Origin of the sequence: Afipia birgiae 34632 (assembly GCF_000308295.2) — a bacterium.
GTDB lineage: Bacteria > Pseudomonadota > Alphaproteobacteria > Rhizobiales > Xanthobacteraceae > Afipia > Afipia birgiae.
In genome coordinates this window covers 291,949-349,619 of the sequence record NZ_HG326653.1, presented here as the reverse complement: position 1 = coordinate 349,619, position 57,671 = coordinate 291,949, and the positions used below count along the sequence as shown (strand labels likewise).

Genomic DNA, 57,671 nt, shown 5'->3' with positions numbered 1-57,671 from the left:
GATCCACAGGCTGACGGGGGTCGACCGCAAGACGATCCGGCGTTACCGGGCGCTGCGGGCTGGTACGGAGGCAAATTCCCCCGGGGAAGTGACCACCGGCCCGGTGAGCGCGGACGGCCAAATTCCTCCACCCCGACCACCGGCTTCTGGGGCATCGGGAGCGACGGCCGCCGGCAGCCTGGCCCGTTCGGCTTGCGAACCGCATCGGACGTGGATCGAAGAACAGGTCCGCCTGAAGCGGAATGCGCAGGCGATTTACCAGGACCTGGTCGATCAATTTGGCTTTCCGTCCAGCTACCAGAGCGTCAAGCGGTTTGTGCGCACGTTGCGACACAGCGATCCCGAGCAGTTTGATCGACTTGAGTTCCTCCCCGGCGAGGAGGCCCAGGTCGACTATGGCGAGGGCGCTCTGACGATTGATCCCAGGAGCGGCCGGTACCGCCGTCCCCGCCTGTTCGTGATGACGCTGCGCTACTCGCGGCGCAGCTTCCGGCGGGTGGTGTGGCAATCCAGCCAGCAAGTCTGGGCGCAGCTCCACGAAGAGGCGTTCCGGTATTTTTGGCGGGGTCCCCAGCTATGTCGTGCTCGACAACCTGAAGGAAGGCGTCCTCAAGCCGGATTTGTACGAGCCCGAGCTCAACCCGATTTACAGCGCGATGCTGGCTCATTACGCCGTGGTCGCCGATCCCGCGCGGGTGGCCGATCCCAATCGGAAAGGATGCGTCGAGAGCGCGATTCAACATACCCAGGGCACCGCGCTGGCCGGACGGCGCTTCGAGACACTGGAAGCCCAGAACGAGTTCTTGAGGCACTGGGAGGAGAATTGGGCCTCCAAGCGAATCCACGGCAGCACGCGGCGTCAGGTCGAGGCGATGTTCCAGGAGGAGAAGCCCCACCTGCGGCCGTTGCCAGTGGCTGCCTTCCGCATCTTCACCGAGGTCGTTCGGACCGTCTGCGACGATACCACCGTGCGTGTTGATAGCAGCTATTACGCCGCGCGGCCTGCGCCCATCGGCAGCCAGGTCGTGGTGCGGATCTACGCCTCGACGATCGAGATCCGCGATCGCCACACCCATGCGCTGCTGCGTGTTCATCCCCGGATGGCGCATCCCGGTTCGGTCGTCCTGCCGACCAGCGAACGGCCGTTCAATCCGTCGCGGCAAACCGCGGTGCTGCTGGCGAGCGCCGAGCGCATCGGTCCGCAGACCAGGGCGCTCTGCCAGCAAGTGTTCGACACCGAGGGGCGCCCCGGACAGCGCGCGATGTGGGGCATTGTCGGGCTGAGCCGGAAGTATCCGGCACGGCTGGTCGAGCAGGCCTGCGCGCACGCCATCGGCAACCGCATCTACCGTTACAAGCACGTGCGTGCGACCGTCGAGCGGTTGTTCGAACAGGCGATCGCGCAGGTTGGAGCGACGCCACAGCCGGCATCGCCGCTCACCCAGGATCATCCGCTGATCCGCGCTCCAGCCGAATACGGCGATCTCTTCAGCCGTGCCGCGCGGCACGATGCCGGCGCCAATGGCCGGCAGGCCGAGGCTCACGACGACCGCGCCCCTGCAACCCGCGCTCGTGGCGCCTGCGCAACCCCGACCAGCTCCGGCGCCACGAGCGCTCCCGCGGCTTCTCACCTCAAACTGGAGACCAAACCACATGATGACCATGCCGGAAATTGAACGTTGCCTGCGACAGCTGCGCCTGTCGGGCGTTCGCGACACGCTGCAGACGCGTGTGCTGCAGGCGCAGGGCGCCAACCAGCCCTTCCTCGAGACCTTCTCCCTGATCCTGCAGGACGAACTGGACCGTCGTCAGTCCCGCCTTATCGAGCGACGATACCGGCAATCCGGGCTCGACGAAAAGCTCACGCTCGCCGAGTTCGACTGGTCCTTCAATCCCAAATTGCCGCGCCAAACCTGCTTCCAGCTCCACACCCTGGCGTTCATCGCCGCCGGCGAGAACGCGCTGCTCGTCGGCAAACCTGGCACCGGGAAGTCCCACATCGCCAAGGCGATTGCCTATCAGGCGATCCTGCAAAGCCACAAGGTCCAGTATCTTGAGACCGACGACTTCTTCCACCGCTACGTCCTGAACTCCCCGGCGCAACGCGAGGTCCGGCTGCGAACCATCATCGACTGCGATCTCCTCGTGCTGGACGATCTGTTCCTCGCCCGCGCCATCCCTGACGACGCCGGCGCCTTTGCTGCAGACCCTGATCCATCAGCGCTACAAACTGCGCCGCAGCGTCATCGTCACCTCCAATCGCGTCGTGCAGGATTGGGGAACATACCTGGGGGACAACACCATGAGCACGACGATCCTCGATCGCCTGATGCATTATTGCCATCTGCTCGAGTTCGATGGACGAAGCTATCGGCTCAAAGAGGCCGCTGAAGCCCTTGCCCGGGAAACAATGTCAAACTAACAATCATCATGTCCTGCCTCGCGGGGTGGAGGAATTTGACTGACCACACCCGGAGGAATTTGAAGTGACCCGCGGCCAGTGATACCAAGACCGAAATCAACAGTGAGCCGATCCGTCTGACGTTCGACGCCAGCAAGGCCCTTTGGGGTCCCAAGTATTCTCATTTCGTCGATGTTTGGGTTGCCTATCGCTACTGGAAGAACAAGTTCGGACAGGACGATAGCAACGTGGCTAACCGCGTGTGCTTCACGGCTGCTGGAGTGAACAATGGCAGCTGTACCGAAAAGTCGTTGTATGCCGGCGTAAGTGTAAAGTTTTAAGTCAAACCTCCCCTTGGCAGCGCCGCGTCTCCCCGCGGCGCTGCTTTTTTTCGCTCAGAGGCGAAAATTCCGCTTTCCTAAGACAACATTTGCCCGACGGTATCCGGGCCGGCACACGGATTCGTTTGATGCAGCGAGACGCGACGGATCAGTGCTGTGAGAGTATTCCTTGAAACTTGACGTGAGTCGCAACGCATGCCGCCTGCATGCTTACGAAGACCGACGTCCGCGCAACACGAAGGTCACGTCGGCGGGCATGTGGAACACGTCTGAGGCCATTGATATGCGCAGGCCATTTCTCGTGAAGGGTGATTCATTGAAAGAGATGTAGCACCTTGCGACGTGATACATTCGATTGGCTACGTGGATCATACCAGACTGGGAAGAAATTGACATCAGCCCAATGTCGATCGTTTCTGTAACTCTTCATGCCGGTGTTCGTTGAGCCCCACCAAAGCTCCCTGCGTGGCTAACGGGAATCTATTTCCTTCCCCCCGATAATGTCTGGATCGACGGGAGTAGCGCCTACCAGGACAAGACAGCATCAATGATCCTTCTTAGGCGAACCGAGATACAGCTGATCGTTCCGTCGGGACCGGGACTCGAGTTGTGCAACAAGCCACCTGCTTATTGAAGATGAAGGCGCCGGCGTGCTCCGGTCAGGCGGAGGCCGCTCATTTGTAATGGCTGAAGAACTGGAAAGGCGCTCACTGTCTGCTTGGTCTCGCCGCCAAGCGACAAGGGACGCGTTACTCCATTGAAAATCTCTAATCAGCGGCACCGAGAAAGCTGTTTAGCATGGGTGGCCGGCAAAGAACTGTCTGAGCCGTCCGTAAACCCGTGCCAGCAAGCCGACCCCAGAAGAAATATAGCGGTCGCAAGGTTTGTATCAACGTCTGCCTAGCCAGGCAGCCGGTCCTGCAAGCGGAGAAGCGCGATGCGCTCGATTTGTTCAAGGGCCGTCTTGAACTCCGCAGTGATGTCGTTCTTCAGCCGCATCTCGAAGTTCGTCAGGATCTCGTCCTTGGTGCGGTTCTTGACGGCGAGGATGTAGGGAAAGCCGAAGCGGTTCTTGTAGGCTTCATTGAGTGAAACGAAGCGCGCGAGTTCATCCGGTGTTAGCCGGTCAAGTCCGGCCGAGCTTTGTTCGTTTGTCGAATCAGCAGTGAGCTGATTTGCCAACGCGAGCCGCCCCGCAAGATCTGGATGCGCGTCAACCAGCGCACGCTTTTCGGCGTCGTTCATGGATCGCATTGTGTCGACGAGTGCGCGATGAAGGCCAGATGCCGTGTCATGTGCGGCGGACAACCCAGTTCGATGGGTCAACTCGGCGATTTGCGGCGTATGTTCAAAGATGTCGCCAAAGACTTCGACAAAAAGAGCCCGCGGCATAGAACTCGGCACATAACCGCCTGCTGGTTCATGGAGTTTGATCCAGTGCCGCGCTATGTCGCAGCGTCGCGCGATCCAAACGCGTTCATGTCCCTGAACATAGTCGAGAAAGCGGGATAGCGCTGCGGCACGGCCTGGTCGCCCAGCAAGCCTGCAGTGCAGACCGATGGAGAGCATCTTCGGTGCAGTCTCGCCCTCCTTGTAAAGTGCGTCGAAAGAATCCTTAAGGTAGTTGAAGAATTGATCGCCCGCGTTGAAGCCTTGCGGAGTTGCGAAACGCATATCGTTCGTATCCAGCGCATAGGGCACAATAAGGTGTGCGCCGTGCGGGCCCGCAACCCAGTAGGGTAGATCGTCGGCATAAGAATCCGACGAGTAGAGAAAGCCTTGCTCCTCCATCACGATTGAGGTCGTATGAGCCGAAGTGCGCCCTTGGTAGAAGCCGAGCGGGCGCGTGCCCGTTATCTCCGTATGGATGCGGATCGCTTCCAGAATATGGGCACGTTCTTCGTTCTTGCCGAAATCCTTGTAGTCGATCCATTTCAGCCCGTGGCTTGCGATCTCCCAGCCGGCCTCCTTCATGGAAGCCACTATATCCGGTGCGCGTTCCATCGCATTTGCAATGCCATAGACTGTGACGGGCAGGTTTCGTGCCGTGAACATTCGGAAGAGCCGCCAATAGCCGGCGCGAGATCCATACTCGTAGATCGATTCCATGTTCATGTGCCGCATGCCGGGCCAAGGCTGAGCACCGACGATTTCCGACAGGAAAGCTTCGGAAGCGGGATCGCCGTGAAGAACGCAATTCTCGCCGCCTTCCTCGTAATTGATGACGAACTGCACGGCAATTTGTGCGCCGCCTGGCCATTGAGCATGTGGCGGCGTGTGACCGTAGCCGAGGAGGTCGCGCGGGTAGGTGGTCTTCATGTCACGATCCCCGATAAGTCGAGTAGCTCCACGGGGAGATCAGGAGAGGTACGTGGTAGTTGCCATCGGGCTCAACGATCGTGAAGCGCAGCGGCACGAAATCAAAGAACGGCGGCTCGGTTGTTTGCGTCCCGTTTTCCCTAAAATACTGCGCTACATCGAAGACGAGTTCGTAAGTCCCGGGCTTGAAAGCGTCGCCAGAAAGCAAAGCTTCGTCAGTGCGGCCGTTGGCATTTGTGACGGCTTCCTTCACAACGCTTCTCGCCCCGTCGGCGACGGTTCGATATAGCGTCACTCTCACATTCCTTGCTGGCTGTCCTTTGGTCGTATCAAGGACATGCGTCGACAAATGACCCACCAATGTCTCCTTCTTCATTTGCTAAACAGCCTAATGGATTACCGCGCGGATCATTTTAAGGTTTTCTTTGAAGATGTTGAATTCTTTTGTTTCCTATTAAAGACCGCCCGTGACGCTAACGTCGCACGGCTCGATCCCGCCTGTTTGCAGGGCGAGCAAGGGACAGCAAAAAACACAACAATCCAGGAGGAAATCATGCAACCAACAGTTCATCCAGTAGATGAGGTGCTGCCAGCGCCGAAGCTACTGGCGTTCGGGTTTCAGCACGTGCTCGTCATGTATGCCGGCGCGGTCGCCGTGCCGCTTATCATCGGGCGGGCGTTGAAACTGCCACCGGAGCAAGTGGCGCTACTCATAAACGCCGATTTGTTTGCTTGTGGCATCGCCACGCTTATCCAGTCTTTCGGGGCGGGGCCGTACTTCGGGATTCGCTTGCCGGTCATGATGGGCGTCACTTTTGCCGCCGTTAGTCCGATGGTCGCCATGGCCAACAATCCCGATCTCGGTATCTTGGGTATTTTCGGGTCAGTTATCGCAGCCGGTATATTCACAGTGCTGGTTGCGCCCTTCATTAGCCGGTTGCTGCCCTTCTTCCCGAAAGTGGTGACCGGAACGATTATTTTGATGATAGGGATTTCGCTGATGAGAGTCGGCGTTAACTGGGCCGCCGGCGCTCCAGCGCCACATCTGCCCGGTTATGGCGACAGCACACACCTTGCAGTGGCTGCTTTTGTCATGGCGGTGATTTTGCTGATAACAAAGTACGTAAAAGGCTTTTTCGGCAACATAGCCGTCCTCATCGGGATCGTCGCCGGCTGCCTGGTTGCGGTCGCACTCGGAAAGATGAGCTTTACGAAGGTCACCAACGCCAGTTGGTTCGACATCATCGTGCCCTTCCAGTTCGGAATCCCCAAGTTCGACTTCATTGCAATCGTCACGATGTGTATCGTCATGATCGTCGTCATGATCGAGTCGGCTGGCATGTTCCTCGCGCTCGGCGAAATGACCGGAAAACCGGTGAAGCGGGATGACATGACGCGTGGCCTGCGCACGGACGGTATCGGCACGTTTATTGGCGGCATCTTCAATACGTTTCCCTACACGTCTTTCTCGCAGAATGTCGGCCTTGTTGGCGTGACAGGTGTTCGCAGCCGCTACGTTTGCGTAGCCGGTGGCTTGATCATGTTGACGATGGGACTCTTGCCGAAGCTTGGTGCACTCGTTGAATCCGTGCCGCTGTTCGTGCTCGGCGGCGCAGGCATCGTCATGTTCGGCATGGTTGCGGCGACCGGCGTGCGCATTCTGTCGGATGTCGACTACAAGACTAATCGCAACAATATGTTCGTCGTTGCGATTTCAATCGGATTCGGCATGATCCCGCTCGTTGCCCCAGACTTTTTCAAGTCATTGCCAAAATCACTTGATCCTCTCCTGCACTCGGGAATTCTTCTGTCTGCGATTAGTGCAGTCGTGCTCAATCTCTACTTCAATGGCGCCAAGAATGAAGAGGCCTCTCTCGAAGAGGTCCGCGAAGCTGCCATGCAGGCCGAAGCCGGGCATTGAGGTTTCATTGATAATATCGAGGTGCGCCAATGAAATTGGCGCACCTCTCGTTGTTTCAAAGAAGTCTGTAGCGAAAGCTATTTGTCTAGTCGCTTTCCGACCCGCGAGAGGTTATCTCGGATATGGTTGCGGCCTTCCTCGAACAGCATATCGGAGAGTAATTTGACGTTCGGCGAAAGCAATCGGCGCGATGGATAGAGAATTGACAAAGTCAGAGGTGGCGGACGGAAGTCCGGCAGAACGGGCACCAGCGCCCCGGATGCTAGATGGTCCGCCACTTCGAACACCGGCTTCAGCGCGATGCCAGCGCCAGACAAGGCCCAGCCTGTAAGAATGTCGCCGTCATCGCTGTCGACGGGACCTCTCACCGGCAGGGTGATTGGCCTGTTTTGTACAAGCAATGTCCAGCGAAACTGTTGCGATCCAGGAAATCGCAATAGCAGGCATTTATGCGTTTTCAGATCTTCAGCGACCTTCGGGACGCCGCTCTGCACCAGATAGTCTGGCGACGCGCAAAGAATACGTTCAACATCTGCAACCTTGCGAAGAACGAAGGTGGAGTCGTCGAGCGACGCCATTCTGAGCGCGATGTCGATCCCTTCCGCGATCAGGTCAAGCAAGTGGTCGGATAACCGCAATCGGATGTCGAGTTCCGGATGAGCCGACTGAAAACGCGTGACCATAGGTGCGACCAGACGACGGCCGAGACCGAGTGGGGCCGTAACCTTGATCGCACCGCGAGCGCCAGTGACGCTGGATTCGGCGCGCTCCACCGCATCCATGACATCAATGCAGCGCTCGAAGAAGGATCGTCCGGCCGCGGTTAACTGCATCTTCCGGGTCGTGCGATTGAGCAAGCGGCAATTCAGCCGTTGTTCGAGTGATAAAACCCGATGACTGACAACGGCTGCAGATAGTCTTAAATCCCGCCCGGCTTCCGAAAAGCTACCCTTCTCAACGGAACGTACAAATACGCGGATGTCCTCAAGCAAGCCCATAGCTCACCGATCTTCAGAATTTATTTGAAGATACTTGTTTTTTTTAAAAGATCAACAAGATGAATTTCTCGCCTAACGTGCCCCGACGAAAAGGGGGAGAAAGACCTAATGGATCCGATTTTTGCGGAATGGGGCGGTTTGCTATTGCGGTGGGTGCACGTCATCACAGGCATAGCGTGGATCGGGTCATCGTTCTATTTCATGCATCTTGACGCTTCGCTGAAAGCAATTCCAGAAATACCCGTTGGTAAAGGCGGCGCCGCTTGGGAAGTGCACGGTGGCGGCTTCTATGAGGTCAAGAAATATCTGGAAGCGCCTGTCCATCTCCCCAAGGAGATGATCTGGCACAAGTGGCAATCCTATTCGACGTGGATTTCCGGTTTCTTCCTGCTTGTTTGGGTCTACTACGCCGGAGCAGACCTCTATCTGATAGATCCGCAAGTGCTCGATCTGCCACGCCTCGCGGCGGTGGCCATTGGGATGGGTGGGCTTGCCACTGGCTGGCTCGTTTATGACGGGCTATGCCGTTCTCGGCTCATCAAGCATGAGGTGGCGCTTGCGACAATTGGATTCGCTTTTATCGTATTCATGGCATGGTGCTTCCAGCATGTCTTCTCGGGTCGCGGTGCTCTCATTCACACCGGTGCGATGATGGCGACCATGATGTCGGGAAATGTGTTTTTCACCATCATCCCGAACCAGCGCAAGATCATCGCTGAATTGCTTGCGGGGCGCACGCCGGACCCCAGTTTAGGTAAACAAGCCAAGGCACGTTCTACGCACAACAACTACCTGACGCTGCCTGTCTTGTTCTTGATGCTCTCTTCCCACAATCCGCTAACCTATTCGACCCCCTACGCATACGTCATTGTCGGGCTGGTGCTTATCGCAGGTGCTCTTGTTCGGCATTACTACAACGTGAGCCACGCGGGTCTTGGCCACCCATTGTGGACATGGGCGGTGGCGGCGGTATGCATCTGGTTGGCGCTGTGGATCAGCTCGGCCTCGTCGCCGATTGGCCGGGAGCGACTAGGCCTCAAGCCGCTTCCCGAAGTCAAATTTGCAGTAAGCGCGCCGAAAGCACCCGCACATGTAGCCGATATCGTGATGGGTCGCTGCAGCATGTGCCATGCCACAGAACCTGTTTGGCCCGGCATAGGTATTGCCCCAAAGGGTGTATTGCTTGATACGCCGGAAATGATCGCGCGCAACAAGGAAGCGATCCGCATGCAAACGGTGATTACACACGCCATGCCGCCCAATAACCTAACAGAAATGACCCGTGAGGAACGACGTAAGTTGGCCGAATGGAGTGAATCGAGATGACTCAGCGGAGGTCATCCTGAGCGCTGGAGGCCTGGCGCTCAGAGAGGTCGGACACTGAATGCAAGATTTTTCGACGCCCGCTGAGCACAGCAGCCAGCATGATCAAGTCAGGAGATGCCAAGCATTGCAGCCGATCGTGGCTTACAGTCAGACGGGCGGAAACCCAAACTTCATCATCCGCAGCGACAGGATTGATCTGCGAGTTGTGCATGCAGGACAGGCTATCCAAGTGCGCCGCTAAGTGGATTCGGATGGAAAAAACGAGGAATGGTTATGTCAGCTTTAAAAACTTCCGTTCATGCGACAACTGCGGGCGTCTTTATGCCAGATGCCGGCGCGGTCGCCGCTCGTCTTGATGAACTCGGCCTTGTCAGCGACGAGGCCGGCATGCTCACCCGCCTGTATCTTTCACCTGCGCACCGCAAGGCGATCAATCTCGTGGATGGCTGGATGCGTGAAGCGGGAATGAGCACGCGGCTAGACGGCGCTGCCACACTAATCGGGCGCTACGAAGGAACGAGGACGGATGCGCCAGCGCTCCTCATCGGTTCTCATATTGATACGGTGCGAAACGCCGGCCGTTTCGATGGCAACCTTGGTGTTGTGTCAGGAATCGAGGTGGTGCGGGCATTTCATGCGGCGGGCAAACGTTTTCCATTTGCGATTGAAGTTGTTGCTTTCGGTGACGAGGAAGGCGTCAGATTCGACAGTACGCTGGGCGGATCGCGCGCGTTGGCTGGAACATTCGATATGAACGCGCTCGATGAGCGCGACAGCAATGGTGTTTCGCGCCGGGAGGCGCTCACAGCGTTTGGATGTGATGTTTCCTTGATTGATCGATCCGCGCGTACGCGCCGGGATACGATTGGATATGTGGAAGTCCATATCGAGCAAGGTCCTGTGTTGGAGATGCATAACATTCCAGTAGGCGTTGTGACGGCGATCAACGGTGCATCACGGGGCAAGTTTGTTTTGACGGGCAAGGCGAGCCATGCCGGTACAACGCCGATGGATCTGCGCAAAGATGCGCTCGCGGCCGCAGCAGAGATCATTGTCATGGTGGAGCGATACGCGCATGCGGAAGCTGATCTTGTAGCTACCATTGGGCAGATAGAGACACCCGGCGGCACGATCAATACCGTGCCCGGCCTGGTGCGTATGACGTTCGATGTGCGTTGCCCTTCGGACGAGCTTCGTCATAATGCTGTCGCTGACATTCTCGCCAATGCGCGCGCGATTGCCTCGTCGCGCAAGGTCGCGATCGATATTGACATCTCTCACGATGCACCAGCTTCTCCTTGCGACGAGCGTCTCTCCCGCGCATTGGCGCAAGCGGTGGAGCGTTGCGAGTTGCCGCTGCTGACGTTGTCGAGCGGTGCGGGACATGACGCTATGGCATTTCGCGGAATTCTGCCCTTCGCGATGCTTTTCGTGCGTTGTCGCGACGGCCTCAGCCACCATCCCGACGAGTATGCAGCACCGCAGGACATCGATATCGGCGTGCGCGTACTTGCCGAGTTCATTCAAACACTTCACAACCAACAGGTAGATAAGTGACAATAAGCATCGAGAAAATTCAGGATCTAGTGGCGGCTCGCTTTGACGAAGAGACGCAGTTTCTCGCCGAACTGGTCAAGATTCCGTCTGATAATCCGAGAGGAGATTGCAAAGCGCACGCCACGCGCGCAGCCGAGTTGCTCGAACGCCTTGGTTTTACTGTTGAATGGCACGCTGTTCCTGACAACCTCGTAAAGCAGAGCGGGATGATCAGTGCAACCAACCTGGTTGTTCGTCACCGTTTCGGCGATGGCCCGGTAGTTGCGCTGAACGCGCATGGTGATGTCGTGCCGCCGGGCGAGGGCTGGACACAAGATCCCTACGGCGCGGCAGTTGTTGACGGTTGGATGTATGGGCGTGGTGTTGCGGTATCGAAATCGGATTTTGCCACGTATGCATTCGCTCTCGATGCTTTGAAGCGCTCGGGACTAAAGCTCAAAGGTACGGTCGAACTTCATCTGACTTACGACGAGGAGGTTGGTGGCGAGATCGGTCCAGGCTGGCTTTTGTCGCAAGGCATTACCAAGCCAGACTTGGTCATTGCGGCAGGCTTTTCCTATGCCGTTGTCGAGGCCCACAACGGATGTCTGCATCTCGAAATCGAAGTGACAGGCAAATCGGCCCACGCCGCAATTCCGTTCACTGGCATTGATGCACTTGAAGCGACTACGCCGATCCTTGCGGCGCTATATGGCTACCGGAAGAGTCTTTCAGCGAACATCTCTGCTACACCGGGTATTGGCTCGCCGCAATTGACCGTCGGCCTAATCAGCGGCGGCATCAATACGAATGTGGTGCCTGATCGCGTTACGATGCGCCTTGATCGACGCATGATTCCGGAAGACAACCCGCAGAATGTCGAAGATGAGCTACGGCGCGTTATTGCTGAAGCTGCAACGGCTCATCCGCATGCGAAGGTGAACGTGCGTCGCGTTCTCCTTGCGCGTCCGCTAACACCGACGCCCGCGTCAAAACGGCTCTCCGAAGTCATCAGAAAGCACGCAACCGCAGTGTTCGGCGAATCTATCGAGGCGAAAGGCGTGCCGCTCTATGCGGATGCAAGACTCTATGCAGAGAAGGGCATTCCAACCGTCATGTATGGCGCCGGGCCGAAATCGCTCGAGGAGGCGAATGGCCACCGGGCGGACGAAAAGCTCAAGCTTTCGGACCTGCAGAAAGCCACCGAGGTGATCGCCCTCACACTCGCCGATCTGCTTGACTGACCTGCGGAGAGCTGCGCGCAAGAAGGTTTCATCCGGTGGATCGATTGACTGGAATGCATGTCTTCACACGCGTCGTCGAGACCGGAAGCTTTTCGCGCGCAGCGACCGATCTTTCGCTGACACAACCGACGGTCACTAAGCATGTCGCAGCTATTGAGCGTACGCTCAACGTACAGCTCCTCAATCGCAACACCCGCGGCATCAGTGTAACAGAGGTCGGCGCGCTGTATTATGAGCGCTGCAAAACCGTCCTTCACGAGGTTGCTCTAGCGGATGAACTCGTCGGCGGAAAGCAGCGGCAACTGCAAGGGCTCGTGCGAGTCACCACGTCCATAGCGTTGGGGCGTCGGATCATTGCACCGCTCGCCGTCTCCTTTGTGCGCAATCATCCAGATGTGCGCATCGATCTGTCTTGCGACGATCGCTACGTTGATCTCATCGGGCAGGGTGTCGATCTCGCGGTCCGCATGGGTCGACTCGCGGATTCTACCTACGGGGCGAGGCGTCTCGGCTTCAATCCATGGGTGATCGTCGCGTCGCCAGAATATCTTGCGCGATTTGGAAAACCTGCCACCCTGCGGGATCTCGAGGGGCACGAATGCCTAGTCTATAGCACCGTGCAGGAAGATGATATCTGGCAAATGACGATGCCGGATGGGGGAGAGGTCGCGGTGCCCGTCCGCGGCCGGTTGCGCTCAAATAATCTGGCCACGCTGCTTCACGCGGCAAGAACTGGCCTAGGTATAGCGAGCTTGCCACACTATGTGGCTGCCGCCGCTCTCGGCGAGGGCCATGTATGTCGTATCCTGGAAGATCATACGCCGCAGGGCCAGGAAGTCCACGCCGTATTCCCGTCTCCGAAACGCGTGCCTGCAAAAGTACGCTTGTTCGTCGATATGCTGCTTGGCCGGTTTTCAGGCACGTGGTGGCTCCCTTCGAAAGAATATGAAGAGACCTCGCTGTAGTGCGGCTCGAGATCATTCCTTGTTGGAATAGATGTTATGAGTGCCACTCGCCTACTGCCTTCCGGTGCGCGACTTACAATCGATGCATGTTCTGGGAGGATTTAGCATGGCGCGCATGACTGCAGCCCAAGCCGCTGTTTTGGTGATGGAGATGGAAGGCGTTTCGGTCGCCTTTGGTGTTCCTGGAGCGGCTATTAATCCGCTTTATGCAGCATTGCGGCCGCGGAACAAGATCCAGCACTTTCTCGCGCGCCACGTCGAAGCCGCGTCGCACATGGCGGAAGGTTATACACGCGCGAAGGCGGGGAATATCGGGGTCTGCATAGGTACGTCCGGACCAGCTGGCACCGACATGATTACCGGGCTGTACTCCGCAGCGGCCGATTCGATCCCAATTCTCTGCATCACCGGTCAAGCCCCGCGTGCACGCTTGTACAAGGAAGACTTTCAGGCCGTTGACATCGAGTCGATCTCCCGGCCGGTCACTAAATGGTCGGTTACCGTGCGCGAGCCCGCGCAGGTGCCCTATGTCTTCCAGCAGGCATTTTTTGTGATGCGCTCGGGCCGTCCTGGTCCTGTGCTGATTGATCTGCCCTTCGATGTGCAGGTCGCCGAGATCGAGTTTGATCCGGATACCTATGTGCCGCTCTCGATTCACAAGCCGCAAGCGACGCGCGAGCAGATCTCAAAAGCCCTGACAATGCTGAACGAGGCTGAGCGCCCGCTCATCGTGGCCGGTGGCGGCGTGATCAACGCAGACGCGGCGAGGCTGTTGGTTCAATTTGCGGAAATCACCGGTGTTCCCGTGATCCCGACGCTTATGGGATGGGGTGCGATCTCAGACGATCACCCGCTGATGGTAGGCATGGCGGGTTTGCAAACCAGCCACCGTTACGGCAATGCGACGATGCTCGAGTCTGATTTTGTGCTTGGCATTGGCAATCGTTGGGCGAATCGTCACACCGGCGGAATCGATACTTACACCAAGGGCCGAAGATTTGTGCATGTAGACATTGAGCCAACGCAAATTGGTCGCGTGTTCATGCCTGATTATGGCATTGTCTCCGACGCAAGGGCGGCACTGGAGCTCTTCGCGCAAGTAGCGAAGGAGATGAAAGAAGGCGGCGTGCTCAAGGATCGCAGCGCCTGGCTTGCCGAATGTCGGGAACGTAAGCGGACGATGCTGCGTCGAACGCATTTCGAAGACGCTCCGATCAAGCCGCAGCGCGTCTACGAAGAAATGAGCAGGGCCTTTGGTCGAGACACAACGTATGTCAGCTCGATTGGCTTGTCGCAGATTGCTGCGGCGCAATTCCTGCACGTCTTTGAGCCGCGCCAATGGATCAATTGTGGCCAGGCTGGCCCGCTTGGCTGGACAATTCCGGCCGCTCTTGGCGTCGTTGTCGCGAAGCCACAAACCCCAGTGGTTGCGATTTCGGGTGATTACGATTTTCAGTTCCTGATTGAGGAACTGGCTGTCGGTGCGCAGTTCAACCTTCCTTACATTCAAGTGTTGGTGAACAATTCTTATCTTGGCCTAATCCGTCAATCACAGCGCGGCTACCAGATGGATTATTGCGTCCAGCTCGCCTTCGACAACATCAACGCGCCCAAACTTAAGGGCTATGGCGTTGACCACGTCCAGGTCGTGGAGGGCTTTGGCTGCAAGGCAATCCGCGTGACAAAACCAGAGGAGCTTCTGCCGGCATTCAAGGAGGCGCAGGCGTTGATGAAAGAACACTGCGTGCCAGTCGTCGTCGAGGTAATTCTTGAACGCGTAACTAACATCGCCATGGGTACGGAACTCAACAACATAACCGAATTTGAAGATCTCGCGCAGAATGCGGCGGATGCGCCAACCGCAATGGCGATGCTCGACTAATAGCGGTCGCTTAGGAGCGCTCCATATGCAAAGAATTTCTGCCAATCTATCGATGCTATTTACTGAACTGCCCTTCATGGATCGCTTTGCGGCTGCTGCGAAGGCGGGGTTCAAGGGGGTGGAGTATCTGTTCCCCTATGACTTCGCCAAAGAGGAAATCAGTGCTGAGCTCAAAGCGCACGGACTCGCGCAGATTCTGTTCAATCTCCCGGCCGGAAACTGGAGTGAGGGCGAGCGCGGCATTGCGTGTCATCCTGACCGCGTCGGTGAATTTCGCGTTGGGGTGGCCAAGGCGATCGAATATGCAAAAGCTCTCGGTAACACGCAGGTCAACTGTCTCGCCGGCGTCGCACCCGCAGGCATAGACCACGCGACATTGCGGAGGACTTTTGTCGAGAACTTGCGCTACGCGGCAGCGGAACTAGAGAGCGCAGGAATTTTGCTGATTGTCGAGCCGATTAATTCCTACGATATCCCCGGCTTCTATCTAAATCGCTCGGCGCAGGCGCTTGATATTTTCGATGAGGTAAGGTCGGGAAATCTCAAGCTCCAATATGACATTTATCATATGCAGCGCATGGAAGGCGAACTAGCCGCAACGATCGAGAGACTCCTGCCGCATATCGCTCACATCCAGGTTGCTGACAACCCAGGTCGCCACGAGCCCGGCACCGGCGAGATTAACTATTCCTTTCTGTTCGCACACCTCGATCGGCTCGGTTACGAGGGTTGGATCGGTGCTGAGTATAAACCGAAGACTACCACAACCGAAGGGCTTCGTTGGTTCGGAGCCGTCGTCAATTGATCGCGTCCTACGTATTGGAGAAATAAGCAATGAAAGTTGGCTTCATCGGGCTCGGGATCATGGGTACGCCAATGGCGGGTCATCTCATCAAGGGCGGTCATGAACTCTTTTTGCACAGCGTTACGCCAATTCCGGCTGAACTGGAATCAGCTGGAGGCAAGGTATGCAAATCCGGCGAGGAAGTAGCCGAGAACGCTGAGGTCATCATTGTCATGGTGCCCGATACTCCCCATGTTGAGGATGTTTTGTTCAGCGCTGGAGGCGTCGCCGGGGGGCTTTCCAAAGGCAAGATTGTTGTTGATATGAGCTCGATCTCGCCGCTCGCCACGAAAGCTTTCGCCAAGCGGATCAATGAGCTCGGTTGTGACTATCTCGACGCGCCAGTGTCAGGCGGCGAAGTAGGGGCCAAGGCAGCCTCGCTGACAATCATGGTTGGCGGCCCTCAGGCCGCGTTCGACAAGATCAAACCGCTGTTCGAACTGATGGGTAAGAACATCACGCTCGTTGGCGGTAATGGGGACGGTCAGACGACCAAGGTGGCAAACCAGATTATCGTAGCGCTCAACATTGAGGCCGTGGCTGAAGCTTTGTTGTTTGCTTCGCGAGCGGGGGCCGATCCCGCCAGGGTGCGCGAGGCGTTGATGGGTGGATTTGCTGCTTCACGCATCCTGGAGCTGCACGGCGACCGTATGGTCAAGCGCACCTTCGATCCAGGATTCCGCATCGAACTCCATCAGAAAGATCTCAATCTGGCGCTCACGAGCGCGCGGCAAATGGGTATTTCTCTGCCCAATACCGCTACCGCGCAGGAGTTGTTCAGTTCCTGTGCGGCCTACGGCGGCTCGAAATGGGATCATTCCGGCATGGTACGTGCGCTTGAAATGATGGCCAATTTCCAGATCGGTCAGAATTCGAACTGAAAGACAAATCAACCGGCGTTGTGCGGTCTCGCGGGATACCACGAAACGGAGTAGCCCGATGAGAATCGATCGCCGTGCACTGCTGATGGATATGTTTCGCGCGGCAGTTGACGTGGCGCGGCCCTCTCTTTGTGTGCCGCCATTCCTTCCTGCGGCTCCGAAAGGTCGTACCATTGTGGTCGGAGCTGGGAAGGCCGCGGCTTCAATGGCCGCGGCCGTGGAGGCAAATTGGTCGGGTCCTATTGAGGGGCTTGTCGTTACACGTTACGGCCACGGAATGGCCACTTCGCGTATCGAGGTGGTCGAAGCCGCTCATCCCGTTCCGGACGAAGCCGGGCGCGAAGCCGCACGCCGTATCATTGCCAAGGTTCGGGGATTAACCCCCGACGACCTCGTCCTCTGCCTGATTTCAGGTGGCGGCTCCTCGCTTCTCGCAGCTCCAGCCGGCTCGATTTCGCTGGAAGACAAGCAATCTGTGAACCGGGCGCTTCTCAAGAGTGGTGCCGACATCCGCGAGATGAATTGTGTGCGCAAACATCTCTCCTCCGTGAAGGGCGGGCGTCTGGCTTTGGCCGCGGCGCCTGCACCGATGATCACGCTGATCATCTCGGACGTGCCGGGCGATGATCCATCCATCATCGCATCGGGACCAACTGTTCCCGATCCAACCACTATGGCCGAGGCGCTGGCTGTCATCGCCAAATATAAAATCCAGATACCACCATCGGTACGTAGGTGGCTCGACGATCCGTGCTCCGAGACACCGAAGTCCAAGGATCCGCGGTTTTGGGATGTCCGCCACGCGATGATCGCAGCGCCTCATAAATCTCTCCAAGCCGCCGCAAAGGTCGCCCGTGCTGCCGGCATCGCGCCGCTCATTCTCGGTGATGCCATCGAGGGCGAGGCGCGCGAGGTGGCCAAGGTATTTGCCGGCATCGCATGTTCATGCGCTCTGCACGGGGCACCGCTGCCTGCGCCCTGCGTGCTGCTGTCCGGTGGAGAAACGACTGTGGCGGTAAGAGGTAAAGGCCGCGGTGGCCGCAACGTCGAATTCCTGCTCGCCCTAGCCATAGCACTGGACGGGCGCGCGGGCATATCAGCACTTGCCGCCGACACGGACGGCATCGATGGCATTGAGGAGAGCGCTGGCGCCGTTATGACGCCTGAGACGCTTCTGCGCGCAGCACATATGGGGCTCGATGCCAAGGCGCGGCTTGCCGATAACGATGGGCATTCGTTCTTCGAAGCTCTCGGCGATGCAGTGATTACCGGTCCCACATTGACCAACGTCAATGATTTTCGCGCCATCATCATCGATCGGCCTTAAGGAAAAACAGCTGATGCGCCGCAACCGCAATGCCAAGATTGTCGCGACCCTTGGTCCCGCAAGTTCTTCACCCGAAACGATCAGGCAGCTTTTCCTGGCTGGTGTAGATGTCTTCCGCCTCAATTTTAGCCACGGCACGCATGCAGATCATGCTGCACGTGTTGAGACAATCCGTGCCGTCGAAAGGGAATTCGGACGACCTATTGCCATCTTGATAGACTTGCAAGGTCCCAAGCTGCGCATCGGTACCTTCGCCGATGGTCCGATTGTGCTTGCGAAAGGCGCGCAATTCCGTCTTGATCTCGACATGGTTGCCGGGGATCAGCGACGTGTGTCACTTCCGCATCCAGAAATCTTCGCAGCGCTAGAGGCAGACACAACACTGTTGCTTGACGACGGCAAAATCCAATTGCGCGTGAAGTCGTTTGGCCCAGACTTTGCCGAGACCGAAGTCATTGCCGGCGGCAAGCTCTCAGAGCGTAAAGGCGTTAATGTTCCCGGCGCAATTCTGCCGATTTCACCGTTGACCGCGAAGGATCGGCGCGATCTTGATTTCGGACTGTCGCTCGGCGCGGATTGGGTGGCCCTGTCGTTCGTTCAGCGTGCCGACGACATTGACGAAGCGCGCGCGTTAGTGCGCGGCCGGGCCGCGATCATGGCGAAAATTGAAAAGCCGGCGGCCATTGTCGAACTTGACGCCATCGTTCAGCGCGCCGACGGACTTATGGTGGCGCGCGGCGATCTCGGGGTCGAACTGCCGCCCGAGCAAGTGCCTACTTTGCAACGAACGATTTTGCACGCTTGCCGCCGCGAGGGGAGGCCAGTTGTCGTCGCGACGCAGATGTTGGAATCGATGATTACAACTCCTGTCCCGACACGGGCCGAAACGGCCGATGTGGCGGCTGCCATCTACGAAGGTGCGGATGCGGTGATGCTATCGGCGGAATCCGCGTCGGGGCAGTTTCCGGTCGAAGCCGTCTCGATGATGGATCGCATCATTTGCCAAATCGAAAAGGACCCGCATTACAGGGGGCTGATTGACAACCATCATTTCGAACCGAAGCCAACGTCAGCCGATGCGATTTGTGTCTTGCTGCGCAATGCGGCTCATATCGTCGGAGCTAAGGCGACGATTACCTACACCTTCTCGGGTTCATCGAGCCTGCGCGCAGCGCGCGAAAGGCCAGAAGCGCCGATTCTGTCCCTAACCCCCAGCGTAACGACCGCGCGGCGGCTGGCGATCGTGTGGGGTGCGCATTCGGTCCGTGCTACAGAAGCGGTTGACGAGAAAACAATGACTGACCTTGCTTGTAAGGCTGCGATTCGCGAAGGTTTCGCGCAACCGGGAGACAACGTCGTCATTGCTGCTGGTGTGCCGTTTGGTGTGTCTGGTACCACGAACCTCCTGCGGATTGCCAAAGTATGGCCGACCACAACTCCTGATTAACGGTGGGCCTCCTTCAGCACTGTAAGAAGCAGTTTTAAGATGCGCTTTGAAGGGGCCGGCGACACGGTCGCGTCGCAGCATTTGAGCGTTCACGATCAAGCGCAACAAGCTGGCTGTACTCTGAGCCTAGATGTTTCTGGTAGTAGCCAAGCGCTCCTCTTGAATCGGTGAACGTTAGCCTGGGTCTTGACGCATTCGATGAGAACGCTGGCGATTTTCGGCCTGAACAATTATGCCTATTGGCTCGGGTTCATGTGTCGTCGTTCCTGAGCCTAGCCGCATCTCCTACTCTCGTACGGGTCACCGCGCCTCCCAAGCTACGTCGCTAGCAGAGTAATACGTCTCGTGCGCAGACTGGGCGATCAAAGCTCAATAGGACTCACTTGTTCTTGAGGACAGCCATTCGGCCGATGAGCCGTCGTCCTTCAGACGTTCGCACATCGTCCGAATGGCTGTGAAAGTTTCGCAATGGAACTTTCTCAAACGAGGCATGTTTGCACTTGGCGGCGAAACGGTTTCCCCCTAAGTTCCAGATCCTGCGGCACGCTTATCGGAATTGAAGATCGGGATGCTCGTACGGTTGACCAGAGCGAAGCGATTGAGGGCCGGCTGGTTTGTCGCCTTGGTCTATTTGCTTTGCGTGCTTGCGCCAGGCATGTCCTTTGCGTTTTCCGATGGGGCGCAGACGGCGCCATGTCTTACCGACGAAAATCACGGTCTTGGCATCGTTCACATGCATGAATATGGCGAGAGCGCTTCGCGGCACGTCCATGGGGATGGCCAGGTACATCACCATCAAGGCGGCGAGACCCTTTTCAACAAATCGGAGAATCTCGACAGAGCAATATCGGTCGCCAGCGAAACGCCTGCCACGGCAAAGGATCATCATAAGGCCCCGGGTGCGCAATGTTGCGGGATGGTGTGCTTAAGCGCATTGCCGACCACGGTTTTCGACATTGTCAAACCCTTGATGCCGACATCTGTCTGTGCGTCCGAGAGCTATCGGGACGTTGCCGACAGAGCTCCCCCTCGACATTATCGTCCCCCCATTTCCTGATCTGACTTGAATGACGTGGCGCCGCGCCCGGTGAGGGCATGCGTGCCTATGGTTCATCGGCAGTTCAGGAAAATATCATGCCTTCACAATTTGGGTCGAAGTCCGCCGCGGTTCATTTGGTCGTGATTGGAATCTTTCAAAGGAAATTCAGCGTTCCTAAGGTGATGGCATTCACCGCCGTCACGCTTGCAGCATTGGCACTGATAGGCGCTGCGGCGATTTCTGCCAATGCAGGCGTGGGTAAGCTAGGTCATAGCCATGGTCACGACGCGAGCTACTCGGCAGGTGAACCTGGTGATTCAAAAAAGCCCGCGCGAATCGTGCAGGTCGTGATGCGGGAATCGGACGGAAAGATGCTGTTCATCCCCGACCGTATCGAGGTTCGCACCAACGAACAGATCAAGTTCGTCCTCAAGAACAATGGCGAACTCGAACATGAGTTCGTGTTGGCGAGCGTCGAGGACAACCTCAAACATGCCGAGGCGATGAAGAAGAATCCCGATATGGAGCACGATGATCCGAACGCCAAACGGATCGCCCCGAGGAAGGGCGGCGAACTTGTCTGGAAGTTCAGCAAGCCAGGTCAGTTCGAATTTGCGTGTTTGATTCCTGGCCACCACGAGGCAGGCATGTTCGGCACAGTGATTGTCAAGTGATTGAAACGCTGGGGAGCGTAGAGCCTTCATTCCGAAGGTTAATTAGCTGAAAGGAAGACACATGCGTAAACAACTTCTGGCGGTCGCCGCCGTTCTCTCGATCGGATTGATGAGTTTCAATGCGGCGGCTCAAACGGCGCCTGTTGAAGGTTCTGTCGTGAAAATAGATGAGTCTGCCGGTAAAATCACTCTGAAGCATGGCCCCATCAAGAAGCTCGATATGGACGAAGGAATGACGATGGTGTTCCGGGTCCAGGATACTGCGGTACTGAAGACCGTCAAGGTCGGTGATAAGGTGAAGTTCGATGCCGACCGGGTCAATGGTCAGCTCACCGTGACTACTCTTCAAAAATCCAAGTAAGAGACCGGGCCGGTTGCGATCGATTCAAATTGTCGAATGCGATCGTGCCACCAAACGGCTGTCTGGTGCCAATCCCTGTAGAGCGAGCAGTTATTTTTGCTCTACAGGCGGGCTCTGAGATATCGCAATATCGTCACGAATACCTGCCGGATTTTCGACTTCTCCGGTTGCGGGATAAGGGATCTTATTGTCCGATTGCACGAGGCGGCGCTCCATGATTGCACTTCCCTATGACTATTTTCTAATCGCGTGGTTTGTGATTGCAGTAGCATCGACAATTTATGTCGCGGTCGATCAATTCCAGAACAACCCCGAGCCAACTGTGATGAAATGGGGCTTCATCCTTGTGACCCTTTACATGGGCCCGTTCGGTCTTCTCCTGTACGTACTTGTTGATAAGGAGCCGCGGCTCGGAGAGCATGAACAGTTCACGTCCCCGCTTTGGAAGCAGGGCATCGGAAGCACAATCCATTGCGTCGCCGGCGATGCAACCGGGATTATCCTCGCCGCAACTGTAACCGCGCTGCTCGGTCTGCCGATGTGGGTCGACCTGATCGTTGAGTATGTCGCGGGCTTTTCGTTCGGTCTCTTCATCTTCCAATCGTTGTTTATGAAGAAAATGATGGGTGGCTCCTATTGGGAGAACGTGCGTAAGAGCTTCATGCCAGAATTCATCAGCATGAACGCCATGATGGCAGGCATGGCGCCGACGATGAGCTTGCTGATGATGGGGCGTGACATGCGGGCCATGGACCCGCTCGAATTGATCTTCTGGGGCGTCATGTCGCTCGGCGTGATGGTTGGCTTTGTTGCCGCTTATCCATTCAACGTTTGGATGGTGAAGAAGAAGATCAAGCACGGCTTGATGACCGAACGCTCGGATAGGAAAGCCGCCGAGAACGGCTCGATGTCCGGAATGAAGTCTGACATGAGTGGAATGTCGGATGCGGAAATGCATCAAATGAATGGATACAGCGACCACAAGCAGAAACTGACCTCCGCCAACGGCTACAAGTCTCGCGGCGGCCATCAAATGACGAGCGACGCGACGACCCCGCAGTTGGCCGCGCTCGCTGGCGTGACGACATTCCTCCTGATTTCCGGAATGGTGCTTCCAGGTTTCAAGGTCAATCTGGGTCTGAGCGTACGCGACGTCGGCGGCGCTATTATGCCGCCGGGCATGATTATGACGTTCGACACGCCCGGTGCAGCAATGAAAGAGATGGCGGCGGTCAATCCCCGGCAAGTCGTCTATAAGGCGCCTGCTGATGCCCGAGGGGACAACGTTCTTAAGCCGCGCATCGAAAATGGGATCAAGGTCTTCGATATCGAAGCTTCGATCATACGCTGGAATATTCTTCCGGATGTCTCCGTAGAGGCCTACGCCTACAATCGCCAGGTGCCGGGCCCCCGCCTTCAATTGACCGAAGGCGATCACGCTCGGATCAATTTCCGCAACAGCCTTCCGGAATCCACGACTGTGCACTGGCACGGTCTAATCGTACCAAACGATATGGATGGCCCAGCCGAGATAACCCAGCCGCCTGTGGCGCCGGGCGGTCAATACACATACGAGTTCACCGTAGACCAAAGCGGAACTTACTTTTATCACAGCCACGACCACCCCGATCGTCAACAAGGCCTAGGTCTTTACGGCGCGTTGCTGGTTGCGCCGAAGGACAGCGCCGCCGACGTAAAAGCTGATCTCGAATACACCATCCAGCTCCAGGAATGGTTGAAGCGCGAGTGGTTGACGTATCCCGCAATGCTTATGGAGGGCGGCCTTCCGAATTATTTCACAATCAATGGGAAGTCGTATCCAGAGACAGACACTGTCTCCATGAAGGTTGGGCAAACCATCAAGATTCGCTTCATCGGCACCAACAACAACTTTGTTCACCCCATGCACGTTCATGGCGGCCCATTTCAGGTGGTGGCACGCGATGGAGAGACGCTGGAGGAAAATCAGCGATTTCTTGCCGATACCGTGAATGTTGGTCCGGGACAGCGCTACGACGTCATCTGGACTGCTCGCAGACCAGGGAAATGGCTTGTCCATTGCCATATTCCGCATCACACCACGAACAACAACGTTGAACGAAAAGGGGCCGGCGGATTGACGTTGGTTCTCAATGTGCAATGAGGCAGGAAAAGACCAAGAAGAACTTGAGCCTAGTACATGATCGAGGACATGGAAAGTATCATTGACCAATGCCTGCGATGCCAAGAATTTTCATGAAAATTCGCGCTATCCTTCCTGCCAAAGGGCGGGACCTCCGTCTCGATCTTTTTCGCGGCCTTGCGAACTGGGCAATCTTTCTCGATCACGTCCCGAACAACGCGGTCGCGTGGCTCACAACCAGAAATTATGGGTTCAGCGATGCAGCGGATATCTTCGTTTTCATTTCCGGCTATACGGCCGCGTTTGTCTACGCCAAGAGCATGCTCGTCCAAGGTTTCGTTGCAGGCACTGCTCGATTATTAAAACGTGTTTGGCAACTATATGTCGCGCACGTGCTGCTGTTCGTTTTCTATATCGCGGCAATCGGCTGGGTCGCGGAAACCTACAATCATTCTCATCTTGTTGATGAATTCAACGTTGCAGGGTTGATCGACCATCCAATGCTGACCTTAAAGCAAGGCCTGCTGCTCAAATTCAAACCTCTGAATCTTGACGTTCTTCCGCTCTATATCGTTCTGATGGCAGCATTTCCGTTGGTGTTGTGGTTGATGCTTCGGCGGCCAGACTTCGCAATCGCCAGCTCACTCGTTCTTTATTTCGCGGCCCGCCAATTTGGGTGGAATCTTCCCGCCTATCCATCGGGTGTTTGGTATTTCAACCCGTTCACTTGGCAATTCCTCTTTATACTTGGAGCATGGAGCTCGCTCGGAGGAGCGTCGCGGCTACAGTGGCTCATTCGGTCGCCCGCGATCATATCGATCTGTTTCGTTTATCTGGGGTTTGCGCTGCTTATGACAGTTGCAGGTTATGTCGCGCCGCTTGGAAAAATAATCCCTGAGGGTCTGTTTGGCGCATTCAATCCTAACGACAAGACAAATCTCGCGCCATACCGGATTCTGCATTTCGTCGCCTTGGCCGTGGTGGTCGTTCGGTTCTTCCCCTTCGATTGTCCCGGGTTGACGTCGCGTTGGCTTCGTCCGCTGATCATCTGTGGTCAGCGTTCGTTGGAAGTGTTTTGCGTCGGAGTGTTTCTCTCCTTCGTCGGTCATTTCCTTCTTGAACTGGTCTCCGACTCACTTCTCGCCCAGATCATCGTGAGTGTGTCTGGAATCGCGCTCATGACGGCCGTCGCCTACTACCGATCATGGTCCAAGGATCTGGACAAGCAACCTGCGACGTCCAAATCCAGTGAAGAATCCGTTTCGACATCGGTCACTTAGAGGTTCGTTCGAAGGAAGAGATGTGTGGAGTAGTTCGATTGTCAACGGAGTAGGGACCCCACGACATGGAAAACTCAGGCTTGACTCGCAGAAGCGTTTTAGGACTAACAGCCGCGCTACTGGCTTTCCCCGCTGGGGAAACTGTTGTTCTGGTTCATAGGGATCCAAATTGCGGTTGCTGCGCGGATTGGGCGCGCCATCTCAAGGTGGCTGGTTTCACCGTCACGATCGAGGAAACGGCAGATATCCAAGCTGTCCGGAAGCGTCTCCGTGTACCCGCTGACCTCGCAGCGTGTCATACGGCCGAGGCGGATGGATATGTCATTGAAGGTCATGTCCCAGCAGCGGCCGTGCGGCGACTATTGAAGGAACGTCTGAACGCGGGCGGATTGGCGGTTCCCGGAATGCCGTCGGGATCACCGGGGATGGAGGGCGGACGGGCCGATTCCTACGACGTCATTCTCTTTGACGCCTCCAGCCGGCGAACGTACATGCGGTTCATCGGCGGCGATATCGCAGGTTGAGGCTGATCTTTTAACCATCTCGCAGGTAACTGTGACCTGATCGTTGGCCGTTTATGGCGGATTTGTAATGCGATCTGCCTTCCCAAGTCCATGATCCTATGGGATGTTGGGCTATGAATTGTTCTCGGTTCATCAGCCGTTTGCTCGCAATTTTTGCGATAGCCGGGCTTGTTGCTTCACCGCTGGTCACGCCCGCGGCGGCGAAGCTGTTGTCGGCTGCCGAGATGAGCGAGATGTCGGCAATGTCCGCCGACATGCCTTGTTGTCCGGAGACGCAAAAGAGCAACGATTGCCAGGATTGTCCGCTTCGCGCGATGTGCGCGTTGGGCGTTGCACAGGCGCAACCTCCTGTTGCAACCGGAATTCTGGCACGTCTGCCGTCTCATCGTTCGCTCACGGCTTTCGACGATCGGATCGCCGATGGCCTCGACGGTTCTCCTCCGGATCACCCACCTCGAAACCTGGTCTGATCGGCGCTTTGGCGCCGATTGCTGCCGCGCGGACGCAAGTTCGCGCGGATGACGCATGCTGCCCTTGCGGCAGATCCAGGACAATCGAGGACTAAAGACATGAAGACATTTAGTTTCGCGCAGGCCTTCCAGGCTGCGCTGATCGCTGCCGCAATCGGTAGCGCGAGCACGGCCGCTCTGGCTGACATCAAAGACTACAGGTTCGAGCTGGTCGACCAGACCGTTCAGGCCGGGCCCGACAAGGTTATTACCGTCCGACTGATGAACACGAAGACCGGCAAGCCGGGGCCTGACGCCGTTATCTTCGCGACCCGCCTCGACATGGCTCCGGACGGCATGCAGGAGATGGCAACCAAGATCGCGCCTGTGCCGGGCGCCGAGCCTGGTAGTTACAAATTCAAGGCGACGTTCGGCATGGCGGGCCGCTGGCAGCTTTCGCTCGGCGCCAAGGTTCAGGGCGAAGTTGGTACCGTCGAGAACAAGCTCGTCATCACGGCGCAAAAATGACCCGCGCCGTTCTCGCAAGCGCTGCCGCCTCGGTCATCGCGATGGCAGGCATTGGATACGTCGTCGTTGTGCATCGTCCGCCGGCGGGTACCATCGCTTTGGTTGCTCCCGCAGCGGCGGAAGGAAATTCAGCGCCGATCTATTTTCAGGATCCAGACGGCAAGCCGGCGTATTCGCTGACGCCCAGAAAGACGCCGGACGGTCGTGATTACAAAGCCGTGCCAGCCGGAGCTGATGTCAGTTTCGACGAAACGCCAGCGAGCGAAAGCGCATCGGTGACAACCGCGAAGAGCAAGATCAAATATTACCGCAACCCGATGGGACTGCCGGATACGTCGCCGGCGCCGAAAAAGGATTCGATGGGGATGGATTACATCCCGGTGTATGAGGGCGAGGACAGCGACGACGGGTCGGTGAAGGTTTCGCCAGGGAAGATCCAGCGTACAGGCGTCAGCTCCGAACCCGCAACATCGCGCGTCATTCGAACCCTCATTCGTGCGCCGGGTACGATTCAGCTCGACGAGCGCCGCATCTCCGTCATTTCGATGCGAGCGGAAAGCTGGGTGCAGAAAGTCGCGAACGTCACCACTGGCAGTAAAGTCAACAAAGGCCAGCCGCTGATGGAGATTTACAGTCCATCCATGGCATCCGCGGCTGCCGAATACATCGCTACCATCACGTCGAAAGGGACGAGCGGCGTTGCCGTGTATGGTCGCGGCTCGCGGCAGCGGCTGATGAACCTCGACGTCCCCGACACGGCCATTGCAGCCATGGAAAAGAGCGGTACTGTTCCCATCACCATCGATTGGTCGGCGCCGCGCGACGGCATTGTGCTCGAGCGCAATGCCATCGAGGGTATGCGCGCACAGCCGGGGGATGTGCTGTTCCGGATTGCAGACACGTCCGTGGTGTGGGCGATGGTCGATGTCGCGGAGCGCAGTCTCGGCACGATTTCTGTTGGAATGCCGGTAACCGTAAAGGCGCGCAGCTTTCCGGGGCGCGAATTCGCTGGGAAGATCAGTGTCATCTATCCGCAGGTGAATCGGGAAACACGAACTACCCGGGTTCGGATCGAGTTGTCCAATCCGGATGGCGCTCTGCTTCCCGACATGTATGTCGATGCGAATATCGATACTGGCAGCTCGCAGCCTGTGCTTGCTGTGCCCGAGAGTGCCGTTCTCGATACTGGCAGCCGTCAGGCGGTATTCGTCGAGAAAGGACAAGGGCGGTTTGAGCCGCGCGAGGTGAAACTAGGCCATCGCGGCGATGGTTATGTTGAAATCCGACAGGGCCTCGCGGAGGGGGAGCCGGTCGTCGTCTCAGCCAACTTCCTGATCGATGCGGAAAGCAATCTGAAGGCTGCTCTCAAAGGATTCTCGGACGCGGGAGGCCAGCAATGATCGCCCGCATCATTAGCTGGTCGGCTCGCAACCTGCTGCTGGTCCTGTTCGGCACCGGCTTTGCCGCTGCTGCAGGCATTTACGCCTTGGTCCATCTGCCGCTCGATGCGATTCCCGACCTCTCGGATACGCAGGTGATTGTATACACCGAGTATCCCGGCCAGGCACCGCAGGTAATCGAGGATCAGGTTACTTATCCGCTGACCACTGCGATGCTGACCGTGCCTCGATCCAAGGTCGTACGCGGGTTTTCGTTCTTCGGGGTTTCATTCGTCTATGTCATCTTCGAGGACGGCACCGATATTTATTGGGCGCGCTCAAGGGTGCTCGAATTCCTCAACGGCGCGGCCTCGCGATTGCCGACCGGTGTGAACCCGACGATCGGTCCCGACGCCACGGGCGTGGGATGGGTCTATCAATACGCGGTGGTGTCGAAGGAGTTGAACCTTGCCGACACGCGTACGATCCAGGACTGGAATCTGAAATTCGCGTTGGCAAAGGCCGAAGGCGTGGCTGAAGTCGCGAGCGTCGGTGGCTTTGTTAAGCAGTACAACGTCATCCTTGATCCACAGCGCATGCGCGATCTCGGCATCACCATGCAGAAGATGCGCGACGCGATCCGCGCCAGCAACGCCGACGTCGGCGGCCGCACCGTCGAACTCTCGGAGTTCGAGTACGTCATCCGCGGTAAAGGCTATCTGAAGGGGATCAACGACCTCGGCAACATCGTGCTGAAGACCAACAACGGCACGCCGGTATTGTTGCGCGATGTCGCCCGTGTCGAACTTGGTCCGGACGAGCGGCGCGGCATTACCGAGCTCAACGGCGAGGGAGAGGTCGCAAGCGGCATCGTGCTGCAACGGTTTGGCGTCAATGCGCTCGACGTCATCGATAACGTCAAGAAACGCTTCAAAGAGATCGCGAGCAGCCTGCCGAAATCTGTCGAGATCGTCCCGGTCTATGACCGGTCTAATTTGATCAATGCTGCCATCGCCACACTCAAGTACACGTTGCTTGAAGAGAGCGTGGTTGTGGCGTTGGTTTGCATTATCTTCCTGCTGCATGTCCGCAGTGCGCTGGTCGCAATCCTGATGCTGCCGGTTGGCGTGCTGATGGCGTTCGGTGCGATGAAGCTGCTTGGACTGGGGTCCAACATCATGAGTCTGGGCGGCATCGCGATTGCGATCGGCGCCATGGTCGATGCGGCGATCGTTATGATCGAGAATGCACACAAGCATCTGGAGCGGGCCGAACCCGGACGATCAAGAGTTGACATCCTGATCAAGGCGGCGTCCGAAGTCGGGCCGGCGCTGTTCTTCAGCCTGCTCATCATCACCGTGTCGTTCATGCCGATCTTCACGCTGGAATCGCAGGAGGGCCGGCTATTCAGTCCGTTGGCCTTTACCAAGACGTTTGCGATGGCCGCTGCTGCCTTGCTGTCGGTGACATTGGTTCCGGCGCTGATGATCATCTTTGTGCGCGGCAAAATCGTTCCAGAGCACAAGAACCCGATCAACCGCTTCCTGATCTGGATTTATCGGCCGGTGATCAAGGCCGTGATGCGCGCCAAGATCGTTGTCATCTTGCTGTCGCTCGCTGTGCTTGCGGTGACGATCTGGCCAGCGCGTCAGCTTGGCACCGAATTCATGCCGAACCTCAACGAAGGTACGCTGCTCTACATGCCCACCACGCTACCGGGCATTTCGGTGACCAAGGCGGGTGAATTGTTGCAGATGCAGGACAGGATTATCCGGTCGTTTCCGGAGGTGGCGTCTGTCTACGGCAAGGCCGGCCGTGCAACAACTGCAACAGATCCGGCCCCGTCAGAGATGATCGAGACGGTTGTCAATCTGAAGCCCAAGGAACAATGGCGGCCGGGCGTGACGATTGATGGTCTGATCGCAGAAATGGACAAGTCCCTTCAATTTCCTGGCGTCTCAAATGCCTGGACCATGCCGATCAAGGCGCGCATCGACATGTTGTCGACCGGAATCCGGACGCCGATCGGAGTCAAGGTCATCGGGACTGATTTAGTCGCGATGGATAAACTGGCGAAGCAGATCGAGCAGGTGCTGAAAGCCGTGCCCGGGACATCATCGGCTTACGCCGAGCGAGGCATCGGCGGATACTATCTCGATGTGACGCCAGACCGCGAGGCGTTGGCGCGCTACGGCATCATGGTCCAGGACGTTCAGGATGTGATTGCGACCGCCCTCGGGGGCCAGACGGTGACCACCACCGTTGAAGGTCGCCAGCGCTTCAGCGTCAACATGCGCTACCCTCGGGACCTGCGCGAGAATCCACAGGCCATCGCCAATGAGGTCTTGGTTCCGATGCCGGCCGGAGGCGCGGTGCCGCTTGGGGAAGTCGCTAAGGTCGAACCGGCGCGTGGGCCGACATCGATCCGCACCGAGAACGGACAGTTGGCCACCTATATCTACGTCGACATCCGCGACCGCGATCTCGGCGGCTATGTTGCTGATGCGCAGCAGGCGGTGCAGGCCAGCATTCGGTTTCCGGCAGGATACTATGTGGTTTGGAGTGGCCAGTATGAATATCTCGAACGTGCGACGGCGCGTCTGAAGGTCGTGGTGCCGGTGACGCTGCTGATTATTTTTTTGCTGCTGTACCTCAACTTCCGCACGGTGACAGACACGATGATCGTCATGCTGTCGCTGCCGTTTGCGTTGATCGGTGGCATCTGGCTGATGTGGTGGCTTGGCTTCAATCTATCGGTGGCTGTCGTGGTCGGCTTTATCGCGCTGGCCGGTGTGGCGGCCGAAACCGGCGTTGTGATGCTGATCTACCTGAATCACGCGTTGGCGGAGATCGAGACCAAATGCGACGTCCAAGGCCGCAGGCTGACGCGCGATGATCTCTACGACGCGATCATGGAAGGCGCAGTGGAACGCGTACGTCCGAAGATGATGACTGTCGTGGCTATCATGGCGGGACTGCTGCCGATCATGTGGAGCACCGGTGCCGGCTCGGAGATCATGCAGCGCATCGCTGTGCCGATGATCGGCGGCATGATCTCTTCGACGCTGCTGACGCTGATCGTCATCCCGGCGATCTATGGATTGATCAAAGGCTTCCGTCTGCCAGTCAACGATCGTGGGAACGGTCATCCCCCTTCGCCGGCCATCGAGTCGATCAGGGACAACTCGCGACTAGTTTCGGAACCAGCCAAGTGAGGTCGGCATGATGAGCGACATGATGCCTGGAATGATGTGGGGCATGGGGCTTCTCTGGTTGTTGGTCGTCATTCTTTTGATCGTATCGGCAGCGGCCCTCATCAAACATCTGCGCTCCGGCAATGAGGGAGGTTAGCAATGAGCAAGCTCATGATAGCGACGCTTGCGACAATCGCATTTCTGCCGAGCGCGATTTCCAGGGTCTGTGCACCATGTCACTCGCTGGAAGCTGATCGGACATAACAGGCCAAGTCTCGCCGGTCTGTGGAACCGAAAAGCAACTCGGCGATCCACAACGGCATAGTAAGGCGAATAATTTTCGACGATCCAGGGCGCTGCCGACTGTAACCAAACCGGCTGGACCAGCGAACTCCTAGAGATAAGTCAGTATGACTACCCATGAAATCGAACTGAAAGCACTGATGCTTGCGAGCCTGGATGGCGACGCGGCCTCGCATCGCGCGCTGCTTGAAGGTTTGAGCCGCCGTCTGCGTGCATATTATAAGGGCAAACTTGTGAGAATTGGGAGGGGCGCAGCAGAGGCAGAAGACCTGGTTCAGGAGGCCGTAGTGGCGATCCACTTCAAGCGGCATACCTACGATCCTGCTGAGCCTTTGACACCGTGGGTGCATGCCATCGCGCGCTACAAGTTGATCGATTTCCTACGCCGGACCCGTACGTCGCTTGCCGATGTGCCGATCGATGGGGCCGATCACGTCATGGCGCATGACGACAATGTCGGTGCCGAGAGTACATATGACGTCAGACGGCTCTTGGCGCGACTGCCGAAAAATATGCGATGCGCCATCGAGGCTGTAAAACTGGACGGACAGAGCATAGCTGAAGCGGCAGACCGATGCGGTATCTCGGAATCGGCTGTAAAGGTGAACATTCATCGTGGGCTCAAGGCGCTCGCCGCCTTGATTGCCCGGGAAACTGGAACATGAAGACAGACGACCTAGTTGCCATGCTGAGTACGAGCGTCGAGCCGGTTGATCGTCGATTGGTCGCTCGGACGGTTGGCGTTGCCGTTGCAGCCGCGTCAGTGTTTGCGCTCGGCATCACGGTGATCGGGCTGGGCATCCGGCCGGATCTCATGACGTCCCGTGCCTTCACGTTCCTGTTGCTCAAGCTTGTGTTCACAATTGTAGTCGTCGGGCTAGCGCTGATCTATCTCACAAGGCTCGCGCGCCCTGGCGGGGAGCAAAGAACCCCCTCGATTGTGATTGCAATGCCATTCGGTGTGATTGCGTTGCTTGCTGCAATTAGCCTCGGATTCGCGCCGCGCTCGCATTGGGATGCAATGATAGTCGGAGATCAATGGCTTGAATGCCTTCTCTCTATTCCGATCATCGCGGTCGTGCCATTTGCCATTACCATTTTGGCCGTGCGAAGAGCTGCCCCAACGGACCTAGCCCGCACGGGTGCCATCGCCGGCCTCATTTCTGGCGGCGTAAGCGCGATGGCTTATGCGCTCCATTGCACCGACGATTCATTACCGTTCGTTGCGGTCTGGTACGGCGGAACGATTGCGCTGTGCACGTTAGCAGGCGCAGCACTGGGACCGCGCCTGTTGCGCTGGTAAAGGACCGCTGGCAGGAAGCTTCACGTCAACGTGAGCCTGTAACCGGCAGACGATTGGCTCCGAACTCATTCTTAGAGGCGCACATCACGCCCTTCTAAGAATGGAGCCTGACAATGTTAACGAAACACCTTCTTAAAATCGCGCTCTCATTGCCGTTGGTGGCAATAGCCGCAACGGCCCACGGGGGCTCGACGATCACGGACAAGAGCTATTGGCCAAATGAAGCGAGGCCAGCCGTACGTGGTGGAACCGGCACCGCACAGCGCGAACCGCTGAGTGCATTCGCATCCAGCAGAATGACGTCACGTTTCCGGGGCGTGCCGATGGCTAACGAGGGTAGAAATATTCCCCGCTATCACGGTGGCCCGAAATCTCTCCAATGAGGCGGACCTGCGGCGTTTGAGTCTCCCCAAGTTGCCCTGACAGCCGACGCTGTTTCGTCTCGTTTCCCCGACTCGATCCATCTCGTGGGCCTGCGCGATTCGGAAAGGCTTACGCGAAGTTGTCGCAGCAGAGCAGGTCGCGGTATTCGGGACGGATACGTGGTGCGGTGGGCGAGCGTGTATCTTCCGCGGTTTCGCCGTCGCGCCGCTTCACCTCGACGAATGCCTTGAGCAATGCCAGCGGCAAGTTCGAGTGGGTGGTCTCGACCGGCTCGTCGAGCCAATCCGGCAGGTCGCGCTGAGGAGAAAGGGTGCAGTGCCATTCCCCTTCGTCGTAGGCGAGATGGCGAAGCTTCCATCTAGGCAATTTGTTGGCGATCAACGCGAGGGATGCATCGGTCCATGCACCGGCTTCCGTCAGCTTGCGGATCTGAGTGGAGATCTGTCCCGCACCATCGCGACGATCACAGGCCGCAACGGCTATCGCGGAAATCAAGCCGACTGTCGCAGTGTCGGCGACAACCAGGCTATCCGCGATCCGAGCCAGCCGTTCGGCGTTGTCAGAACGAAATAACATGGCTTGCTCCTTTTACACGTGACCGCGCATGAGCGATCACGTGTGCAAGGTGGGCAAAGCGCCATTTGAATTCGAGAGGGGAGCAGCGCCGAAAGTATAGTGATCTCATAAGTATCTGCGAGCACCTCGTAAGCAAGCGCTGAAAATCTGACTTTGTGATTCGGATAACCACAATCACTGCACGGTGGGCCATCGGCGCGTGACCGTGTACGCCGATACGGGCTATTTGCCCGCCACCAAAGGACGGCGATGGGCGTGAGTGAAGATCCTTTGTTGGCAATGACTTGGCGGGGATTAAACGGGAGCTGTCGCGACATCCCGCACTCGATCTTTATGAGATTCCTATAACGTTGCGTTTGCTCCTGCCTCGAAAACCTATGTGGCAGATGCCATTCCATCCTTGCAGAAACCACAGCGGTTCTTCGCGCCATCGAAATGAATCAGGCGGCGCAGAAAACATTGGTACGCAATAGCAGCGTGCCGAGACCGTGTTGCAAGGAGCATTCCATGCTGGACGTCATCATGCTGGCCCTCGGATTTGGCTTCTTCGTTTTGGCGGTGGGTTATGCCTACGCTTGCGACAGGCTCTGAGGGAGAACGGCCATGATTTTCGATTACGCACTCGCCGGCATCGTCTCCGCAGGGCTGCTATTTTACCTGACCTACGCGCTGCTGCAGCCTGAACGGTTCTAGACGCCGGCATTTTAAAGCGTGCGCAGATCTCCGAGGGATCAGGCGCAAATCACGAAAGCACACGACCATGACAGTCATTGGCTGGATTCAAATTCTGCTGTTCTGCGCGATCATCGTCGCGCTGGTTAAGCCGCTCGGCGGCTACATGACGCGCGTCTTCAATGGCGAGCGCACGTTTCTTTCGCCAATCCTGCGTCCGGTCGAGGCGGGGCTCTACCGGATCGGCGGCGTCGACGAAAAGCGCGAGCAGCATTGGCTGACCTACACGGTCGCGATGCTGCTCTTTCACTTCGGCGGCTTGGTGATTCTCTACGCGTTGATGCGCTTTCAGGCCGTTCTGCCCTTCAATGCGATGGAGCAGTCTGCCGTTGCGCCGGATCTGTCGTTCAATACAGCCGTCAGCTTCATCACCAACACCAACTGGCAGAACTACGGCGGCGAAAGCACGTTGTCGTATTTGACCCAGATGCTTGGTCTGACCCACCAGAACTTCCTGTCGGGTGCGACGGGAATCGCGATCGCGGTGGCGCTGATCCGCGGCTTCGCCCGCTCGTCCGCGCGCACCGTTGGAAATTTCTGGGTCGATGTCACCCGCACCACCCTGTACGTGCTGCTGCCGATCTGCGTCATCTATTCCCTGTTTCTTGTATCGCAGGGTATGCCGCAGACTCTCGGCGCCTATGTCGATGCGACCACGCTTGAGGGCGCCAAACAAACCATCGCGGTTGGTCCGGTCGCATCGCAAGTTGCGATCAAGATGCTGGGCACCAACGGCGGCGGCTTCTTCAACGTCAATGCCGCGCATCCGTTCGAGAATCCGACCGCGCTGTCGAACTTCGTGCAGATGCTCTCGATTTTCGTGATCGGTGCGGCGCTCACCAATGTGTTCGGACGCATGGTCGGCAACCAGCGCCAGGGCTGGGCCATTCTTGCCGTGATGGGAGTGCTCTTCGTCGCCGGCGTCATGGTCACCTATTGGGCAGAAGCCTCGGGCACCTCGATCATGCATACGCTCGGTCTGACCGGCGGCAACATGGAAGGCAAGGAAGTGCGTTTCGGCATCGTTGCATCGGCGCTGTTCGCCGTCGTGACCACCGCTGCCTCCTGCGGCGCGGTCAATGCCATGCATGATTCGTTCACCGCGCTCGGCGGCATGATCCCGTTGATCAACATGCAACTCGGCGAACTGATCATCGGCGGCGTCGGTGCGGGCCTGTACGGCATGCTGCTGTTCGTCGTGCTGGCGATCTTCGTGGCCGGTCTGATGGTCGGCCGCACGCCAGAGTATGTCGGCAAGAAGATCGAGGCACGGGAGGTCAAGATGGCGATGCTCGCCATCCTGATCCTGCCGCTGATGTATCTGGGCTGGACCTCTGTCGCTGTCGTTCTGCCGTCGGCTGTCGCTTCGATAGCCAACGCGGGACCGCACGGCTTTACCGAGGTGCTCTACGCCTACACGTCCGCGACCGGCAACAACGGTTCGGCGTTTGGCGGCCTCACCGGTAACACGCTGTTCTACAACCTAACGTTGGCGTGTTCGATGCTGGTCGGCCGCTTCTTCATGATTGTGCCCGCCATGGCCCTTGCCGGAGCGCTCGCACAGAAGAAGTCGATCCCGCCGTCAGCCGGGTCGCTCCCGACGACGGGCGGTCTGTTCGTCGGCCTCGTTGTGGGTGTGATCCTCATCGTCGGCGGTCTCACGTTCTTCCCGGCGCTCGCGCTCGGACCAGTCGTCGAGCATCTCGCGATGACTGCGAACACCCTGTTCTGATCGATCCCTTTTGGAGTGACAATCATGGAAACGTTAAAACTGCAAAAGCGGACGACGGGATCGGCGATGCTCGATCCGAAAATCGTCTTCCCCGCGATCGGGTCTGCTTTTGTCAAGCTCGATCCCCGGTCGATGATCAGAAATCCGGTGATGTTCGTGGTGGAAGTCGTCGCTGCGTTGACGACGATCATCTTCCTGCGCGCGCTGTTCACCGGCGGCGAGGATCTCGGCTTTACTTTCCAGATCATCCTGTGGCTCTGGTTCACGGTGCTGTTCGCCAATTTCGCGGAAGCGATCGCTGAAGGCCGCGGTAAGGCCCAGGCCGAATCTCTCAAGAAGACCCGGACGGAAAGCCAGGCCAAGCTGTTGATGGGTTCGGGATCGGACAGAACCTACCGCTTGGTGCCCGGCACCAGCCTGAAGGTTGGCGACATCGTGCTGGTGGAAGCAGGCGACGACATCCCCTCCGACGGCGAAGTGATCGAAGGCGTCGCCTCGGTCAACGAGGCGGCGATCACGGGCGAGTCAGCCCCGGTGATCCGCGAGTCGGGTGGCGATCGTTCTGCCGTGACAGGCGGTACCCAAGTGCTGTCGGACTGGATCCGCGTCCGCATCACAGCGGCGCAAGGTTCGACCTTCATCGATCGCATGATCAGGCTGGTCGAAGGCGCCGAGCGCCAGAAGACGCCGAACGAGATTGCGCTTAACATTCTGCTCGCCGGTCTGACTATCATTTTTGTGTTCGCGACGGTCACGATTCCGAGCTATGCGGCTTATGCCGGCGGATCGGTGTCGATCGTTGTGCTGGTGGCTTTGTTCGTCACCCTGATCCCGACCACGATCGGTGCGCTTCTGTCCGCCATTGGCATTGCCGGCATGGATCGCCTGGTGCGGTTCAATGTGCTGGCCATGTCCGGCCGTGCGGTTGAGGCCGCGGGCGACGTTGATACACTGCTCCTGGACAAGACCGGAACCATCACGCTCGGCAATCGCCAGGCGACGGCATTCCGTCCCGTGCATGGAGTTACCGAGCAGGAGCTTGCGGACGCTGCACAGTTGGCGTCGCTTGCCGACGAGACGCCGGAAGGTCGTTCCATCGTTGTTCTTGCCAAGGAGAAGTATGGCATCCGTGGCCGCGATATGGGCGAGCTTGGAGCTACCTTCGTTCCGTTCACGGCGCAGACCCGCATGAGCGGTGTCGATGCTGGCGGGTCGTCGGTTCGCAAGGGCGCGGTCGATGCGATCCTGAACTATGTCAACGGCGGCCCGCGTGCGGCAGTCGCCTCGGGCGGTGCGGTTCGTGCGCTTTCGCCTGCAACCGATGCCGACACCGTACGGGAAATCCAGACGATTGCCGATGAGATCGCGAAAGCGGGCGGAACTCCGTTGGCTGTGGCGCGTGACGGCAGACTGCTTGGCGTGATTCACCTTAAAGATATCGTCAAGGGTGGCATCCGCGAGCGGTTTGCCGAACTGCGCCGCATGGGCATCCGGACCGTGATGATCACCGGCGACAATCCGATGACTGCGGCGGCGATCGCCGCCGAAGCGGGCGTCGATGATTTCCTTGCGCAGGCGACGCCAGAGGATAAGCTGAAGCTCATTCGCGATGAGCAGGCCAAGGGCAAGCTCGTGGCCATGTGCGGCGACGGCACCAATGACGCGCCGGCTCTGGCGCAGGCTGACGTCGGTGTGGCGATGAACACTGGTACGCAGGCGGCACGCGAAGCCGGCAACATGGTCGACCTCGATTCAAACCCGACCAAGCTGATCGAGGTCGTCGAAATCGGCAAGCAGCTGCTGATGACGCGCGGCGCACTGACCACGTTCTCGATTGCCAACGACGTGGCGAAATATTTTGCCATCATCCCGGCGATCTTCCTCGCATTCTATCCGCAACTGCAGGCACTCAACATCATGAATCTGTCGAGCCCGCAAAGCGCGATCCTGTCGGCGATCATCTTCAACGCGATCATTATCATCGCGCTGATACCGCTGGCGCTGAAGGGCGTTGCCTACAAACCGATGGGGGCTGGCGCGCTGCTGAGCCGCAACCTGCTGATCTATGGCGTCGGCGGCATTATCATCCCGTTTATCGGCATTAAGGCGATCGATCTGATCGTGACCGCCTTGCATCTTGCCTGAGGAGAAGCACAATGTTGAAAGAAATCCGGCCCGCGTTCTTCATTCTCGTCGGTCTCACGGTCATCACCGGTCTGGCCTATCCGCTCGCCATCACCGGCATTGCCGGCACGATCTTTCCGTATCAGGCGCAGGGCAGTCTGATCGAGAAGGACGGAAAGACGATCGGTTCGGCGCTGATCGGTCAGGAGTTCAAGGAAGACAGGTACTTCCATGGCCGTCCGTCCGTAACCACAACGGTGGACCCTGCGGATTCGACCAAGACCATTCCTGCACCGTACAATGCGGCGAATTCTTCAGGCTCGAATCTTGGTCCGACCAGCAAGGCGCTCAGCGACCGCATGAGCGAGGACGTCGCCAGGCTGAAGGCTGAGAACCCGTCGATGCCGGTCCCGACCGATCTGGTCATGACCACGGGCAGCGGCCTCGATCCCCACATTTCGCCGGAAGCTGCACTGTTTCAGGTCCCTCGGGTCGCGACCGCGCGCAAGCTGCCGGAAGATGCGGTCCGCAAACTGGTTAACGAGAGCGTGGAAAGCCGGCTTGCGGGGCTGCTCGGCGAGCCGCGCGTGAATGTGCTGGCGCTCAATCTGGCGCTGGATCGCGCGACGAAGTAGCATCCGGAGATTATCCGTGAGGACCTGAATGCCTGATGGCAATCATTCGCGATACTGAACAACGACCATCACCTGAAGCATTGCTTGAGGCTGCGCGCCGCGAAGACGGCGGCGGTCGCCTGAAGATATTTCTTGGTGCCGCTCCCGGCGTTGGCAAGACCTATGAAATGCTGCAGAGCGCGCATGCCAAGCTGAACGCCGGCGTTGATGTTGTGATCGGCGTTGTCGAGACTCACGGGCGGCTGGAAACGCAGGCGCTGTTGCACGGTCTCGAAGTTCTCCCCCGCAAGGCGCTTGCCTACAAGGGCCAGACCCTCGACGAGATGGATCTCGATGGCTTGCTGGCGCGGCGGCCGAAGATCGCCATCGTCGACGAACTCGCGCACACCAATGCGCCCGGCAGCCGCCATCCGAAACGCTACATGGATGTTGAGGAACTGCTGGACAACGGCATCGATGTCTACACCGCCGTCAACATCCAGCATATCGAGAGTCTGAACGACGTTGTCGCACAGATCACCCGCGTGCGCGTGCGCGAGACCGTGCCGGATTCCATCATCGCCCGCGCCGATGACATCGAGCTGGTAGATCTGACGCCGGGCGATCTGATCCAGCGCCTCAAGGAAGGCAAGGTCTACGTTCCCAAACAGGCCGAGCGCGCGCTTGAGCATTATTTTTCGCCGGGCAATCTGACTGCGCTGCGTGAACTGGCGTTACGACGGACCGCAGAGCGCGTCGACGATCAATTGCTCAATCACATGCAGGCCAATGCCATCCCGGGGCCTTGGGCGGCGGGTGAGCGGATTCTGGTCTGCGTCAGCGAAGACCCGCGCGCGGCCGGTCTGATCCGTTACACCAAACGCCTCGCGGACCGGCTGCATGCGCCCTGGACGGCCATCTGTATCGAAACCCGGCGGAGCTTGCAGTTGAGCGACGCTGAGCGCGACCGGATTGCGACCACGTTGCGGCTTGCGGAGGCGCTGGGAGCCGACGCCTTGACGATCCCTGCCGTCGAACGCCGTATCGCCAACGACATTCTCGCCTTCGCGCGAGCCAACAACGTCACCCAGATTGTGATCGGGAAGGCGACCCGTTCCTGGTGGTTTGAGCTGGTGCGTGGCTCGGTCGTCCACGATCTGGTGCGGCGCGCCGGCAATATCAGCATTAACGTCATCGCCGGCGACAATCTCGATCCGGAGACATTCGCTGGCAAGGGTGTGCGGACGGCGGAGCGCGCGGAGGCCGCCGATCCGCTGCCGTATGTGGTGGCGCTGTCGCTCGTCGCGCTCGCGCTCGGCATCAGCAAGCTGATTTTTCCGGTTCTTGGCATCGAGAACGTCGATCTCGTTTTCCTGACCGTCGTTGTCACCGTCGCGGTGCGCTATGGTCTGTCCCCGTCGCTAGTTGCTGGTTTCGCAGCTTCGCTGTGCTACAATTTCTTCTTTCTGCCGCCGGTCTATACGTTCAGCATCACCGACCCGACCAACGTCGCGGCGTTCTTCTTCTTCATGCTGATCGCGATGATCGTTTCCAACGTCGCGGCGCGGGTCCGGACCCAGGCTGTGATGGCGACGGGTAGGGCGCGCACGACCGAGTATCTCTATTCGTTCAGCCGCAAGCTCGCCGGAACCGCGACCCTTGACGATGTGTTGTGGGCGACAGCGTATCAAACCGCGCTGATGTTGAAGGTGCGAGTTGTGCTGTTGCTGCCGGAGCATGGTTTCATCACGGTCAAGGCAGGGTATCCGCCCGAAGACGAGCTCGATCAGGCCGACCTCGCGGCCGCGAACTGGGCATGGAGCAATGATCGCCCCGCTGGGCGCGGCTCGGACACGCTGCCCGGAGCGAAGCGACTATTTCTCCCCATGCGGACCGGTCGCGGACCGATTGGCGTTGTTGGAATCGATGACGACCGTACAGGACCGATCCTCACGCCCGATCAGACGCGTTTGCTCGACGCGTTGATGGATCAAGGGGCATTGGCGATCGAGCGTGTTCGGCTCGTGGAAGATATCGATCACGTCAAGCGCGTGATGGAAACCGACCGGCTGCGATCCGCGCTGCTGACGTCGATTTCTCACGATCTCAAGACACCCTTGTCCTCGGTTCTCGGCGCCGCGAGCACGTTGCAGGATCTTTCGGCGAAATTGAGCGATACGGAGAAAAGCGAGCTGCTTGCGACGATTATCGACGAGTCCGAACGACTCAACAGGTTCATCGCAAACCTGCTTGATATGACAAAACTTGAATCGGGCGCTATCGTGCCGAATTCTGCACCTCACGATCTCGGCGAAGTTATCGATACTGCGCTCAGGCGTGCCAGCAAGATCTTGACGCAGCACCGTGTTGAATTGCGGTTGCAGGCCGATTTGCCAATGCTTGAGCTTGATGCAGTCCTCTTCGAGCAGGCTCTCTTCAATCTCCTTGATAATGCTGCCAAGTATGCTCCGACCGGCAGCCTGATTCAGATTCAAAGCTGGAAGGAAGCGAATTTCGTTTGCCTTCAGATTCTGGATGAGGGCAGCGGGATTCCTCCGGATGAACTGGAAAACATTTTCGATAAGTTCTATCGCGTGCAGAAAGGCGATCACGTGCGGCCCGGCACCGGTCTCGGGCTTGCAATTGCTCGCGGATTCGTGGAGTCCATGCACGGAACGATCTCGGCCGCAAATCGGTCCGATCGCACCGGCGCGATCCTGACCATCCGGTTGCCGATTCCGAAAACGACCGAAACATTGGATACAGCCGCATGAGCGCCGCTCCGCTCAAGATTCTCGTCATCGATGATGAGCCGCCGATCCGCAAGCTGCTGCGGATGGGCCTGAGCACACAGGGCTATGAGATTCTCGATGCGCCGAACGGCAAGACGGCGCTCGAACTCATGAACGACAATCCGGATCTGGTCATTCTCGATCTCGGCCTTCCTGATATACAAGGTCACGAACTTCTGCGCGTGATCCGCGCGCGGAACGACAGCGTTCCAATCGTCGTGTTATCCAGCAGGGGTGATGAAGCTGGCAAGGTTCAGGCGCTTGATCTCGGTGCTGACGATTATGTGACCAAGCCTTTCGGCATGGATGAACTGCTCGCCCGCATCAGGGCTGCGCTGCGCCATCAGTTACAAGTTCATGGCGAGCGTCCGATATTCCGCGCCGGCGATCTCTCGGTCGATCTCGTCCGGCGTCTGGTCAAGGTCGGCGAGCGAGACGTGAAGCTGTCGCCAAAAGAGTATGATCTGCTACGCGTTCTGGTTCAGCATGCAGGCAAGGTTCTGACCCATAAGTTTCTTTTGCATGAACTCTGGGACGACCTGACGGACGCGCAATACCTCCGCGTCTATGTCCGTCAGCTCCGGCAAAAGATCGAAGGCGATGCGGAGCGGCCCCAATACGTTCTAACGGAGACGGGCATCGGGTATCGGCTGCGCGCCCCGGATTAGCATAGGGAGCTGTCCCTAAGCCGAGCCCTTTTCGACTGTACCGCCTGGAGTTCCTATGAAGATATCTGACTTTCTCTCGCCGGCCGATGTTGTCATCGACATGCGAATTGCGCAAAAGGAACTGCTTCTGCGAGATCTGGCGCGGAGGGCGGCTTTGAACCTCGGCCTGGAGGCGGACTATGTCTCCTCAGAACTTCTGAAACGCGAGGAATTCGGATCCACCGGCATGGGACGCGGGGTGGCCGTTCCGCACGCTAGGTTGCCGATGGTGAGAGAGCCATACGGCATCATGACAAGACTGAAGCAGCCGATCGATTTTGCTGCGATTGACGGAGAGCCCGTCGATCTGTTTTTTTCGGTTCTGCTACCCGCCACGGCTGGGAGAGATCAACTCGGCGCGCTGGCATTGGTTGCCCGGAAGCTGAGAACTCCAGAATGTCTGGTCCAATTGCGACGTGCGAGGACTGAATCCGAACTTTACGCAGCGATCACCAGATAATGCTTTCCTCCGGTTGCGGCGGCATTCCTTTGCTCAATGCAAACTAGCTGGGCGTCGGCCGGAGCGTTATCTTGTTGGGTGAAATTCTCGCGTGAATCCGTTGGATCATGCCGCGTGACCCCTAACAGCCGGCTTGCTTTGCCCGGAAATTTCCCGCCAACTGATGAACCTTTCTCTGGAGAGACATGATGGAACGGGATGTTCCGAGCGGAAGAGACAACGTTACGGCGCCGGACTGCCATCGTGTCGTCGTGGTCGGCGCCGGATTTGGCGGACTGGAAACCGTCTACCGCCTCGCGGGTACTCCGGTCAGCATCACGCTGATCGACCGGCGCAATCACCATCTGTTTCAGCCTCTGCTTTATCAAGTGGCGACTGCTTCGCTCGCAACCTCGGAAATCGCGTGGCCGATACGGCACCTACTGAGCGGGCGGCGTGAGGTGACCACACTGCTCGCATCGGTCACAGGCGTCGATGTCGCCGCGCGGCGTGTGTTGCTGGAGGATGGTGATGCGCTGGGTTACGACACGCTGGTGCTCGCGACCGGGGTCCGGCATGCCTATTTCGGCCGCGATGAATGGGAGCCGTTCGCGCCCGGCCTGAAGACGCTCGAAGATGCGACGACGATCCGTCGGCGTCTTTTACTGGCGTTCGAGCGCGCGGAGCGTGAGAGTGATTCACAGCGGCGTGCCGCGCTGCTGACGTTCGTAATTGTCGGAGGCGGCCCCACAGGCGTTGAACTCGCCGGCACCATCGCGGATCTGGCCCGCGTGACGCTGCCGCCGGACTTCCGTAACATCGATACGCGCGCTGCGCGCGTTGTTCTCATTGAGGCCGGGCCGCGCGTGCTTGCGGGCTTCGCCGAGGATCTGTCGGACTACGCGCACCGCTCGCTGGAGCGCATCGGAGTCGAGGTCGTGCTGGGACGCGCAGTATCCGAATGCAGTGCCGATGGCGTAGTTTATGGCGGCGAGAATCTGAAATCGAGCACCATCATATGGGCTGCCGGCGTACGTGCGTCGCCCGCAGCGGAATGGCTCGGGGTGCCGCTCGATCGTGCCGGGCGAGTGATTGTCGAGCCCGACCTGACGGTGCCCGGTCATCCGGAGATATTTGCCGTTGGTGATACGGTGACGATCGCTGCACCCGACGGTCAGCCCGTACCCGGCATCGCGCCCGCCGCGAAACAGCAGGGGCGCTACGTGGCGAACATTATCAAAGCCCGCCTGCGCGGCGAGACGCCCTCCGCGCCGTTTCACTACAAGCATGCCGGCAGTCTTGCTCAGATCGGCAAGCGGCTGGCGGTGATCGATTTTGGCCGGATCAAGCTGCGCGGGGCGCTTGCGTGGTGGATATGGGGGATCGCGCACATCTATTTTCTGATTGGTGTGCGCAACCGGCTCAGCGTCGCGATCAGTTGGCTATGGAATTACCTGCGCGACCAGCGCAGCGCCCGGCTGATTACCCAAGGACGCAGTGCGCTGGACTATCGCAAGCCGACGTAGCGGAAGCTTACGCGCCTTTGCGGTGTTTCTTTTTCTTCGGCTTCTTGCCGAAAGATGGCTTGTCGACGTCCGGCCAGCTCTGGCGATCCTGGCTCTTCCCGGGCTTTGGGCCCTTGCCTCGCGCCGGCGCACCCTCGAAGCGGCGAGCGTCGTCCCTCAGCGGTTTGTCGTGGCGTTTCGGCTTGTCGTCAAATCGCGGTTTGTCGTCGTAACGCGGTTTGTCATCACGGCGCGGTTTGGGGCTGAAATCCTTATCCCTATGCGCAGGCTTTCGCGGGCGCTTGTCGAACGATGGGGTATCGCCCTGCGGTCCGTTCGGCAGCGCCTCGATGCGGATATTGTCTTCCTTGTCGGGGCGCTTGATCTTGGCGGTAAACTCGTCGACCGCGTTCGCGGAAATCTCGAACTCGGTGCTGGCGTCGAAGATGCGAATGGCGCCGATATCCTGTTTTCCGATTCCGCCGCGGCGGCAGATCATCGGCAGCAGCCAGCGAGCCTCGGCGTTCTTGTTGCGGCCGATTGCGGCGCGAAACCAGACGCTGCCTTCGGGCATCTCGCCGCGTGATTTCGATTTCGCGCGTGGCGCCCGATCATCGCCGCGCGGCTCGCGGCTGTCGCGTCTCGCGCCGCGATCTTCGCGCAATCCTCGGTCGTCGCGTGACCGGCCACCCTGGCCGGGATCGAGGATGTCTTCAGGCGAGGGGAGGCGCGAGCGATAAAGCCGCGCCAGTGCCGCCGCGATGTCCTCAGCGGATCGCTCGGCGAGCAGTGCGCGTGCCAGCACGAGATCGTCTTCCGTCGTTTCTTCGCCGAACAGCGCGTCCTGCAACATGCGCTGCTGGTCGAGAGCGCGAATTTCCTCAACCGTTGGAGCGATCCCCCACACCGCATCGATGCCCGCCATATTCAGCAGTAATTCCGCACGCCGCTTGCGTGCGGGTATCACGAGCATCACGCTAATGCCCTTCTTGCCCGCGCGTCCGGTGCGGCCCGATCGGTGCTGCAGCACTTCCGGATCGTTCGGCAGGTCGGCATGAATGACAAGGCCCAAACTGGGCAGGTCGAGGCCGCGTGCCGCAACGTCAGTGGCGACGCAGACCCGCGCGCGTCCGTCGCGCAGCGACTGTAATGCTTTGGTTCGTTCGTTCTGGGTCAGTTCGCCCGACAGTGCGACCACGGAGAAGCCGCGCTCAAGCAGCGCCGCCTGCAAATGGTTCACCGCGTTGCGCGTGTTGCAGAACACGATGGCGCTGGGGGATTCGAAAAACCGCAGCACGTTGACGACGGCATGTTCGACATCGCCCGGCGCGATACGAATCGCGCGATACTCAATATCGGCATGGCCGCCGTCGCTGCCGGCCACTTCGATGCGAAAGGGGGCGTTCTGATATTGCTTGGTAATGGAGATAATTGTGCGCGGCAAGGTCGCTGAGAACAGCAGCGTGCGGCGTGTGTCCGGCGTGGTCTTGAGAATGAATTCCATATCTTCGCGAAAGCCGAGATCGAGCATCTCATCGGCTTCGTCCAGCACGACCGCCTTCAGTTCGGAGACATCGAGACGCTTGCGGCGGATATGATCGCATAGCCGCCCCGGCGTGCCGACCACGATATGCGCGCCGGCTTCGAGTTCGCGCTTCTCGCGTTGAGGGTCCATGCCGCCGACGCAGGACACGACACGGGCGCCCGCATAGGCATAAAGCCATTCCAGTTCGCGATGAACCTGCAGGGCCAGTTCACGCGTCGGCGCGACGATCAGTGCGAGCGGCGCGCCTGCTCTCGGCAGGCGTTCGGCGTCACCCATCATGTCCTTGGCAATCGCCAGCCCGTAGGCGACGGTCTTGCCTGAGCCGGTTTGCGCCGACACCAAAAGGTCTCGGCCAACGGCATCGCGGGCGAGTACGGCGGTCTGGACCGGCGTTGCGTCGTTATAGTTGCGCTCCGCCAAAGCGCGGGCGAGCGGCGGACTTGCGGACAGGGATTTCACGGACGTTCAACCTTGGTTGGCGCTGTCACTGTCTGATCAACATGGATCGGACACGCGCGCTCGATGTGCGGACGCTTTCACAGCTTCACAGGATCGGTGAGTTGCCGGTGCTTTAGGCCAATTTTGCGGAAAGAGCCAACAAATACTGGCCCAAATGACCAATAAAGGACCGATTCCGCGATTGTTGCAGCAATATCAGGAACCATTCGGCTCCGGACCACTTGTGTTTCCCGACAATCCACAATCGGGAGTTTGAATATGAAACGGACTTTGATGGTTTTGGCGATGATTTCGACTGGCGCGCTCATTCCGGCGGTCGCATCGGCGCAGGGCGTTCCGGGCGGAATCGAACGCGGGGCACGTGAAGGCGAGCGCGCGGCGGGTCCCGTCGGGGCGATTGTCGGCGGTACGGTGGGTGGCGTGGTCGGCGGTGTTGCGGGGGTGCTGGGTGTCGATCAGCGATCGCGCTTCCGCAGCTATGTGGTTGAACAGCGCCGTCCGTCTTACCGGTATCAGAACGATCTCGCGGTCGGCGTCGTTCTTCCCGAGGACGGTGTGACCTATTACGACGTCCCCGAAGAGTATGGTATTCGCGACTATCGCTACACTGTTGTGAATGATCGTACGGTTCTGGTCGATCCGCGAACCCGTCGCGTGGTTCAGATCGTCGAATGAGGTTCGTTACTCGTAATAACGAAAGGTCGCCCTTCAGGGGCGGCCTTTCATTTTCGCGAAATGAGAAATTCAGCCTGCCGCGGCGACTGCGCGTTGCGCCATCACCTTGATAAGGTTGGCGCGGTAAGGCGCCGATCCATGGATGTCTGCCATCAGCCCGTCGGCTGAAATCGTCACGCTGTCGAGTGTGTCGGCAGACCAATTCGCCTTGAGCGCCGCCTCGATGGCGGGCACGCGCATCACGCCGTTCTGCGCCGCGCCTGTGGCAGCGACGCGTACGTCTCCCGATTTCGTCTTGGCGACAAACACGCCGGTGAGGGCAAATCGTGAGGCCGGGTGCCGCATCTTTGAGTACGCTGCCTTCGCCGGAATCGGGAACGAGACTTCCGTGATGATCTCGCCTTCTTCCAGCGCGGTGGTGAACAGGCCCTGGAAGAAATCATCGGCCTTGATGCTGCGCTTATTGGTTTTCACCGTTGCGTCGAGCGCCACCACGGCGGCCGGATAATCCGCCGCCGGATCGTTGTTGGCGATCGATCCGCCTATAGTGCCGCGATAACGCACCGCGGGATCGCCGAGCATCGAGGTCAGGTGCACGATAGCGGGGATTGCCTTCTTCGCATCCGCGCTGGTGAGGATGTCGTAGTAGGTCGTCGCCGCCTTGATGATCAGTGCATCTGCGGTCGCGGACACGCCGACCAGTGCGGGTATCCGCGCGAGGTCGATCACGTCGGAGGGCTGTGCGAGGCGCTGCTTCATCACCGGCAGCAGCGTGTGGCCGCCGGCAAGATACTTCGAGTCGGAGCCCTTCTTGAAAAGTGCGACTGCGTCATCGACGCTGGATGGACGGTGATAGGTTGTCTCGTACATGATGCTTCTCCCCGTCCTTACTCTGCGGCCTGTTGCTGATGGATGGCGTGCCACACCCGATCAGGAGAGGCCGGCATTTCGAGTTTGTTGTTGCCGATGGCATCGGTGATCGCGTTGATCACCGCCGGCGTCGAGCCGATGGCGCCGGCTTCGCCGCATCCCTTGATTCCGAGCGGATTGCTCGGGCAGAGCGTCATGGTGTGTGACACCTTGAACGAAGGCAGATCGTCGGCGCGGGGCATGGCGTAATCCATAAACGAGGCGGTCAGGAGCTGACCGCTCTTGTCGTAGACTGCGCCTTCCAGCATGGCCTGTCCGATGCCTTGCGCAAGACCGCCGTGAACCTGACCCTCGACGATCATCGGGTTGATCAGGCGTCCGAAGTCATCGGCCGCGACGAAGTTGACGATGTCGGTCTTGCCGGTTCCGGGATCGACGTCGACCTCGCAGACGTAGGCCCCGGCGGGGAAGGTGAAGTTGGTCGGATCGTAGAACGCGGTTTCCTTCAGGCCGGGCTCCATGCCTTCCGGCAGGTTGTGCGCGGTGTAGGCAGCGAGAGCGACCATCGGCAGCGCAATCGCCTTGTCGGTGCCGGTGACCTTGAACTCGCCGTTCTCGATGACGATGTCGTTTTCCGACGCTTCAAGCTGATGCGCGACGATTTTCTTTGCCTTGGCTTCGACCTTCTCCATCGCCTTGACGATGGCCGACATGCCGACGGCGCCGGAGCGTGAGCCATAGGTGCCCATGCCGAATTGCACCTTGTCGGTATCGCCGTGAACGATCGCCACCTGACTGATGGGAATGCCGAGACGATCGGCAACCACCTGGGCAAACGTCGTCTCATGGCCCTGGCCGTGGCTGTGCGAACCGGTCAGGATTTCGATGGTGCCGACGGGATTGACCCGCACCTCGCAGGATTCCCACAGGCCGACGCCCGCGCCGAGACTGCCGACGGCTTTCGAGGGCGCGATGCCGCAGGCTTCGATGTAGCAGGAGAAGCCGATGCCGCGCAGCTTGCCGTCTTTCTTGGCCTGCGCCTTCCGGGCAGGGAAGCCGGCGTAGTCGATGGCTTTTAGGGCGGCGTCGAGCGAGGCGTTAAAATCTCCGGCGTCGTAGGCCATGATCACCGGCGTCTGGTGCGGGAAGCTGGTGATGAAGTTCTTGCGGCGCAGCTCGGCCGGATCGACCTTGAGCTGCCGCGCCGCGGTTTCCATCATCCGCTCCATCACGAAAGAGGCTTCGGGACGGCCCGCGCCGCGATAGGCATCGACCGGGGTGGTGTTGGTATAGACGCTGATCACCTCGGCATAGATGTTCGGGATGTTGTACTGGCCCGACAGTAGCGTGGCGTAGAGATAGGTCGGCACCGACGACGAGAACAGCGACATGTAGGCGCCGAGATTGGCGTGGGTCTTCACCCGCAGACCAATGATCTTGTTGTCCTTGTCGAACGCCATCTCTGCTTTGGTGAGATGATCGCGGCCGTGGGCGTCGGTGAGAAATGCCTCGGTGCGGTCGGACGTCCATTTCACTGGACGGCCGGTGCGCTTGGAGGCCCACAGCGCGACCATTTCTTCCGGATAGATGAAAATCTTGGAGCCGAAGCCGCCGCCCACATCCGGTGCGATCACGCGCAGCTTGTGCTCCTGCGCGACGTTATAGAATGCCGACAGCACAAGGCGTGCGACGTGGGGATTCTGCGACGTCGTGTAGAGCGTAAAATGCTCTTCGGCGGAGTCGTACTCAGCGACTGCTGCGCGCGGTTCCATCGCGTTCGGCACCAGCCGGTTGTTGATGATGTCCATCGACACGACATTGGCGGCCCTCTTGAAGGCGTCGCCGGTCGCGGCCTCGTCACCGATGCTCCAGTCATAAATGACGTTGCCGGGTGCTTCGGGATGAAGCTGCGGCGCGCCGGATGCGATAGCCGAACGAATGTCCGCGACCGCCGGAAGTTCTTCGTAGGTCACCTCGACGGCTTCCGCCGCATCGCGAGCCTGATTGCGGGTTTCCGCGATAACGACAGCCACTGCGTTTCCGACAAAGCGCACGGTTTCGGGCGCCATGGCCGGCCACGCGCCCATTTTCATCGGCGAGCCGTCCTTGGAGTGGATCATCCAGCCGCAGATCAGGTTACCGATCTTGTCATCGACAAGCTGCTGGCCTGTCAGCACATCGACCACGCCAGGCATCTTCATGGCGGCCGTGACGTCGATGTTTTTGATTTTTGCGTGGGCGTGCGGGCTACGGACGAATGACGCATAGGTCATGCCATGAAGGCGGACGTCGTCGGTGTATTTGCCCTTGCCGGTGATGAAACGCTTGTCTTCCTTGCGCGCTACCCGTGCGCCGATACCTTCAACACTCATAATCCCGACCTTTCCATAGGGCTGCCTTGGTCGCGCGAGCAGCGCGGGCAGTTGCACATCTGATTATTGAGTCGTCGTCGCGGATCATTCCGCGGCGGCCGAAACCTTCATGCGCCCGGCGGCGTCGAGCACCGACTTGACGATGTTGTGGTACCCTGTGCAGCGGCAGATGTTGCCTTCCAGCTCGTGACGAACGGTTTCTTCGTCGAGGCCGCCGGGATGGCGCTGCACGATGTCGATAGCCGACATGATCATGCCCGGCGTACAGTAACCGCACTGGAGCCCGTGATTGTCGCGGAATGCCGCCTGCATCGGGTGCAGGGTGTCGCCCTTCGAAATACCTTCAATGGTAGTGACGTTGGCGCCATTGGCCTGGCCGACCAATGTGGTGCAGGATTTCACCGCGCGGCCGTCGATATGGACGATGCAGGCGCCGCACTGGCTGGTGTCGCATCCCACGTGGGTACCGGTAAGGCCGAGATGATCGCGCAGCAGATGGACCAGAAGGGTCCGATCCTCGACATCGGCAGAAACCGCCTTGCCGTTGACTGTCAATTTGATTGTAGACACAAGCACCTCCCCAGTGATTTCCAGAAAACGCTTTTTGTAATTGTTCTAATTAACAACCGGCGCGTAAAACTTTGCAACGTCGATTTTCGTCGCGGATGTCATCGCGCGATCATCTGGACGTGAAGCACATGCGCGATGTGCCTTGAATCGCGCGGCGTGCACCACATGCAGGGCTCATTTCGCAGTTGCGAGAGAGTGCTGCTTTCTGCATCCCCTCAATGCCGACGCGAGGTTTGATCGGCGCTCTCTTTTTGCCTAGGCTCAACAGAGAAAGGCGAGAAAATAGAACGCTAACAAGGAGTAACGAGGTGATCGACAAGCGCGTGGAGACACTGGCGGCGGCGGTCGCCGGGGTGCAGGACGGTGCGACCGTGCTGGTGCCCGGTTTTGGCGTGGTGGGCGTCGCCGACAATCTGCTCGAAGCGCTGCACGATCAGGGAGCAAAGGAATTGACCATCGTCGCCAACAACTCAGGCAATGGCGATCATGGATTGGCGCGCCTCATCAACTCCGGCCGTGTGCGCAAGGTCATCTGCTCTTATCCGCGCTCGGGCGACTACAGCGCGTTCCTGAATGCCTATCGTGCCAGGAGCCTTGAACTGGAATTGGTGCCGCAAGGCACCATTAGCGAGCGCATGCGTTGCGCCGCCGCCGGCCTCGGTGGATTTTTCTCGCCGGTTTCGGCGGGCACCAAGCTCGCCGAAGGCAAGGAGCAGCGCGAAATCGACGGTCGGCTTCATGTATTCGAGAAGCCGCTGAAGGGTGACATCGCGCTGGTGAAAGCGGCCAAAGCCGACCGCTGGGGAAATCTTACCTACCGCAAATCCGCCCGTAACTTTAATCCGGTCTGTGCGATGGCCGCGGAGCTGACCGTGGTTGAGGTCGAGACCATGGTTGAACTCGGTTCGCTCGATCCCGAAGCCGTTGTGACACCCGGGATTTTCGTCGACAGGATTGTCGTTGCCGAACCGCGCAAGATTGGGAGCTGAAACGTGACCCTTGATGCAACCGCTCATTATATCCCTTTGACACGTCACCAGATGGCATGGCGCGCCGCGCAGGATTTGCCGGAGGGCGCTTACGTCAATCTCGGTATCGGCATTCCGACGCTGACCTCGGGCTTTGTGCCGAAAACCCGCGAGGTGATTTTTCACAGCGAGAACGGTGTGCTCGGTATGGGTGGCCCGCCGAAGCCCGGTGAGGAAGATGAAGAACTCACCGATGCGGGTAAGAATCTGACAACGTTGGTGACCGGCGGGTGTTACGTCCATCACGCCGATGCGTTTCTGATGATCCGCGGCGGCCATCTCGATGTCAGCCTGCTCGGCGCATTCGAGGTGTCGGAAAAGGGCGATCTCGCCAACTGGACCACGGAGGACACTGAATTTCCGCCGGGTGTCGGTGGGGCGATGGATCTTGCGGTCGGCGCCAAGGAAATTCGCGTCCTTATGGAGCACACCGACAAGAAGGGGCAGCCACGCATCAAGTTCCGCTGCAGCTATCCGCTCACAGCGGCAGGCGTGGTGAAGCGCATCTACACCAACTATGCGGTGATCGATGTCACGCCGGCGGGCCTCATGGTGGCCGAGATGGTCCCGGGCATGACGCTGGAGACATTGCAGGCCATGACAGAGCCGAGATTACAGCTTGCGCCCGGCTGCAAGGACATGATGCAGCCCGCGCGCGCGGCCTGATCCAGCAGTGGAACCCGTGTGGCCGGTCCGGTCGCGGGTTCCAGATGGAACCACTTTCTCCTCGCGGTGTTGGTACTGCGGACGGTGGCGGTTGTGCCGCCGTCCGGCGGAGCGGCATGGAACCATCAGGTCCGCGCCATTCGCTGATAGTTGCGTGTTGGGGAACCTGCGCAAAATTTCAACACTTGCCGTAATGCATTTTGCATTAGGCAGTGCCCGCCACCAGTTTCGCCGGTCACGGCGTCCATCGAAGGGTCGAAAGTGGAACCGGGAGAAGGGACGGCGGGATGTCAGCTTTGACAAACATCCAGATCTCCCCGGCACAGACCTCACCGCGGAAAAGCGCTTCCGCTATCACGCTCGCCCAAGGAACTGTCGAGACAGATATCCCCGCACGCCTGGATTCGCTGCCATGGAGCGGATTTCATACCCGCGTGATCGCGGCGCTTGGCATCACCTGGATTCTCGATGGTCTCGAGGTGACGCTTGCGGGTGCATTGTCGGGTGCGCTGAAGGATAGCCCGGTTCTCAAGTTCACCAACACCGATATCGGCATCGCCACCAGTGCGTATCTGGCTGGCGCCGTTCTCGGAGCGACCGGTTTTGGCTGGCTAACGGATCGGATCGGGCGCAAGAAACTGTTCTTTGTGACGCTTGCGGTCTATCTAGCGGCCACCGCGGCAACGGCATTCTCGTGGAGTCTCGCAAGCTTCGCATTCTTCCGGTTTTTGACCGGCGCGGGCATCGGCGGCGAATACACCGCAATCAATTCGACCATTCAGGAGCTTGTGCCCGCACGCTATCGCGGTCGCACCGATCTGATCGTCAACGGCAGCTTCTGGATCGGGGCGGCGATAGGTGCCGTGAGCGCAATCGTCCTGCTCGATCCGAATGTCATCGATCCTGAAAAGGGTTGGCGGCTGGCGTTTCTGACGGGCGCTAGCCTTGGCTTGATTGTGTTTGTGATGCGGTTCTGGATTCCCGAAAGTCCGCGCTGGTTGATAATTCACGGCCAACCGGAGCGGGCCTTGAAGATCGTGAACGACATCGAATCCTCGGTAATGGCCGAGGCGCGTGGCAGCGGTTCTCAGTTCCCCACAATCAAACTGAAAATGCGCACGCATACCCCGTTGCGCGAGGTCGCCGTCACCCTGTTCCGGACCTATCGCAGTCGCTCCCTGGTGGGACTGTCGCTGATGGTGGCGCAGGCATTCTTTTATAATGCGATTTTCTTCACCTATGCTTTGGTTTTGACAGATTTCTTCGCTATCCCCGCCGCAAATGTCGGCTGGTATATCCTGCCCTTCGCGGCTGGAAATTTTCTCGGGCCACTGCTGCTCGGTTCGCTGTTCGATACCCTTGGACGGCGCACCATGATCGCGCTGACCTACAGCGTGTCCGGTATCCTGCTCGCCGTGTCGGGATATCTGTTCTCGATCGGCTCACTCACTGCGCAAACCCAGACGATCGCCTGGATGGTGATCTTCTTCTTTGCGTCGCCGGCAGCCAGTGCTGCGTATCTTACTGTGAGCGAGACATTCCCGATCGAGGTGCGCGCGCTGGCCATCGCGTTGTTTTATGCGATCGGCACCGGCATCGGCGGCATCGCCGGGCCTGCGCTGTTTGGCGTCCTGATCGACACCGGCTCGCGCGACAGCGTGTTCGCCGGCTACCTGCTCGGATCTGCTTTGATGATTGCCGCGGCCTTTATCGCGTGGCGCTACTGCATAAATGCCGAGTGCAAATCACTTGAGGAGGTTGCGCGGCCGCTGGCGGCGCAAGAGTAACCGGATGGATGATCGCGTGATTGAGAATTCTACCGCAAGAGCTGTGGCAGACGTTCTGTCGGCCCCGGCTGGAATTGCACCGGAACTGGACCAGACAGCGTTGCTGCTCGACATCGACGGCACACTGCTCGAACTTGCGCCGACACCCCGTGACGTCGTGGTGCCGCCGGAACTCGGCTTGGTTCTTCAAACGCTGCACGACCGGTTGGATGGCGCGCTTGCACTGGTCAGCGGCCGCTCGCTGACCGACATCGATGTCATCTTTGCACCGCTGCAGTTTCCGGCCGTTGGCGGTCATGGTGCGGAAATGCGGCTGTCGATCGAGAGCGAGGCGGTCGCATCACACGCCCCGCCGATGGATAATGATCTGAAGCGACGTTTCATCGCCATCTCTCACCTCAGCCCCGGCATCCTGTACGAGGATAAGGGATACTCCGTCGCGTTACACTACAGGCTTGCGCCGCAATTCGAGCGAACGATCTACGAAGCGGTGTCCGCGATCCGCGCCGATCTGCCGCAAGCGCCGATTGAGGTGCTTCCGGGGAAATTCGTGTGCGAGATCAAGCCTGCGGGCTTCACCAAGGCGACCGGTGTTCGCGAATTGATGAATCATGCGCCTTTCTCCGGGCGCAATCCCATATTCATTGGTGACGATGTCACCGACGAATCCGTATTCGCCATCATGCCGGCGTTTCACGGAGTGTCATTCTCGGTGGGCCGGCGTGCGCACGGCGTCAACGGGCAATTCAAAGCCCCGAAGGACGTTCGCGCCTGGCTCACGCACTTGCTCGACGAAGAAGCGATGGCAGCGCAATGAATATTCCCAAGGCAGTCACTGCATCACAGACTGAAACTGGCGCGAAGATCGATCATGGCCTCGATCTCGCGGTGATCGGAAACTGCAAAACAGCAGCACTGGTCGACCCGACGTCGCGATTGGTGTGGTGGTGTTTCCCGCGCTTCGATGCCGATCCGGTGTTCTCCCGTTTGCTTGCGGGCGACGAAGAGAAAGGTTTCAGCGACGTCATGCTCGACGGCATGGTGGATTTCAAATCCGAATACGTCCGCAATACGGCTCTGGTTGAAACCATTCTGACCGATGCCAAGGGCAATGCCGTTCGCATTACCGATTTCGCACCGCGTTTTCGACAGTATGGACGCATGTTCCGGCCGCCGCAGCTCTTTCGCATCATCGAGCCGATTGCCGGGTTGCCGCGTATTACCATTCGCATCCGGCCGACGCATGCCTATGGCAAACCGCTGAAGCGCAGCTCGCTTGGCAGCAATCACATCCGTTATGTCGAGGAAGAATCATCGGTTCGCGTCACCACTGATGCGCCAATCGCCATGATCGAGCATGAATCGCCGTTCGTGCTGACGCGGCCGGTGCACATGGTGTTTGGTCATGACGAACCCTATCCCGGCGACCTCGCGGCGACTGCGAAGTCGTTCGCCGAGCAGACCAAGGCGTACTGGCTGCGTTGGGTGCGGCGTCTCTACATCTCTTATGACTATCAGGAAGCCATCATTCGTGCCGCGATCACGCTCAAGCTGTCGAATTTTGAGGAGACCGGCGGCATTATCGCCGCGCACACCACATCGATACCAGAAGCGCCGGGTTCTGGCCGCACGTGGGATTATCGGTTCTGCTGGCTGCGCGATGCCTACTTCGTGGTGAAGGCGTTGAATCGCGTTGGTGCGACGCAGACGATGGAGGATTTCATCGGGTTCACGCTGTCATTGGCAGCAAACACAGATGGGCCGTTGAAACCGGTCTACAGCGTCGTGCCGAATCTCCCGCTCGACGAATGGATAGCGACCGATCTCAAGGGTTATCGGGGCGATGGCCCGGTTCGCGTCGGCAACGCTGCCGTCGCGCAGAGCCAGCACGATACCTATGGCAGCGTGATCCTCGCGGCGCTGCCGCTATTCTTTGATCGCCGGTTGCCGACCCCGGGTGGGGAGAAGCTGTTTCATCTGCTTGAGGATCTTGGAGAGAAAGCAGCCAGTGTGGCGCTGAAGCCCGATGCCGGAATCTGGGAATATCGCGGACGCCAACGTGTTCACACACACTCTGCGGCGATGTGCTGGGCCGGCGTTAACCGGCTTGCATCTATTGCGGCGCGGCTCGGTTTGCACGATCGCGCAGCTTACTGGAATTCGATTGCCGATCCCATTCATAAGGAGTTACTCGAACGCGCGTGGAACCCGAAACGCGAAGCATTCACTGCTGCATTCGGCTCCGACGATCTCGATGCCAGCGTGCTGCTGCTGCCTGATCTTGGCGTATGCGAGGTCGACGATCCGCGCTTCATCAAGACGGTGGCGGTCATGGAGCGGGAGTTGCTGCGCGAGAAGCACGTGATGCGCTACGCGGCAGAAGATGATTTCGGGTTGCCCGTGACTGCGTTCCTGATCTGCCGGTTCTGGCTGATCGATGCATGGTGGCAGCAGGGGCGGCGGGAGGAAGCACGCGAGGCATTTGTTGATGCGCTTGCCCATCGCAACCGCTACGGCCTGTTGTCGGAAGACGTTGATCCGAAAACCGGTGCCCTGTTCGGGAATTTTCCGCAGACCTATTCGATGGCGGGACTAATTCTTACCGGCATGAAGTTGTCGCGGAACTGGGAAGATCGCTATTGGCGCAGTTAGCATTGCTGTTTCGAAAGCTATGCGCTCGGTTGTATCGGATTCGTTTCATCGCGATGAAGCACGAAATACGTGACGGTATTTTGCATACGTGCGCGTTGCGCGATTCCAGTTGTGTCAAGACTATGCAAATCGTTTTTAATGCTTCACCCTTTGCTTAATGGAACCCGGTTCCACTTTGCTCGCCTGAATTTGACGTTAATCAGTCTGAAGGGTGGCAAGGAACCATATTGATGAACAGGTGTTGGTTTTGCGACTGCAAAGCTAGGAGGGCACCCTGTGGATCTCGTCGTTGTTTCCAACCGTGTCGCTCGTGCAAAAGTAAATGAGCCGATGACCGGTGGACTGGCAGCAGCGCTGCTGCCTGTCGTTGAAAAATCCGGCGCGATCTGGGTTGGCTCATCCGGTCGCGTCCGCGACAATGTTTCCAAGGATTCTTTTGCTGAAATCGAATCGCTTGGCGCAGGCGCTCTGGCGTTGCTTGATCTTCCTGCAGCACATTATGGCGGCTATTATGAAGGCTTCGCCAATTCTGCCTTATGGCCCGCGCTGCATTCGCGTACCGATCTAATCAGCGTGTCGCAGGACAACTATCAGTGCTATCGCGAAGTGAATGCATTCATGGCGCGCGCGCTGATGCGCTTCAACAAGCCGACCGCGGCGTTCTGGGTTCAGGACTATCATTTCCTCACGCTGGGTGCTGAGATGCGCGATCTCGGGGTCCGCAATCCGCTTGGCTTCTTCCTGCATACACCGTGGCCCGCACGTCGCGTGATTGCGGGCGTTCCGCATCATCGTGACTTGGTCGAGTCGATGCTCGCGTATGATTTGATTGGCTTCCAGACCGAAGATGACT

General features: G+C 58.5%; 46 protein-coding genes and 3 pseudogenes (2 of these 49 only partly in view). 39 read left to right on the top strand and 10 right to left on the bottom strand.

The annotated features are described in order from the left end of the window. From istA to BN32_RS27780, 3 pseudogenes are all read left to right on the top strand, one after another. Positions 1-1,676, top strand: a pseudogene (gene istA / locus BN32_RS15565) (IS21 family transposase); it begins 107 nt to the left of the window's first position. Further along, positions 1,654-2,422, top strand: a pseudogene (gene istB, locus BN32_RS15560) (IS21-like element IS1631 family helper ATPase IstB). Before istA ends, istB begins: the two co-directional pseudogenes overlap by 23 nt. Before the next feature lie 83 nt (positions 2,423-2,505). Further along, a pseudogene (locus BN32_RS27780) lies at positions 2,506-2,742 on the top strand (hypothetical protein); the annotation flags it as partial. Between the two features lie 900 nt (positions 2,743-3,642). Here the strand turns inward: BN32_RS27780 and puuE are convergent. Together puuE and uraH are read right to left on the bottom strand one after the other, a co-directional pair. Further along, complete coding sequence (gene puuE / locus BN32_RS15555; RefSeq protein ID WP_019199432.1) at positions 3,643-5,061, bottom strand: allantoinase PuuE; 1,419 nt, start codon at positions 5,059-5,061, stop codon at positions 3,643-3,645. Position 5,062: 1 nt separating this feature from the next. Continuing rightward, complete coding sequence (gene uraH, locus BN32_RS15550; RefSeq protein WP_040426784.1) at positions 5,063-5,419, bottom strand: hydroxyisourate hydrolase; 357 nt, start codon at positions 5,417-5,419, stop codon at positions 5,063-5,065. A gap of 195 nt (positions 5,420-5,614) precedes the next feature. On the opposite strand from uraH, the gene BN32_RS15545 reads away from it, so the two are divergent. Continuing rightward, complete coding sequence (locus BN32_RS15545; RefSeq protein ID WP_040426782.1) at positions 5,615-6,982, top strand: nucleobase:cation symporter-2 family protein; 1,368 nt, start codon at positions 5,615-5,617, stop codon at positions 6,980-6,982. 77 nt (positions 6,983-7,059) lie between these two features. Here the strand turns inward: BN32_RS15545 and BN32_RS15540 are convergent, their stop codons facing one another. Further along, positions 7,060-7,980 carry a LysR family transcriptional regulator gene (locus BN32_RS15540; RefSeq protein ID WP_040426587.1) on the bottom strand — a complete coding sequence of 307 codons (921 nt, stop codon included), beginning with the start codon at positions 7,978-7,980 and terminating at the stop codon, positions 7,060-7,062. Between the two features lie 108 nt (positions 7,981-8,088). Between BN32_RS15540 and BN32_RS15535 the strand changes: the two genes are divergently transcribed. From BN32_RS15535 to pyk, 9 genes are all read left to right on the top strand, one after another. After that, positions 8,089-9,306: a urate hydroxylase PuuD gene (locus BN32_RS15535; RefSeq protein WP_019199436.1), complete on the top strand. Its 1,218-nt coding sequence runs from the start codon at positions 8,089-8,091 to the stop codon at positions 9,304-9,306. A gap of 273 nt (positions 9,307-9,579) precedes the next feature. Further along, positions 9,580-10,863 carry an allantoate amidohydrolase gene (locus BN32_RS15525; RefSeq protein WP_244438185.1) on the top strand — a complete coding sequence of 428 codons (1,284 nt, stop codon included), beginning with the start codon at positions 9,580-9,582 and terminating at the stop codon, positions 10,861-10,863. Then, on the top strand, positions 10,860-12,086 hold the full coding sequence (locus BN32_RS15520) for an ArgE/DapE family deacylase (RefSeq protein WP_019199438.1): 1,227 nt from the start codon (positions 10,860-10,862) through the stop codon (positions 12,084-12,086). Before BN32_RS15525 ends, BN32_RS15520 begins: the two co-directional genes overlap by 4 nt. A gap of 53 nt (positions 12,087-12,139) precedes the next feature. After that, a complete protein-coding gene (locus BN32_RS15515; RefSeq protein ID WP_019199439.1) occupies positions 12,140-13,051 on the top strand; it encodes a LysR family transcriptional regulator in 912 nt (303 codons plus the stop codon). A gap of 106 nt (positions 13,052-13,157) precedes the next feature. Then, entirely contained in the window at positions 13,158-14,933 is a 1,776-nt protein-coding gene (gcl, locus tag BN32_RS15510) for a glyoxylate carboligase (RefSeq protein ID WP_019199440.1), read from the top strand. A 25-nt stretch (positions 14,934-14,958) separates the two neighbouring features. Then, positions 14,959-15,738 carry a hydroxypyruvate isomerase gene (gene hyi, locus BN32_RS15505; RefSeq protein WP_040426584.1) on the top strand — a complete coding sequence of 260 codons (780 nt, stop codon included), beginning with the start codon at positions 14,959-14,961 and terminating at the stop codon, positions 15,736-15,738. A 29-nt stretch (positions 15,739-15,767) separates the two neighbouring features. Next, positions 15,768-16,658, top strand: a complete 891-nt coding sequence (gene glxR / locus BN32_RS15500) for a 2-hydroxy-3-oxopropionate reductase (RefSeq protein WP_019199442.1) — start codon at positions 15,768-15,770, stop codon at positions 16,656-16,658. 58 nt (positions 16,659-16,716) lie between these two features. Continuing rightward, positions 16,717-17,985 carry a glycerate kinase type-2 family protein gene (locus tag BN32_RS15495; RefSeq protein WP_040426583.1) on the top strand — a complete coding sequence of 423 codons (1,269 nt, stop codon included), beginning with the start codon at positions 16,717-16,719 and terminating at the stop codon, positions 17,983-17,985. Between the two features lie 13 nt (positions 17,986-17,998). Further along, positions 17,999-19,432: a pyruvate kinase gene (gene pyk, locus BN32_RS15490; RefSeq protein ID WP_040426780.1), complete on the top strand. Its 1,434-nt coding sequence runs from the start codon at positions 17,999-18,001 to the stop codon at positions 19,430-19,432. A 547-nt stretch (positions 19,433-19,979) separates the two neighbouring features. Here the strand turns inward: pyk and BN32_RS26865 are convergent. Continuing rightward, a complete protein-coding gene (locus BN32_RS26865) occupies positions 19,980-20,321 on the bottom strand; it encodes a hypothetical protein (RefSeq protein ID WP_019199445.1) in 342 nt (113 codons plus the stop codon). Between the two features lie 332 nt (positions 20,322-20,653). Here BN32_RS26865 and BN32_RS15480 point away from each other — a divergent pair, with 332 nt between their 5' ends. The 5 genes from BN32_RS15480 to BN32_RS15460 all read left to right on the top strand — a co-directional run bounded on the left by BN32_RS15480 (position 20,654) and on the right by BN32_RS15460 (position 25,432). Further along, on the top strand, positions 20,654-21,145 hold the full coding sequence (locus BN32_RS15480) for a cupredoxin domain-containing protein (protein ID WP_040426779.1): 492 nt from the start codon (positions 20,654-20,656) through the stop codon (positions 21,143-21,145). 61 nt (positions 21,146-21,206) lie between these two features. After that, on the top strand, positions 21,207-21,506 hold the full coding sequence (locus BN32_RS15475; protein ID WP_019199447.1) for a copper-binding protein: 300 nt from the start codon (positions 21,207-21,209) through the stop codon (positions 21,504-21,506). Positions 21,507-21,720: 214 nt separating this feature from the next. Then, positions 21,721-23,649, top strand: a complete 1,929-nt coding sequence (locus BN32_RS15470; protein ID WP_019199448.1) for a DUF4396 domain-containing protein — start codon at positions 21,721-21,723, stop codon at positions 23,647-23,649. A gap of 92 nt (positions 23,650-23,741) precedes the next feature. Beyond that, positions 23,742-24,908 (top strand): OpgC domain-containing protein, encoded by a 1,167-nt coding sequence (locus BN32_RS15465; RefSeq protein WP_019199449.1) that lies wholly within the window; start codon positions 23,742-23,744, stop codon positions 24,906-24,908. A gap of 65 nt (positions 24,909-24,973) precedes the next feature. Then, positions 24,974-25,432: a DUF411 domain-containing protein gene (locus BN32_RS15460; protein ID WP_040426582.1), complete on the top strand. Its 459-nt coding sequence runs from the start codon at positions 24,974-24,976 to the stop codon at positions 25,430-25,432. Positions 25,433-25,442: 10 nt separating this feature from the next. Here the strand turns inward: BN32_RS15460 and BN32_RS26860 are convergent, their stop codons facing one another. Then, positions 25,443-25,688, bottom strand: a complete 246-nt coding sequence (locus BN32_RS26860) for a hypothetical protein (RefSeq protein WP_156449402.1) — start codon at positions 25,686-25,688, stop codon at positions 25,443-25,445. Between the two features lie 313 nt (positions 25,689-26,001). On the opposite strand from BN32_RS26860, the gene BN32_RS15450 reads away from it, so the two are divergent. The 6 genes from BN32_RS15450 (at position 26,002) to BN32_RS15430 (ending at position 32,588) form a co-directional block, all read left to right on the top strand. After that, complete coding sequence (locus BN32_RS15450) at positions 26,002-26,409, top strand: FixH family protein (RefSeq protein ID WP_019199453.1); 408 nt, start codon at positions 26,002-26,004, stop codon at positions 26,407-26,409. Beyond that, complete coding sequence (locus BN32_RS15445; protein WP_019199454.1) at positions 26,406-27,809, top strand: efflux RND transporter periplasmic adaptor subunit; 1,404 nt, start codon at positions 26,406-26,408, stop codon at positions 27,807-27,809. Before BN32_RS15450 ends, BN32_RS15445 begins: the two co-directional genes overlap by 4 nt. Next, a complete protein-coding gene (locus BN32_RS15440) occupies positions 27,806-31,003 on the top strand; it encodes an efflux RND transporter permease subunit (RefSeq protein WP_019199455.1) in 3,198 nt (1,065 codons plus the stop codon). Before BN32_RS15445 ends, BN32_RS15440 begins: the two co-directional genes overlap by 4 nt. A 7-nt stretch (positions 31,004-31,010) precedes the next feature. After that, positions 31,011-31,139, top strand: coding sequence for a hypothetical protein (locus BN32_RS28075; RefSeq protein WP_019199456.1), 129 nt, complete (start codon positions 31,011-31,013; stop codon positions 31,137-31,139). A gap of 253 nt (positions 31,140-31,392) precedes the next feature. Continuing rightward, positions 31,393-31,950, top strand: a complete 558-nt coding sequence (locus tag BN32_RS15435; protein ID WP_019199457.1) for a sigma-70 family RNA polymerase sigma factor — start codon at positions 31,393-31,395, stop codon at positions 31,948-31,950. Further along, complete coding sequence (locus BN32_RS15430; RefSeq protein ID WP_019199458.1) at positions 31,947-32,588, top strand: NrsF family protein; 642 nt, start codon at positions 31,947-31,949, stop codon at positions 32,586-32,588. Before BN32_RS15435 ends, BN32_RS15430 begins: the two co-directional genes overlap by 4 nt. A 492-nt stretch (positions 32,589-33,080) precedes the next feature. Here the strand turns inward: BN32_RS15430 and BN32_RS15425 are convergent, their stop codons facing one another. Continuing rightward, the gene (locus BN32_RS15425) at positions 33,081-33,548 is read right to left on the bottom strand and encodes a hypothetical protein (protein WP_019199459.1); all 468 of its coding nucleotides are present in this window, start codon (positions 33,546-33,548) and stop codon (positions 33,081-33,083) included. Positions 33,549-34,151: 603 nt separating this feature from the next. Here BN32_RS15425 and BN32_RS15420 point away from each other — a divergent pair. From BN32_RS15420 to BN32_RS15385, 8 genes are all read left to right on the top strand, one after another. Continuing rightward, on the top strand, positions 34,152-34,241 hold the full coding sequence (locus BN32_RS15420) for a K(+)-transporting ATPase subunit F (RefSeq protein ID WP_019199461.1): 90 nt from the start codon (positions 34,152-34,154) through the stop codon (positions 34,239-34,241). 67 nt (positions 34,242-34,308) lie between these two features. Beyond that, positions 34,309-36,012, top strand: coding sequence for a potassium-transporting ATPase subunit KdpA (gene kdpA, locus BN32_RS15415; RefSeq protein WP_019199462.1), 1,704 nt, complete (start codon positions 34,309-34,311; stop codon positions 36,010-36,012). Positions 36,013-36,036: 24 nt separating this feature from the next. Next, the gene (gene kdpB, locus BN32_RS15410; RefSeq protein WP_019199463.1) at positions 36,037-38,157 is read left to right on the top strand and encodes a potassium-transporting ATPase subunit KdpB; all 2,121 of its coding nucleotides are present in this window, start codon (positions 36,037-36,039) and stop codon (positions 38,155-38,157) included. Between the two features lie 11 nt (positions 38,158-38,168). Beyond that, complete coding sequence (locus tag BN32_RS15405; RefSeq protein ID WP_019199464.1) at positions 38,169-38,771, top strand: K(+)-transporting ATPase subunit C; 603 nt, start codon at positions 38,169-38,171, stop codon at positions 38,769-38,771. A gap of 35 nt (positions 38,772-38,806) precedes the next feature. Next, positions 38,807-41,524: a DUF4118 domain-containing protein gene (locus BN32_RS15400; RefSeq protein ID WP_019199465.1), complete on the top strand. Its 2,718-nt coding sequence runs from the start codon at positions 38,807-38,809 to the stop codon at positions 41,522-41,524. Beyond that, a complete protein-coding gene (locus BN32_RS15395; protein WP_019199466.1) occupies positions 41,521-42,210 on the top strand; it encodes a response regulator transcription factor in 690 nt (229 codons plus the stop codon). Before BN32_RS15400 ends, BN32_RS15395 begins: the two co-directional genes overlap by 4 nt. A gap of 55 nt (positions 42,211-42,265) precedes the next feature. Continuing rightward, the gene (locus BN32_RS15390) at positions 42,266-42,709 is read left to right on the top strand and encodes a PTS sugar transporter subunit IIA (protein ID WP_019199467.1); all 444 of its coding nucleotides are present in this window, start codon (positions 42,266-42,268) and stop codon (positions 42,707-42,709) included. A gap of 185 nt (positions 42,710-42,894) precedes the next feature. Then, a complete protein-coding gene (locus BN32_RS15385; protein WP_019199468.1) occupies positions 42,895-44,214 on the top strand; it encodes an NAD(P)/FAD-dependent oxidoreductase in 1,320 nt (439 codons plus the stop codon). 7 nt (positions 44,215-44,221) lie between these two features. On the opposite strand, the gene BN32_RS15380 is transcribed toward BN32_RS15385, so the two are convergent. Further along, positions 44,222-46,198 carry a DEAD/DEAH box helicase gene (locus BN32_RS15380; protein WP_040426580.1) on the bottom strand — a complete coding sequence of 659 codons (1,977 nt, stop codon included), beginning with the start codon at positions 46,196-46,198 and terminating at the stop codon, positions 44,222-44,224. Between the two features lie 258 nt (positions 46,199-46,456). Here BN32_RS15380 and BN32_RS15375 point away from each other — a divergent pair, with 258 nt between their 5' ends. Further along, on the top strand, positions 46,457-46,873 hold the full coding sequence (locus BN32_RS15375) for a DUF1236 domain-containing protein (RefSeq protein ID WP_051488521.1): 417 nt from the start codon (positions 46,457-46,459) through the stop codon (positions 46,871-46,873). Between the two features lie 69 nt (positions 46,874-46,942). Here the strand turns inward: BN32_RS15375 and BN32_RS15370 are convergent, their stop codons facing one another. From BN32_RS15370 to BN32_RS15360, 3 genes are all read right to left on the bottom strand, one after another. Then, positions 46,943-47,743 (bottom strand): FAD binding domain-containing protein, encoded by an 801-nt coding sequence (locus BN32_RS15370; protein ID WP_019199471.1) that lies wholly within the window; start codon positions 47,741-47,743, stop codon positions 46,943-46,945. A 17-nt stretch (positions 47,744-47,760) separates the two neighbouring features. Then, on the bottom strand, positions 47,761-50,115 hold the full coding sequence (locus BN32_RS15365) for a xanthine dehydrogenase family protein molybdopterin-binding subunit (RefSeq protein ID WP_019199472.1): 2,355 nt from the start codon (positions 50,113-50,115) through the stop codon (positions 47,761-47,763). Between the two features lie 84 nt (positions 50,116-50,199). Continuing rightward, complete coding sequence (locus tag BN32_RS15360; protein ID WP_040426775.1) at positions 50,200-50,685, bottom strand: (2Fe-2S)-binding protein; 486 nt, start codon at positions 50,683-50,685, stop codon at positions 50,200-50,202. A gap of 311 nt (positions 50,686-50,996) precedes the next feature. Here BN32_RS15360 and BN32_RS15355 point away from each other — a divergent pair, with 311 nt between their 5' ends. The 6 genes from BN32_RS15355 to BN32_RS15330 form a co-directional block, all read left to right on the top strand. Beyond that, on the top strand, positions 50,997-51,674 hold the full coding sequence (locus BN32_RS15355) for a 3-oxoacid CoA-transferase subunit A (protein ID WP_202962530.1): 678 nt from the start codon (positions 50,997-50,999) through the stop codon (positions 51,672-51,674). Positions 51,675-51,725: 51 nt separating this feature from the next. Beyond that, positions 51,726-52,379 carry a 3-oxoacid CoA-transferase subunit B gene (locus tag BN32_RS15350; protein WP_019199475.1) on the top strand — a complete coding sequence of 218 codons (654 nt, stop codon included), beginning with the start codon at positions 51,726-51,728 and terminating at the stop codon, positions 52,377-52,379. 287 nt (positions 52,380-52,666) lie between these two features. Beyond that, positions 52,667-54,166, top strand: a complete 1,500-nt coding sequence (locus tag BN32_RS15345) for an MFS transporter (RefSeq protein WP_040426579.1) — start codon at positions 52,667-52,669, stop codon at positions 54,164-54,166. A 4-nt stretch (positions 54,167-54,170) separates the two neighbouring features. Next, positions 54,171-54,983, top strand: coding sequence for a trehalose-phosphatase (gene otsB / locus BN32_RS15340; protein ID WP_040426774.1), 813 nt, complete (start codon positions 54,171-54,173; stop codon positions 54,981-54,983). After that, on the top strand, positions 54,980-56,818 hold the full coding sequence (locus tag BN32_RS15335) for a glycoside hydrolase family 15 protein (RefSeq protein WP_019199478.1): 1,839 nt from the start codon (positions 54,980-54,982) through the stop codon (positions 56,816-56,818). The genes otsB and BN32_RS15335 overlap by 4 nt, the downstream gene beginning before the upstream one ends. Positions 56,819-57,094: 276 nt before the next feature. Continuing rightward, positions 57,095-57,671 carry the start of an alpha,alpha-trehalose-phosphate synthase (UDP-forming) gene (locus tag BN32_RS15330; RefSeq protein ID WP_040426578.1) on the top strand. 920 nt of this gene lie beyond the right edge of the window, so only the first 577 of its 1,497 coding nucleotides appear in the window; it begins with the start codon at positions 57,095-57,097; its stop codon lies off the right edge, out of view.

Excerpts from the sequence above, each read along its gene's own strand:
- BN32_RS15375 (WP_051488521.1), top strand. The coding sequence starts at position 46,457 with ATGAAACGGACTTTGATGGTTTTGGCGATGATTTCGACTGGCGCGCTC.
- BN32_RS15405 (WP_019199464.1), top strand. The coding sequence starts at position 38,169 with ATGTTGAAAGAAATCCGGCCCGCGTTCTTCATTCTCGTCGGTCTCACG.
- BN32_RS15540 (WP_040426587.1), bottom strand. The coding sequence starts at position 7,980 with ATGGGCTTGCTTGAGGACATCCGCGTATTTGTACGTTCCGTTGAGAAG.
- BN32_RS15480 (WP_040426779.1), top strand. The coding sequence starts at position 20,654 with ATGGCATTCACCGCCGTCACGCTTGCAGCATTGGCACTGATAGGCGCT.
- pyk (WP_040426780.1), top strand. The coding sequence starts at position 17,999 with ATGCGCCGCAACCGCAATGCCAAGATTGTCGCGACCCTTGGTCCCGCA.
- BN32_RS15475 (WP_019199447.1), top strand. The coding sequence starts at position 21,207 with ATGCGTAAACAACTTCTGGCGGTCGCCGCCGTTCTCTCGATCGGATTG.
- kdpB (WP_019199463.1), top strand. The coding sequence starts at position 36,037 with ATGGAAACGTTAAAACTGCAAAAGCGGACGACGGGATCGGCGATGCTC.
- BN32_RS26865 (WP_019199445.1), bottom strand. The coding sequence starts at position 20,321 with ATGATGATCCTTTGCCGTGGCAGGCGTTTCGCTGGCGACCGATATTGC.
- BN32_RS15385 (WP_019199468.1), top strand. The coding sequence starts at position 42,895 with ATGATGGAACGGGATGTTCCGAGCGGAAGAGACAACGTTACGGCGCCG.
- BN32_RS15545 (WP_040426782.1), top strand. The coding sequence starts at position 5,615 with ATGCAACCAACAGTTCATCCAGTAGATGAGGTGCTGCCAGCGCCGAAG.
- BN32_RS15515 (WP_019199439.1), top strand. The coding sequence starts at position 12,140 with ATGCATGTCTTCACACGCGTCGTCGAGACCGGAAGCTTTTCGCGCGCA.
- BN32_RS15370 (WP_019199471.1), bottom strand. The coding sequence starts at position 47,743 with ATGTACGAGACAACCTATCACCGTCCATCCAGCGTCGATGACGCAGTC.
- puuE (WP_019199432.1), bottom strand. The coding sequence starts at position 5,061 with ATGAAGACCACCTACCCGCGCGACCTCCTCGGCTACGGTCACACGCCG.
- BN32_RS15400 (WP_019199465.1), top strand. The coding sequence starts at position 38,807 with ATGGCAATCATTCGCGATACTGAACAACGACCATCACCTGAAGCATTG.
- BN32_RS15425 (WP_019199459.1), bottom strand. The coding sequence starts at position 33,548 with ATGTTATTTCGTTCTGACAACGCCGAACGGCTGGCTCGGATCGCGGAT.
- BN32_RS15420 (WP_019199461.1), top strand. The coding sequence starts at position 34,152 with ATGATTTTCGATTACGCACTCGCCGGCATCGTCTCCGCAGGGCTGCTA.
- BN32_RS15390 (WP_019199467.1), top strand. The coding sequence starts at position 42,266 with ATGAAGATATCTGACTTTCTCTCGCCGGCCGATGTTGTCATCGACATG.
- BN32_RS15525 (WP_244438185.1), top strand. The coding sequence starts at position 9,580 with ATGTCAGCTTTAAAAACTTCCGTTCATGCGACAACTGCGGGCGTCTTT.
- BN32_RS26860 (WP_156449402.1), bottom strand. The coding sequence starts at position 25,688 with ATGTCGGCGGACATTGCCGACATCTCGCTCATCTCGGCAGCCGACAAC.
- BN32_RS15495 (WP_040426583.1), top strand. The coding sequence starts at position 16,717 with ATGAGAATCGATCGCCGTGCACTGCTGATGGATATGTTTCGCGCGGCA.
- BN32_RS15450 (WP_019199453.1), top strand. The coding sequence starts at position 26,002 with ATGAAGACATTTAGTTTCGCGCAGGCCTTCCAGGCTGCGCTGATCGCT.
- BN32_RS15465 (WP_019199449.1), top strand. The coding sequence starts at position 23,742 with ATGAAAATTCGCGCTATCCTTCCTGCCAAAGGGCGGGACCTCCGTCTC.
- BN32_RS15470 (WP_019199448.1), top strand. The coding sequence starts at position 21,721 with ATGATTGCACTTCCCTATGACTATTTTCTAATCGCGTGGTTTGTGATT.
- BN32_RS15535 (WP_019199436.1), top strand. The coding sequence starts at position 8,089 with ATGGATCCGATTTTTGCGGAATGGGGCGGTTTGCTATTGCGGTGGGTG.
- BN32_RS15445 (WP_019199454.1), top strand. The coding sequence starts at position 26,406 with ATGACCCGCGCCGTTCTCGCAAGCGCTGCCGCCTCGGTCATCGCGATG.
- BN32_RS15430 (WP_019199458.1), top strand. The coding sequence starts at position 31,947 with ATGAAGACAGACGACCTAGTTGCCATGCTGAGTACGAGCGTCGAGCCG.
- BN32_RS15395 (WP_019199466.1), top strand. The coding sequence starts at position 41,521 with ATGAGCGCCGCTCCGCTCAAGATTCTCGTCATCGATGATGAGCCGCCG.
- BN32_RS15440 (WP_019199455.1), top strand. The coding sequence starts at position 27,806 with ATGATCGCCCGCATCATTAGCTGGTCGGCTCGCAACCTGCTGCTGGTC.
- BN32_RS15365 (WP_019199472.1), bottom strand. The coding sequence starts at position 50,115 with ATGAGTGTTGAAGGTATCGGCGCACGGGTAGCGCGCAAGGAAGACAAG.
- BN32_RS15345 (WP_040426579.1), top strand. The coding sequence starts at position 52,667 with ATGTCAGCTTTGACAAACATCCAGATCTCCCCGGCACAGACCTCACCG.
- BN32_RS28075 (WP_019199456.1), top strand. The coding sequence starts at position 31,011 with ATGATGAGCGACATGATGCCTGGAATGATGTGGGGCATGGGGCTTCTC.
- BN32_RS15460 (WP_040426582.1), top strand. The coding sequence starts at position 24,974 with ATGGAAAACTCAGGCTTGACTCGCAGAAGCGTTTTAGGACTAACAGCC.
- BN32_RS15335 (WP_019199478.1), top strand. The coding sequence starts at position 54,980 with ATGAATATTCCCAAGGCAGTCACTGCATCACAGACTGAAACTGGCGCG.
- kdpA (WP_019199462.1), top strand. The coding sequence starts at position 34,309 with ATGACAGTCATTGGCTGGATTCAAATTCTGCTGTTCTGCGCGATCATC.
- glxR (WP_019199442.1), top strand. The coding sequence starts at position 15,768 with ATGAAAGTTGGCTTCATCGGGCTCGGGATCATGGGTACGCCAATGGCG.
- gcl (WP_019199440.1), top strand. The coding sequence starts at position 13,158 with ATGGCGCGCATGACTGCAGCCCAAGCCGCTGTTTTGGTGATGGAGATG.
- BN32_RS15435 (WP_019199457.1), top strand. The coding sequence starts at position 31,393 with ATGACTACCCATGAAATCGAACTGAAAGCACTGATGCTTGCGAGCCTG.
- otsB (WP_040426774.1), top strand. The coding sequence starts at position 54,171 with ATGGATGATCGCGTGATTGAGAATTCTACCGCAAGAGCTGTGGCAGAC.
- BN32_RS15350 (WP_019199475.1), top strand. The coding sequence starts at position 51,726 with ATGGCATGGCGCGCCGCGCAGGATTTGCCGGAGGGCGCTTACGTCAAT.
- hyi (WP_040426584.1), top strand. The coding sequence starts at position 14,959 with ATGCAAAGAATTTCTGCCAATCTATCGATGCTATTTACTGAACTGCCC.